Here is a 57,671-nt window from a genome sequence, read left to right on the forward strand (position 1 = left end):
GTACGGCGGTGGAGAAGCGGTCCGGTGCCTGCATCACGATGTCGATCATGAACGTCCGGCCGCCGATGCGGACCTGGGCCTGCTGGCGGTCCAGGTCCTTGATGGCCTGGTGGACCTCGCGGACGGTGCCCTCCCGGACATTGCCCCGCTGATGGAGGACACGGTCCACGGTGGCCGTGCTCAGCCCTGCCTGACGGGCGATTTCCCTGATCGTATAGGGATGGCGCATGACGGATCCCGGTCGACGGTGATGGACTTTTGATGCACTGCTGAGGATTGAATGACGGGTTCGGGTTCTCAACACTGACAGAAGAACAGGCACGGCGAAAGGACCCGGATGCCCTCCCAGACCACGGCACGGCGGACTCGGCTGACCGAGGCCGACTGCGACCTCGACGCGTTCCGCTCGCTCGTCGAGCAGGAGACGGACGCCGCCGACCACCCCTCGGCGGAGCGTGTGGAACAGAACGTGCCGCTCTACGACAGCGAGCGGCTCCGCGCCCTCGCCGCCACCGCCGACGGGCGCCTCGGGATCCAGGACGAGCTGGTCCGGGCGCTGCTCGACGGCCCCGGTGTCGTCGTGCTCAAGGGCGCGTTCGGCGACCTGGACGTCGTCGACCGGGCCACCGGGGCCTTCACCGCGCTGATCGAGGAGGAACGGGCGAGCGGTGCCGCCCGCGGCGACCACTTCGCCAGGCCGGGCGCCAACGACCGCGTCTGGAACGCCCTGGACAAGATGGCCGTCCGGACCCCCGAGGCGTTCGCCGACTACTACGCGAACGACATGGTCGCGCTGGTCGCCGAGGCCTGGCTGGGCCCCGCCTACCAGGTCACCTCGCAGGTCAACGTCGTCAACCCGGGCGGCGCCGCGCAGAGCGTGCACCGCGACTACCACCTCGGGTTCCTCTCCCGGGAACGCGCCGCCGCCTACCCGGCGCACGTCCACCGCCTCTCCCCCGTCCTCACCCTCCAGGGCGCGGTCGCCCACTGCGACATGCCCGTCGAGTCCGGCCCGACCCTCTACCTGCCGCACTCCCAGAAGTTCGAGCCCGGCTACCTCGCCTGGCGGCTCCCCGAGTTCGTCGGGTACTTCGAGGCCCACCACGTCCAACTCCCCCTGGACAAGGGCGACGCGGTCTTCTTCAACCCCGCGCTCTTCCATGCCGCCGGGCACAACCGTTCGGCCGGCATCCGCCGTATGGCGAACCTGCTGCAGATCTCCTCCGCCTTCGGGCGCGCGATGGAGACGGTGGACCGCGAGGCGATGGCGAACGCCCTCTTCCCGGTGCTGCTGCGCCGCAAGGCCGAGGGCGTCTCGCAGGACTGGCTGCGCCGCGTGGTCGCCGCCACCGCCGAGGGCTACCCCTTCCCCACCAACCTCGACCTCGACCCGCCGGTCGACGGCCTCGCCCCGCCCTCCCAGGCGGACGCCCTCCGGCGGGCCGTCGACGAGGACTGGACCCCCGAGCGGCTGCGCCGGGAACTGCACGCCGGCGCCGAGCGCCGCCACGGCTGAAAGGAACAGCGCACCCATGGCACTTCTTCAGGACAAGGTCGTCCTGGTCAACGGCGGCAGCCAGGGCGTCGGCGCCGGCATCGTACGGGCGGCCGTACGCGAGGGCGCGGCCGTCGTCCTCACCGGCCGACGCGCCGGGACGGGCGAGAAACTGGCCGCCGAGACCGGCGCGCGCTTCGTACGGGCCGACCTCGCCGACCCGGCACAGGCCCGCGGCTCCGTCGTACGCACCCTGGCGGCACACGGCCGGATCGACTGCCTGGTCAACGCGGCCGGTCTGACGTCCCGCGGCTCGCTCCTGGACACCACACCCGAGCTGTTCGACCAGCACATGGCGGTCAACCTGCGGGCACCGTTCTTCTCGATGCAGGCGGCGGTGGCCGACATGAAGGCCCGTGCGGCACCCGGCACCATCGTCAACATCATCTCCAACTGCGCCCACGGCGGCCCGCCCTTCCTGGCGCCCTACTCCGCGGCCAAGGCCGGACTCGCCGGGCTGACCCGCAACGCCGCCCACGCCCACCGCTGGGACAGGATCCGGATCAACGGCCTCAACATCGGCTGGACCGACACCGAGGGCGAGGACGCCGTCCAGCGCGCCTTCCACGGCGCGGGCGACGACTGGCGGGAACGGGCCGCGGCGGCACAGCCCATGGGCAGGCTCGGCCAGGTCGACGAGATCGCCGACTTCGTGGTCTTCCTGCTCTCCGACCGCAGCGGAGTGGTGACCGGATCCGTCATCGACTGGGACCAGACCGTCTTCGGCGGGATGGACTGAGCCGGTCTTCCCTCTTGCCCAACCTATCGAATCTCGATAGATTCCCATCGTGAGTCGATGGAAGGATGGGTCATGGGAAAGCTGACCGTGCGCGCGCTGCGCGCCGTGCTCGCGGTGGTGCTCGGTGGCACCGTGCTCGTACAGGCAATGATGGTGTGGACGTTGGTCAGCGGGAACGACCCGGAGGACGGGACGCTCCCGCTGACCGCGTTCCGCCTGATCACGATCCTGGGCATGGCCTCGGCGCAGGTCGCCCTGGGCTGTGTATGGCGGCTGGTGACGATGGTGCGCCGCGGAACCGTGTTCTCCGACGCCGCCTTCCGGTACGTGGACGGCGTGATCGGCGCGATCGTGGCGGCCGCCCTCGTCTGGTTCGCGGTCACCGCCGTCAACGCGCCGGGCCAGCGGGACGACCCGGGCGTCACCGTCATCATGGCCGGGATCGGCGTGGCCATCCTCGGGGTCGCGCTCATCGTGCTCGTGCTGCGGATGCTGCTCGCCCAGGCCGTCGCGCGCGACGTCGAGGCGGCGCAGATGCAGGCCGAGCTGGACGAGGTGATCTGATGCCGATCGCCGTCGACATCGACGTGATGCTGGCCAGGCGGAAGATGTCCGTGGGCGAACTCGCGGTCCGCGTGGGGATCACGCCCGCCAACCTGGCGGTGCTCAAGAACGGCCGCGCCAAGGCGGTGCGCTTCGCGACGCTCGCCGCACTCTGCGAGGTCCTCGAATGCCAGCCGGGCGACCTGCTGCGCTGGGAGGCCGAGGAGATCGAGGAGGCCGCGGAGGCCGAGGAGGCCGCGGCCGGGTGACGCGTCCCGGCGCGCGGGGCGGCTTTCGAGGCCGGTCCGCGGCGGTCACCTCACCGCGTCCGGCGGCCGAAGAAGTCGATGATCGCCGCGTTGACGGCGGCGGGCCGTTCGAGGTACCCGTAGTGGCCGCAGTCCGGGATCTCGGTGTACACGGCGCCGGGTATGCGTTCGGCGACCTCGCGGCACAGGTGCGGGCGCACGACCAGGTCGTCGGCGAACCCGATGACCAGGCACGGACGGTCGATCGCCCGGTACGCCGGAAGCCGGTCACGGATCACGTCGAGGCCCAGTTGGGGACGTACCGCGGACAGGTCGATCAGGGCCATCTCGAAAATGCCCAGCCAGTCCCGGAGTTGCTCGTCGTCGTTGAGCGTCCTCGGCGAGAGGTTCTGCACGGCGTGCGTGTACGCCGCGTAGCGGGGCGGGAGCTTCACCCCGCTGTCGGACAGTTCGATGTCGGCGGCCGCCATGGCGGACAGCGCCTCGTCGGCCCGTCCGCTGCTGGCGATCAGCACCGCCTCCGTGACGAGTCCGGGCCGGGCGAGGAGGAGTTCCTGCACGATGATCCCGCCGAGGGAGTAGCCCACGACCCGGCAGGGCCCCACCCCGAGGTGTTCGATCAGCCCCGCGACGTCCGCGGCCATGTCGTCGAGGGTGAACCCCTCCGGACACGGGTCGGTCGGCGGGATGCCCCGGTTGTCGAGGGTGATCACCCGGTAGCCGGCAGCCTTCAGGGCCGGCACCTGATGGGTCCGCCAGACACGTCCCGGAGCACCGGTCCCGGTGACCATCACGACGGGCTCGCCGGCACCGTGGTCGTCGTAGCCGAGATTGATTCCGTTGACTCGCGCGACCGGCATCGTCCTCATCCTCTCCTTCCGCTCCGTCCTCGCCCGTCCGTGCGGTGAACGTGCCGCCCGTCCGCCCGGCGGCCGCCGTCACGCCGAGCGCGCCGCGAACCTGCCCACCTTGTGGATCACGTCCTCCCCGTAGAGCCGCAGCGCCTGCTGGAGGGCGAACTCCGCCATGTACGCGCGGAACGCCTCCGTCGGCTCCTCGGCGAGGTTGAGCATCCGCCGGTTGGAGAGCACCGCCTCGCCGTCGAGCCGCTCCAGGCCCGCCTCGACGGCGGCGTCCAGCTCCCGCGGCTCCACGACCTCGTCGACCAGCAGGCGGGCGGCGGGTTCCGTCGCCCAGATCCTGCGGCCCTCCAGGATCACCTGGCGGGACAGCCGGGGCCCGACGTACCGGCTGAACCGGAAGTTGGCGGCCCCGGGGATGATCCCCTCCTTCGCGGCCGGCAGGCTGAAGTAGGCGTCGGACGCGGCGACGACATGGTCGAAGACCAGCAGCAGCTGGGCGCCGCCGCCGATCGCGAAGCCGTCGACCGCGGCGAGCCAGGGCTTCTCGACGTGCCGTGTGTGCCACCGGCCGGAGTCGTCGGCGAGGACACCGCGGACGATCTTGTGGAGGTAGCCGAGTTCCCGGCGCAGCAGGAAGCCGACCAGGGAGATGCCGCCGGAGCTGAGGTACTTGAGGTTGATGCCCGCGCTGAACACCCGTCTGCCCCGGTAGCGGGGATGGCTCATCTCGCCGCCGCGCACCAGGCCGACGCGGACGGCCGGATCGAGGAGGGCCAGGTCGACGGCGGTCTCCATGTCGTCGACCTGCTGGTTGTCCTCGGCGTTGAGGCAGTCGTCCCGGCACATCGTCAGCCGAGCGACGCCGTCACGGCGCTCCAGCCGTACGGCCTCCAGTTCCACGACGCCGGTCCGCCGGAACTCCGGCAGCAGCCGCAGCGCCCGGTCCGTCGGCCGCAGCATGGCATCCAGGAGGTGCGGTCCGGCGTCCGGCGAACGCAGCACGGCTCTGAGGAAGATGCCCTGGTCGATCTCGTGGCCTTCCTTGTCGGCCTGTGGCCGGCCCCGCTCCCACGCGAGCAGGTCGGCGTCCGGCACCAGGCCGGGGAAGGCGGTCGCCGCGGCCTCGACCAGTTCGTCGATCCGCAGCGCGCGGGTGCGGCCGCCGGTCAGCCGGTCGTAGACGGTGTCGACGTGGGCGTCCAGGAAGCGGGAGCGCAGGGCTCGGGCGGTGTTCTTCACGGTCTCGGCGGCGGCCCGCTGCTCCGGTGTGCGCCGGGCCGGGTCCGGCAGCGCCGCGAGCTCCTTCTCCGCCTGCTCGGCCGCCGCCGTCAGAGCGCGCCAGCCGTCGAGGGAGTCGAGGACCCCGGAACGGGCCGTCGTCACGCGGCCTCCTCGGCGGCGTTGCGCCGCAGCGCACGGTCGCAGGCGGCCAGGTGCCGGCCGAGGGCCTCCTCGAAGCCGGTCACCGCGGCGTCGAAGAGGAGCTGGCGACGGATGGCGAGTTCCTTGCCCGACAGGTCCTCGATCAGCTGCTCGGCGACCGCCGCCGCGGCGTCCGGGTCGTCGGCCAGTTCGTCGGCGATCCGCAGTTCCAGCGCCTCGGCCGCCCCGATCGGATGCCCGAACAGGACGGCGCGGCGGACCCGGGCGGCGCCGGCCAGCCGGACCAGCCGGAAGGCGGCCATGCCGGGCCAGGTGGCCTCGCCGTCGAAGGGCACCAGGAACCGGGCGTCCGGTGTCGCGATGCGGATGTCGGCGGCGAGGAACGTGTCGAGGGCGAGTCCGCCGCAGTCGCCGGTGGCGAGGGCCACGGTCGCGGCGGGCAGCCGTTCCAGCCGGCGCAGTGCCCGCTCCCACTTGGTGACCAGGCCGACGCCCAGTCCCTCCGCCCAGCCCGGTGCCGGCGCGCCGCTGACGCGCAGCGTCACCACTCCGCCCGCGCTCCGGTCCTCGGCCCGGTCGCACAGCACCCCGAGGTCGTGGACCGCGCCGGCCGACAGCGGCCGGCTTCCGTCGACGGTCAGCCTCAGCACGTCGTTCACGTCACTCACCGGTTCTCCCCCGTTCCGGCCTTCGCGGCCGTCTCCGCCTGCTGAGCCTGCCTCACCACTGCACCAGGGCCGTCTCGATGGTGGATCCCGGCCCCATCGTCATGAGCACCCCGTAGTCGCCGGGCCGGGTCACCCGCTCGTCGAGGAGCCGTTCGTACGAGAAGAGGAACGAACCGCTCGACACGTTGCCGTAGTCCCGCAGCACACCGACGGTGTGCCGCAGGTCGTGGCCGGTCAGGCCCAGGTTGACGATGACCGCGTCGATGACCTTCTTGCCGCCGGAGTGCACCAGCCAGTGGGCGATGTCGCTCCTGCGCAGCCCCGTGCCCGCCAGCAGGCGGTCGACCACGATCTCGGCGTGCGCGCCGACCACGTAGGGGACCTGCGGGTCGAGGTAGAAGCTGAACCTGTCCAGCTCGCGGTCCCAGTCGTAGCGCATCGCGCCGATCGCGTCGGGGATGATGCAGCTGGCGAACTTCAGCACGGCCGGGCCCTCGGCGGCGCCGGGCATCCCGGACGTCTCCCCGCCCGGCCCGGACAGCAGGGCGACCGCGCCGGCACCGTCCCCGAAGAGGCTGTTGACGACGGCGGTCCGCATCGAGGAGTCCATCGCGTACGCGGCCGAGCAGGCCTCGGTGCAGACCACGACGGCGAGTTCGCCCGGGTGCGCGGCGGACCAGCCGGCCACCACGTTCAGCGCGTTGAGCCCCGCGTTGCAGCCCATGCCGACGATGTCGCTGCGGCTGCAGTGCCGGTCGACGCCGAGCTCGCGGATCATCAGGGCGCTGAGGCCGGGGGTGAGGAAGCCGGTGGTGGACACGCAGCACAGGTGGCGCAGATCGGAGAGTTCGGCGCCGGCCCGCTTCAGACAGGCGCGCAGGGCTTCGGCGCCCATCTCGAGGGCCATGGCCTTGTGCTTGTCCAGCAGGTCGCCCTGTGACTCGGGACGGCGGATCCCGTCCGCGTCCGGCTCGGGCAGGGTCAGATGGCGCCGGTCGATGGCGCTGTTGGTGAAGACGGAGCGGACCTTGGGATCGGTGATGCGGAACGCGTCGAGCACTTCCTGCTGGGTGTAGCCGGTGGGCGACACCGCGGTGCCCACACCGACGATCCGGGGGCGGTACGGGGTCCGCAGCGCGCCGTCCCCGGTGAGCACCGCGGTGTCCGGGCCGTGCGGACGGTCGAGTTCGAGAGTCTCCATGGTCATCGGAATGTCCACCCCCACATACGCGGCTTGCTGCGTGGCTTCTGAGTGCTGCTGTCCCTCACGTGCTTCGCCTTTCCGGGAGATCTGGAAGCCGCGCGGAGAAGGAGTCCGGGAGGCTTCTGGGAGAGACGGATGCTGCTGTCGGTGCTGTCCGTGCGGAGCTGCCGGTGCGGAGCTGTCCGTGCGGAGCTGTTCGTGCTACGAGCCCGCGCTCATCTCCTCGACGAAGCCCGCGAGGCGCGCGGTGCCCTCTTCGATGTCCGCGGTCGTCAGATAGCTCGTGGAGAGCCGCAGGGCCCGGTCGCCGCCGCCCTGCGGATAGAAGTAGTTCATGGGCGTCCAGATGACGCCGAATTCCTGTGCGGACCGGGTCAGGGCCGCGTTGTCCGCCCGGAAGGGAACCTGCACCGTGAGGAAGAAACCCCCGGTGGGTTCGTTCCACCGCACCCCGAGCGCCTCGCGCCGGGCGGCCGGCAGGCGGGCGTCCAGGCCGCGGAGCGTGGTCCGCATGGCGTCGCCGTAGTAGCGGGCCGGTTCGGCGTTCAGGGCGGAGATCCGGCCCCCGGCGGCGAGCAGGGTTCCGGCGACGGCCGCCTGGCTGAGCGAGGAGGTGTTCACCGTCACCATGCTCTTGATCTTGGCGAGTTCGTCGGCGAGCAGACCGGTGCGGCCGGTCTCGTCGACCACCTGCTGGTCGGCGACGGCGAAGCCCACCCGGGCGCCGGGGAAGACGGTCTTCGCGAAGGAGCCGACGTGGACGACGGTGCGGGAGCGGTCCAGGGACTTCAGGGTCGGCAGCGGCCTGCCCGGGCTCACCATGCGGTAGGGGCTGTCCTCGACGAGGAGGATGCCGTGCCGTTCCGCCAGGTCCAGCAGCGCGGTCCGGGTGGGCAGGTCCATCGTGGTCCCGGACGGGTTGGAGTGGTCGGGGACCACGTAGCAGGCGCGGGGCCGGCGTCCGCGGGCCCGCTCCCGCAGGATCGCCGCCTCCAGGTCGGCGCAGTCGAACCCGTCCGCCCCCTCCTCGACCGGGGTGACCGCCACGTCCAGCAGCCGGGCCGCCCCGGTGATGCCGACATAGCAGGGGCTGACCACGAACAGGACGTCGTCGGGGCCGCTGACGAGGGCGCGCACCAGCAGGAGCATGGCCTCCTGGGCACCGACGGTGACCACGATCGACTCGGCCGGCACGTCGATGCCCTCGTCCACCCGGAGCGAGTCGGCGATGATCTCGCGGATCTGTCCGGCGGTGGGCCCGTACTGGTACATGGCGGTGCGGATCTCCTCGGCCGTGGCACCCTGCGCGACCAGGTGGTCGAGGTAGCGCCGGAGGTGGGTGAAGATCTGCTCGGTGTCGAAGAACCCGTCGTACGGCCGCCCCGGCGCGAAGGAGATCGCCTCCGGGTAGCGGAGGGTGACCTCGTTGAGGAAGGTCATCGTGTCGAGAACCGGGTCACGGAGACTGGCGTGCAGGTCGGCCTTGTGCAGGACGCGCGAGGTGGGTGCCGGGACCGTGGCGGCGGGCACCGGGCGGTGCCCCGCCGGGAACGGGTCGGGGCGGGCCCCGGCGGGCGACGCGGTCTCCAGGCTCCGTCCGGCCATGGTTTTCCCCCCGGCGGAATCGGTTTCGGCAGGTCGATTTCGCCGGTCAGGATCACATGGTTCCCAACATGCCGACAATGCCGTCCAGCCCGTCCAACGGGGCGAAATACGCACTTGGACGAGGGCGTTGGCGCGGGGCGCCCGCGAGCCTTCCCGTCCGGCTTCCCTACCGCCCTCCATTCGTCGAAAATGGGAGGTCCGCGAAACGGATCAGGGACACGGGGAGGTCCGCCCGGTTGCGTACCTTCAATTTCCGGTAGACCTTGGTGAGATGCTGTTCGACCGTGCTCACGGTGATGAAAAGCACGTCGGCGATACGCCGGTTGGTCCAGCCGGAAGCCGCGAGCGCGCCCACGCGGCGTTCGGCCTCGGTGAGTTCGGTCAGTAATTCCGGTAACTCGTGCGGGCGGGCGGCGTCCACCGGAGGTTCGGCGCGGGCCTCGGGTTCCTCACGGTGCGGCTGCCCCGGGGGGTCGTGCCTGTCGTGCGTGTGCTGCGGGTCGTACGAGTCCTGGGTGCGCTGCGCGTGCCGGGTGTGCGGGCGCTCCTGCGGGAGGTCCCACAGTCCGGACGCGAGTCCCAGCAGCCTGGGCGGGGCGAGTTGCCCGGCCGGGGGCGGTCCGGGCGGGCCCCACCCGGACCGGGCGGCCCGGGCCCGGTCCAGCTCCAGCCGGTCGCCGCAGGCGTCCAGGATCCGTATCGACTCCTGGAGCAGCGGCAGCCGTTCCTCGGGCCGGCTGATCGCCGCGAGGTGGCGCAGCGCGATGCCGCGGGCACGGCTGCCTCCGTCGCCCAACCGGGACAGGTGGTCCTGGATCAGGGCCCGGGCGCGCCTGTCGTCGCCGACGGCCACGAGCGCCGCGGCCACGTCGTTGCGCCAGTCGATGAGTTCCGGGAAGTCCAGCTGCCATTTCACCACCAGCTCCGCGCACGACTCGAAGCTGAGCAGGGCGGTGCGCGGACGCTCCATGGCGAGGTGGTGGTGGCCGAGGGCGTGCAGGTAGGGCAGGGCGAAGGGCGTCCCGAACATGGCCGTGGGGACGGGCAGTTCGAGATACGTCATGGCGGTCTCGTGGTCGCCCAGCTCGGTCGCCGCGCACACCGCCAGGGCCACGGGGAGGCCGATCGCGACGCCCCAGGCCTCCGGTGCGGCGAGGCTCAAGGCGGTTCTGGCGGCCTCCCCCGCCGCGGTGAGGTCGCCCCGGCGCAGGGCGGCGGCCGACCTGATCGTCTCCAGCAGGGCGCGCCGCATGGGGATGCGCAGGTTCCAGGGCTCCGCCAGCAGCCGCTCCGACCAGAACACCGCCTCGTCCATCCGACGCCCGCGGACGAGGAAGCCGAGGGCGAACAGCGTGGCGGCGAAGGGGCTGTCGACCCGGCTGCCGCGCGGTGCCCGGCCGGCCGCCGGGACCGTCTCGTCGTCGCCGGTGAGGCCGGCCGCGAGGGCGAGGAAGGCCCGCGGCAGGGCGCCGGCGGGCGGCGGGACAGGGGTGGCGGGCGAGAGCGCCGGTCCGGCCCCTGCGGGTTCGGGCGGCTCGGGTCCGGTCCCGGCGGCCGCCGGCGTGGCGTCGTGGCGCTGTCCGGGGCAGCAGAAGGAGAGCCACAGCCGGGTGAGGGCCAGGTCCGAGCGGACGGCGGTCGGCGGCGGGGTGGAACCGTCCCAGTCGCAGCCGACGGCCCCCCGGTCCTCGATGATCCGCAGCAGGTCGTCGGCCTGGGTGAACTCGCCCCGCCAGGCGTGCTGTTTGACCACGATCAGGGCGGCGGGACCGTCGAGGAGCCCCGCGCGCACCATGGTGCCGAGCTGGTGGAGGTGGCGGAGCGCCTTGGCCGGGTCGATGAGCCACTGGGCTTCGGCCAGTTCGGCGGTCACCTCGGCCTCCTCGCCGGCGTCGGTGCAGATGAGGGACGCGTGCCGCAGGTAGTCGACACTGGCGCCGACGTCTCCGTCCTCCATGGCCTCGCGGGCGGCCTCGCGGAGGATGCCGGGCTGCCAGGGCGCCCTGGCCGCGTCGGGAGCGGCCATGAGCTGTTCGGCCACGACGACGGCCGGGGCTCCGGTCTCGTGGAGGAGTTCCGCGGCCCGGGCGCGCAGCCCGGAGAGTTCCCCGGCGGGGATGTCCGCGAGGACGGCCAGCCGGGCGCGCTCGTGCCGGAACCGCACCCCGGACAGCAGACCGGCCATGTGCAGAGCGGCGATGCCGCTGCGTATCGAGGTGGCGTCGCCCCCCAGGAGGTCGCCGATCAGGGCGGGCGCGGCGGACTGGCCGAGGACGGCGATGGCACGGACGGTGGCGAGCAGCGCCGGGTCGCAGCGGTGCAGGCAGCGCAGGAAGGCGTGCCGGAACGACTCGCCCGGTACCGGAGCATGGGTGGCGCCGGCTGCCGGGTCGGCCGGCGCCGGGCCCGGACCGCCTCGCTCCGCCCGCCTGCGCGACTCGACCCGGTCGTTCAGGTCCTTCATGTCCTCGATCAGCGCGTGCAGCAGGAGCGGGTTGCCGCCGCTCGTCCGGGTCCACAGTTCGGCGGTCTCCCTGGTCGTGGCGCCGAGGCCCGCCCGGGCCGTCAGCTGTGCGGCGACGCCGTCGACACCGAGCGGTCCCAGCCTGATCAGCCGGCTGTAGGGAAGGGGAAGGGTCTCCGAGTGGAGTGTGACGAGTCCCCGCTGCGCATGGCAGGAGTTCTCGGTCAGGACGACCAGCAGGGCGGCGGAATCGGTGCGGTGGATGAGGTGGCGCAGACACTCCAGCGAGGCCTCGTCGGCGAAATGGACGTCGTCGACGCAGACGACCAGCGGCCGTTCCGCCGCGAATTCGGTGACGGCCCGGCTGATGCGCTGGAGCAGGAGGAACGGGACCCCTCCGGTCTCCGCGAGGGCGCCGGCCTGCGCGCGGCCTGCGCCGTCCTGCGAGGTGAACGGGTCGTCGGCCATGCCGGCCGCGCGCAGCGCCTCCAGCAACTGCTCGACGAGACCCAGCCGGTACAACCGCTCTCCGGCGGACGCCGTGACCGACACGAAGCGGCCGCCCTGCGCCATGGCCCGTTCGGCGAAAGCCTGGGTCAACGCGGTCTTGCCGCATCCCACGGGGCCGCTGACGAGGACGACGGCGCCGCTCCCGTTCACGCACCCCTTGTGCAACTGTTCGAGTAAGCGGAGTTCTTCGTCTCTTTCACCGAGCTTCACAGGCACCCCCGAGCCCTGGATCCGCGGTGACGCCGGCACGTACCCCGTGCCGCCACCCTTCGAACTGTCCAGCAATTGAGAAAAAATAGAAAAACGCCTCTGACCTGCATCGCTACTCGCGAGGTGGGGGCAGGCCTACAACACGCGTGTGGGGGGAAACAGTTCCCGTCCAGGATAGCCGCTGAATCAGGGCACTTTTCGGTCTCATGAGGAGCGGCCCGGAGATCGTTATCTACTTCACAGGCTTCAGTCCGAACCTTCACCGTTCAACCGCACAAGGAAAAGGAATTCCTCATTCCGAGCCTGCGGTCCGGGCCGCGGAATACCCGCGCTCCGCACCCTGCTCGCATTCCGCCGCCCATCCCCCGGCCCGCAGCCCCGCCGTCAGGCACTCCGCCAGGTCCGACGGCAGCGGGAACCGCACGACGAGCCCGCCGTCCGCCCCGCCGCCCCACGCGTCGGCGGCCTGCACCACCACCGTCTCCTCGGGGGCGACCACGAACTCCGCCGCCGCATCGAGCAGCCGCCGCAGTTCCCCGGGACGCCCGCCGACGGCCACCCGCACCCGGGCGTCGGCGACGTCCCCGCAGGTCGCCGGGAGCTGTGCCAGGCCCGCGATGCCCCGGTCCAGCAGATCCACCATCGTCCGCATGCCGCGGGCGCGTTCCGCGCGCTCCGGCTCGCTGCCGTCCGGTGCGGCGAGCAGGTCCAGGGCGGTCACCAGCCGGGACAGGTCCGCATGGAGATCGCGGACCACGCCGGCGATCGAGGCCGCGTTGGCCTGGAGGATGTCACCCCAGAGCCCGGAGTCCCCGTGGGCGATCCGGGTGACGTCCCGGAGTCCCTGCCCCGCGAACCGCGACATGCCGTCCGGGCCCTCCCGCAACCGCGCCGCCATCAGGCTGGCCACCAGGTGGGGTACGTGCGAGGTGAGCGCCACCGCGTCGTCATGGTCCCGGCTCCGGGTCACCACCGGGACCGCGCCGCACAGTTCGACCAGTTCCCGGGCCGTGCCGAGGGCCGCGTCCGACGTACAGGCGGCCGGGGTGAGCGCCCACGGTCTGCCCAGGAACAGGTCGGCCCGCGCGGCCAGGGGTCCCGACCGCTCCCGCCCGGCGAGCGGATGGCCGCCCACGAAGCGGGACGGGTCGGGGGCCTGGCGCAGCGCCATCCGCACCGGTACGGACTTCACGCTGGCGACGTCGGTGTAGACGCGGGCCAGCGACCTGCGCTGCGCGGCGGCCAGCACCGTGCCGACCGCGCTCGGCGGCACGGCGAGCACCGCCAGGTCCACCGGCGCCACGGGCTCCTCGGCCAGCCCCGCGCCGAGGGCGGCGGCCGTCCGGGCCGACACGGGGTCCCGGTCGGACAGGAAGACGGTCACCCCCCGGCGGCTCGCCGCGAGTGCGACGGACGTCCCGATCAGTCCCGTGCCGACGACGGCCAGCGTGCGCACCACGAAAACACCACCCCGTCCGGAAAGCGCCTCGGCGCCTCGATGGTCGAACGAAAAGCGCGTCGATTTTATGAAAGCAGCCCGCCCGACCACCAGAGCGGCCGAATCCATGGCCCGCTGCCGGAACTCCGGATTCCTCGGAAATCCCGGTTTCGGGTGAACCGCCGACCGTCCAACCGCGAGGGCCTGGCATCCATGGACGGGGCAACTGCCCCCGCCCTACAGTTCACAGCCTCGTCACTTTCCCGGCTGGGGGACGCATGAGTGATTTCTCGAAATCCCGGGCTGCGGATCCGCTCGGCGATCTCTCCATCGACTACGTGGAAATGTATGTCGAGCACCTGGAATCCGCCGCATTCGACTGGGCGGACCGCTACGGCTTCACAGTGGCGGGGACCTCGGATTGCGCCGGCCACCGCAGCGTCGCCCTGCGCCACGGGCGCATCACGCTCGTACTGACCCAGGCGGTCTCGGATCAGCACCCGGCGTCCGCGTACGTGGCCGCGCACGGTGACGGCGTCGCCGACATCGCCCTGCGCACCGCCGACGTCGGGGCCGCCTTCGCCGCCGCGACCGCGAACGGCGCGCTGGTGCACCGGCATCCCGCCAGGCACCCGGACCGCCCCAAAGTCACGGCCGCGGTCCACGGGTTCGGGGACGTCGTCCACACGCTGGTGCAGCGGTACCCCGGCGAGGGCCCGGGGCTGCCGGCGGGGTTCGTCCCCGATCCGCGCGCGGCCGCGGAGCCGGCCGGTGACGTGGGGCTGGCCGACATCGACCATGTCGCGGTGTGTCTCGACACGGGCGACCTGGAGCCGACCGTCGACTACTACCTCGACACGCTCGGCTTCCGCGACATCTTCGAGGAGCGCATCGTGGTGGGCGCGCAGGCGATGCTGTCGCGGGTCGTGCAGAGCAGGTCCGGGACGGTCACGCTGACCCTGATCCAGCCCGACCCGACGGCGGACCCCGGGCAGATCGACGAGTTCCTCAAGAGCCACCAGGGCGCCGGTGTACAGCACCTGGCCTTCTCGTCACCGGACGCGGTCCGCTCCGTGCGGGCCCTGGGCCGCCGCGGTGTCACCTTCCTGTCCACGCCGTCCGCGTACTACGACCTGCTCGAAGGGCGGATCGACCTGGGCCCGCAGCGGCTGGCGGACCTGCGGGCCACGAACGTGCTCGCGGACGAGGACCACGGAGGCCGCCTGTTCCAGATCTTCACGGCCTCCAGCCACCCACGGCACACACTGTTCTTCGAGGTCATCGAGCGGCAGGGCGCGAAGACGTTCGGCAGCTCCAACATCAAGGCGCTGTACGAGGCCGTGGAGCTGGAGAGGACGGGCCAGCGTGGGTTCCGGCCCTGAACCGGGCGTCGTGCCGCACGGCGGGGCCCCGGAAGCGGAGGCGGCCGGGGCCCGGTGCCTGGCCGACGTCGAACGGGCGGCCGGCGCCGTACTGCCCGTGCAGGTACGGGACTTCGTGGCCGGGGGCAGCGGGACGGAGGCGACGCTGGACGCCAACCGGGCCGCCTTCGAGCGGGTGTTCCTCGTCCCCCGGGTGCTCGGGGACGTCTCTGGGTGCTCGACCGGCGCGACGTTCTTCGGGCGGCCGGCGAGCATGCCGGTCGCCGTCGCCCCCGTGGCCTACCAGCGGCTGCTCCACCCAGACGGCGAACTCGCCGTCGCCCGCGCCGCGAAGGCGGCGGGCGTCCCGTTCGCGGTGAGCACCCTCAGCAGCGTTCCGGTGGAGGAACTCGCCGCCGTCGGCGGTGACCTGTGGTTCCAGCTCTACTGGCTGCAGGACGCGCAGCGCGCCCTGGAGCTGGTGCGCAGGGCGGAGGACGCGGGCTGCGCGGCGATCGTCCTCACGGTCGACGTGCCCTGGATGGGCCGCCGGCTGCGCGACCTGCGCAACCGCTTCACGCTGCCGCCGCACGTGACGGCGGCGCATCTCACGGACGCCGAAGCCGGCGGAGCCGCGGGACACCCCTCGGGCCCGGCACACCCCGGCGGTCCGGCGGACACCCGTGCGCACGGCGGCACGGCGGCGCACCGGCCCCCCGCGGACGGCGTCTCCGCGGTGGCCGTGCACACCCGGCAGACGTTCTCCCCCGCCGTGACCTGGTCGACCGTGGAGTTGCTGCGCGGCCGTACCCGGCTGCCGCTCGTCCTCAAGGGCGTACTCGCACCGGAGGACGCGGTACGCGCTGCGGAGTCGGGAGTGGACGCCGTGGTGGTCTCCAACCACGGCGGCCGGCAGCTCGACGCGGCGGTGCCCAGCCTCGACGCGCTCGGGCCGGTGACGCGGGCGGTGGCCGGGCGCTGCCGGGTGCTGCTGGACAGCGGTGTCCGCAGCGGCACCGACGTGCTGCGGGCGCTCGCCCTGGGCGCCGACGGGGTGCTGGTCGGCCGCCCCGTGATGTGGGGCCTGGCCGCCGCCGGCGAGGACGGTGCGGCACGGGTCCTCGCCCTGCTGGCCGACGAACTCCGCGACGCCCTGGGCCTGGCCGGCTGCCCGACGGTCGCCGACGCCGCCCGGCTGCGCACCCTACGGGTACCGGCACGCCGGTGAACCCCGCCCGCGCACCGGAAGAGACCGCCGCAGGCAGTTCCGCGGCGGTCTCTTCCGGTGTGCCGGGCGGCCCGCCGTCCAGGTGTCCGTTGCGAACGGTTGGACGGCCGGCCGGCCGGTGGGTTCAGCCGATCTGGGCGACGTCCTCCTTGACCCGTACCGCGAACTCCGACCACAGGTCGGCGAACTGCCGGGCGAGGTCGGCGACGATGTCGCTGCAGTGCGGAGGAACGTTGCTGATGATGGCCTCCCAGTCCTCGTTGCGCACGCTGTGGAGGGCGAGCAGCCGCAGCAGGCTGCGGCCGGTCTCCGTGAAGCGCAGCGCCGGGTCGGCCTTGAGGCGCTTGAGGAGGACGGCGCGGTCGGCGGCCGGTTCCCCGCGGCGCCGGACGCCGCCCGGTGCGGCGATCACCAGGGGGCCGAACTCCTTGCGCGAGGCGGGCTGTTCGTCCGGCCGGCCGGCGGTCTTGCCGCGGCGCTGCCCGGGCAGCAGGTCCTCACCGTTGCGCAGCCGGTTGCGGACGTCACGGGCGGTCTCCGGCGAGATACCGGCCGCCCGTGCGACCTGACGCAGTGAGAGGTCCGGGTTGGCGGTGAGCAGCCCGCCGGCGAGAATCCGGCCCACGCTGCCGTCGACCGGCCGCAGCCGCCCGTCCTGGCCGAGCCGCCTCCTGGCGGGCTCGGACTCCCGGCCCACGAGCTTGCGGATCTCCCCGACCGTCCCCGGGGAGATCCCGGTGACCGAGGCGACCTTCCGGTCCGACCACAGCGGATGCGTGACGATGATGCGTTCCGCCGCGCGCTTGCGGTCCGCCAGGGCGAGCGGCAGACCGTGGGTGACGTTCAGCTGCACCGCGAGGACGAACGCGGCGGCCTCGTCCCCGTCGAAGAACCGGGCGGCGATGGTGCGTTCGCCGCGCAGTCCGGCCGCCTTCAGCCGGTGGAAGCCGTCGATGACGCGCATCGTCGGCCGGTGCACGGTGATCGGCGGCAACGGGTCCTGGGCCGCGGCCAGGCTCTGGATGTGCTCTGCTCTCTCTCCGGCCAGCCTCGGCGATCCGGACAGGCTCAACGAACCGATCTCGACCTCCACCACGGGCTGCTGACTGACTTCCGCCTCCCAGGGTTCCACCCCAGCTCCTCACTGTCCCCCGTTGACGCGGACCGCGATCGCCGTCCGCGTGAGAACCGCTGCCGAGCGGTGCTTTCCGAAGCAGATCCACCGCACTCTCCACCGGATTGCGGGAAATCGCCGTTCGGCAATTCATCCGCGCTCTCTCCGGGATTACGGCGGTCACGCACCGGAATTTGTTTCCGGCAGCCGTTCCCGAAATTAACAGCTCGGTTTCAGGATCGAAACCCCTACGCGGAACGCCGGACCACCCCCTAGCCACCACCCCCTACCTACCCCCTAGCCATGGATAGGGGGTAGGTAGGGGCACGGTGCGGATGCGGGTCCCGGCTGCCGGAGCCGCACACACGCGTGCCCGGCACGCGGGGGTCTGCGTGCCGGGCGCGGGAGACGGTGGTGCCGTTCAGGTCGTCCGCAGTGCCTCGGTCGGCTGCATCCGGGCCGCGCGGAGCGCGGGGAGCAGTCCCGCGACGGCGCCGATCGCGACGGCCGCGCCCAGGCCCCCGCCCCAGGCCAGTGCCGGGACCACCGTGGCCCAGCCCTTGACCTCGGCGTAGACGGCGGTGGCGACGACGCCCAGCACCACCCCGGCCACACCGCCGAGGGCGGCGAGCAGGATCGCCTCCGTCAGGAACTGGATGCGGATGTGCCCCTTGGTGGCGCCGAGCGCGCGGCGCAGGCCGATCTCGGAGCGCCGCTCCAGGACGGAGATGACCATGGTGTTGGCGACACCGACGCCACCCACGAGCAGGGCCACCGCGCCGAGCCCGAGGAAGAGGCCGTTCAGTGCCGACTGGGCCGCGGCGCGGGCCTCCAGGGCCTCGGAGGGCTGGCTGACGGCGACCTCGTCGGGATGCTCGGGGTTGGCCGTGGCGGCGAGCAGCTGCTGTACGTCGGTGACGTGGTCGGTCTGCGCGCGTACGTACAGCATCGACGGGTGGCCGTCGAAGTCCAGGTACTTCTCGGCGGCCTGGTAGCCGACGAGCACCGAGGAGTCGATCTCCGGCGTCAGCGTCGCGGTGTTGAGGATTCCCGCGACGTAGAACCACTGGCCCCCGACCCAGATGCGGATGCCCGGGTGGACCTGGGCGATGCCCAGCCGGGCGGCCGCGGTGGCACCGAGCACCGCGACCGGCTGGGTGGCGGTGGCGGCGTTGAGGTACTCGCCGTCGGCCACGGTCGTGCGCACCGCGGTGGGCAGGTCCAGGCTCGCCGCGTCGACGGTGATGCCGTTGGTGTTGATGCTCGGGATGTAGGGGCTGCGGAAGGCGTCGGCGTCGGTCTTCCCGGTGCTCTGGATCTTCTCGACGTTCTGGATCCGGCCGATCATCGCCGGTGCGTCGGTGGGGAGTTTGGCCTCGCCGCCGCCCAGCACCCGGCCGGGGGTGACCGTCAGCAGGTTGGTCCCCAGCTTGTCGAGTTCGGCCAGCAGGCCTGCCTGGGACGAGGCGGACAGCCCCATCACCGCCACCATCGCGGCGACGCCGATGGCGATGCCGAGCGCGGACAGGGCCGCCCGCATGCGCCGGGTGCGCAGCCCCACGCCGGCGGTCCGGGCCAGGTCGGCCGGATGCATCCGGCCGGGGGCCTGGAGCGTGGTGGTCATGGCAGGGGCCTTTCGCTGGACAGCGGCTGCTGGTCGGTGTCGGTGTCGACATCGGCGACGACGCGGCCGTCGAGCACCTCGATGCGGCGCGGTAGTTGGGCGGCCAGTTCCCGGTCGTGCGTGATCATGACGATGGTGGTGCCCTCGGCGTTGAGCTCCTTGAGCAGCTTGAAGATGGCGGCCCCGTTGACGCTGTCGAGGTTGCCGGTGGGCTCGTCGGCCAGCACGATCGCCGGGTTGTTGGCCAGGGCGCGGGCGATCGCGACCCGCTGCCGTTCACCGCCGGACAGCTCCGGCGGCCGGTGGCCGGCCCGGTGGGCGAGGCCGACCCGGCCGAGGGCGACGGCCGCGGCCTTCATCCGCGCGCGGTACCGGACGCCGGAGTACAGCATTCCGTCGGCCACGTTCTCCAGGGCGGTGGAGTGCTGGGCCAGGAAGAACTGCTGGAAGACGAAGCCGATCCGGCTCGCCCGCAGCCCCGCCAGGGCCCGGTCCGACATCTTGGCGACATCGTCGCCGACCACCCGGACCGTGCCCGAGGTGGGCCGGTCCAGGCTGCCCATCACCTGCAGCAGCGTCGACTTGCCGGACCCCGAAGGACCCACGATGGCCACCAGTTCACCCCGGTGGATGGTGAAGCCGGCCTGGTCCAGGGCCACCACCGGCGAGGCGCCGGGGTAGATCTTCGACACGTTCTCCAGCTGCAGGACCGGCTCGCCGGTGCGGCGGGCACCGGCCGCACCGGCCGTCGGCGTCTCCTTCGCCGTGTCCTTCGCCGTGTCCTTCGCCGTGTCCTTCGCCATGGCGGTGTCCGCGCCTGTGTCCGCGCCCGCGTCGGTGCCTGTGCCTGTGCCGCTCATGTCGACGGCACCACAATCTTCTGCCCCACCGCGAGTCCGGTGCCCTTGACCTCGACCGTGCCCGCGCTGTCGTCGAACAGCCCCGTCGTCACCGTGACCAGCCGGTGCCGGCCGTCGGCTCCGACGACCTCGACGGCGTACTGGCCGCCCGAGCGCGCCAGCAGCGCGTTCACCGGAACCATCAGCGCGTCCTTCACCGAGTCGGTGACGATCGACACCTGGACGGGCGCCTGGTCGAGCTGCCCGGTCACCTTCGGGTTCAGCGGCCTGATCCGGACGTTGATGGTCATGCTGTCCGCCGACTTGGTCGCCACCTTGCCGACGGACGACACGACACCGGGCGTGCTCTGGCCGTTGGGCAGCGTGATGGTCACCTTGTCGCCGACCGCCACCTGCGACTGCTGGCTGGCGTTGAGCGCGACGGTGACCTCCCGCTCGGTGGAGGACCCCTCGATCAGCACCGCGCCGGGCTGGGCCTCGCCCCCGCGGACGGCACCGACCTTGGTCACCCGGATCTCCTTGGCCGGCAGGAACACCACCTGGCCGAGCGGCAGGGTGCCCGTCACCTTCAGCCCCAGGTCGTCCTGGAGTTCCCGGAGCGCGTAGTACGTCTGCCAGCCGAAGTAGTCCGAGTCCGGGTCGATCTCGCTCTTCTTGGCGTAGCCGAGGGAGACCAGCGCGGCGTTCAGCTGCTTGACGTCGGCGCCCTTCGACTGCCAGGCCAGCGCCCGGTACGTCGGTACGTAGGCGCCGTACAGGAAGACCACGGGTGCGCCGTTCACCCGGTAGAGCACGTCGCCCTGGCGGATCACCGAGCCCACGCCGGGCAGTTGCGTGATGGTGCCGCTGCTCTTGTTGACGACCTGGTAGGCGCCCGCGTACCCGAGTGTTCCGTTCTCCTGGGCCCGGGCGTCGAGTGTGCCCCGGGTGATCTGCGCCGTCCCGGTGCGCGTGGCCGGCTGGACCGGCGTGTCCTTCGTGTCGTTGCCGAACGGGTCGGTGACGACGACGCCCACCCCGCCGGCGGCCAGCACGGTCACCACGATCGCGGCGGTCAGTCCGCGCCGCCCGCGGCGTCCGGAGCGGCGGCTCGGATCGTTCCCGCCCGGCTCGCCGACGTCCGCGTCGTCCTGGGAGATCTGCGCAGTGCTCACGATGGGCTCCCGGGCTGTGCAGAGGCGGTCCGTCGCGCCGGCCAAAACCTTCCGCGGGGGTTTCCCGCCCGGTCGACGTCCGTGTTCCGGTCGGTATGAAGCCCGATGGCGCTTTGCATATCCCCTCCGTCAATCGTTGGAATCCCGCATGCGCCCTTTCTACGGGCAGGGCGGTTTCACCGAGGTTTCGCTCCCGCGGAGTGGATCCTCAACTCCCGCCGGGCCAGGGCACCTTGACGTCATGCGCGGCCGACCGCGCGGACCCCGCACTTGGACGGCGCCGATGAATGCGCCCGCCTACACTGACGAATCGCAGCGAGAAACCGCAAGGACCCGGATCGGACGGACAGCGGCGATGAAACCATGCGGAAACCAGGCGCGGAGGATCCTGTCGGACGTCGTCGACGTGCTGTTGTCGTAGGAACCGGCTTCAAGGGGGCTTCAGGTGCGGGTGCTCGTCGTGGAGGACGACCAGGAGATGGCGCAGACGGTGGCCGCGGGGCTGCGCCAGTCGCAGATGGCCGTGGACGTGGCGTACGACGGGCCGGGCGGGCTCGACCGCGCGCTGTACAACGACTACGACGTGATCGTGCTCGACCGGGACCTGCCGGGGATGCACGGTGACGACGTGTGCGCCGAGCTGATCGTGGCGGGCTGCCGGGGCCGGGTGCTGATGCTCACGGCCGCGGCGACGACGGAGGACCTCGTCGACGGGCTCAGTCTGGGCGCCGACGACTACCTTCCCAAGCCGTTCGACTTCCCGGTGCTGGTGGCCCGGGTCAGCGCGCTGGCCCGGCGGGCGCATCCCGCGGTACCGCCGGTGGTCCACCACGGCGATCTGCAGGTCGACACCGCCCGCCGCACAGCCAGCCGGGCCGGCCGGCCGCTGCGGCTCGCGCCCAAGGAGTTCGGTGTACTGGAGCTGCTGCTGACCTCCCGGGGCCGTGCCGTGTCCGCCGAGGAGCTCCTCGAACGGGTCTGGGACGAGGCGACCGACCCGTTCACCAACGCCGTGAAGATCACGATCAGCCGGCTGCGGGCCAAGCTCGGTGATCCGCCGATCATCGAGACCGTGGCCAAGCGGGGATACCGGATCTGAGGAGGGACCTTGTCGGTTCTCGCCCGGCTCGCCGGACGCTTCGCCCTGCCCCATCCGTCCCGCCGTACGGTCCGGGCGAGACTGACCCTCCTGTACGGCGCGCTGTTCCTCGCCTCGGGTGCCACGCTGCTGGCGATGACGTACGCCCTCGTGCAGAGCTCCGTATGGGGCGACGGCCCGCAGAGCAGCACCTCCGGCGGCCTGCCCTCACCGGCCGTGGGCGGCGGTACCGGCGCGCTGGGGACGGGCCAGCCCCCGGAGGGCGCGGCGGTCGCCATGGACCAGCTCTCGGAGCGCGCGCAGCGGGCGCTGGCCCAGCAGAACAGCACGATGATGCACGAACTGCTCGTCAACTCGGGGATAGCGCTGGCCCTCATGGCCGTGGTGTCGATCGCGCTGGGCTGGCTGGTCTCGGGACGCATCCTGCGGCCGCTGCGCACCATCACGGTCGCCGCGCGGAACATCTCGGCGACCAGTCTGCACGAGCGCCTGGCCCTGGACGGCCCGGACGACGAGCTGAAACAGCTCGGCGACACCTTCGACGATCTGCTCGGCAGGCTGGAGGCCGCGTTCCGGGCCCAGCGGCAGTTCGTCGCCAACGCGTCCCACGAACTGCGGACTCCGCTCGCCCGGCAGCGGACGCTGGGGCAGGTCGCGCTCGCCGACCCCGGGGCGACGGTGGAGTCGCTGCGCGCGGCCCACGAACGGATCCTGGTGGCCGGTGCCGAGCAGGAGCGGCTCATCGAGGCACTGCTCACGCTGACCCGCGGCCATACGGGCATCGAGGTCCGCCGGCCCTTCGACCTCGGACGGCTCGCCCACGAGGTGGTCGACGCCCGCAGGGCCGAGGCGGGCTCCAGGGCCGTGCGGCTCCGGACGTCGTTCTCCGCCGCCCGGGCGGCAGGCCACCGGCCGCTCGCCGAGCGTCTCGTGGTCAATCTCGTGGACAACGCGATCCGCTACAACGTCCCCGACGGCACGGTGGAGGTCACCACCGGTACGTCGGAGGGCCGTGCCGTCCTCACCGTCTCCAACACCGGACCGGTGGTGCCGCCGGACGCCGTCGAGCGGCTCTACCAGCCGTTCGAGCGGCTCACCGCCGCCCGTACCGGGCGCCGTGAGGGACTCGGGCTCGGCCTGTCCATCGTCCGGGCGATCGCCGCCGCCCACGACGCCGAACTCACCACCGCCGCACACCCCGAGGGCGGCCTCACCGTCACGGTCACCCTGCCGGCCGTGGCCGGACCCCCGCCGCTCCCCCGGCACCGCCCGGCACAACAGGCCGGCGCGCCCGCACCTCCCCGGTGACCCGCCCACCACCGCGGGCCGGACGGCGTCCACGGCGGACGGCCGCCGGCCCCGGGGAGCGGGGGGCCCCCGGGCCCCCCCCGGGGGGGGGGGGGGGGGGGGGGGCCGCCCCGGGCGGGACAAGGCGCGGGGGCCCCCCGCGCGGAACAAAGTTGTTGTGGCCGCCCCCCCCGGGGGGCGGGCGGGCGCCCGCGGGGGCGGCCCCGGGGCCCGGGGGCGGGCCGCCCGGGCGCCCCCCGGGGGGGGGGGCCAGCGGGTGCGACGCTCCGGCCGGGTACGTCACTGGCCGGGTGCCCCGCTCTGGACTTCCTTCTTGTTGCCGCCCGCCGCCTTCTCCAGGATGGGCTGGCAGATCTTGTCGGCCTTCGCGTAGATCTCGCCGTTGGGGTCGACGCCGAGGGTCTCGGCGTTGATGTCCAGGCCGCCGTCGGCGTTGGGGTCCGGGAACTTCGGGACGCCGTTCTTCCGCATGCACTTGGCGTACGCCAGTGACGCGTCGCGCACCCCCTGGGAGGCCGAACCGCCGCCGCCGGCGGGCAGGAGCGACTTGCACTTCTTGTCGGCGGCCTGGGCCTGCGCCGACTGCATGTCGACGTTGTTGCCGTTGATGTCGATGAGCCCCTGGGCGTTGGGGTCCGGGAAGTTCGCCACACCGTTCTTGCGCATGCACTGGGCGTAGGCGAGCGTGCTCTTGCCCTGGGTCGTCGCCGACGCCCCGCCGCCCGCGCCCGTGTCGCTGCCGGAGCCGCCGTCGGAGCAGGCGCCGGCGAACAGCACCATGGCCGTCACCCCGGCGAAGGAGGCGCCCAGGCGTATCCCGCGCCGCGTGCGACGGGTCCGCCTGCTGTCCGGGCCATCATGGCCGTGAGCACCCTGCATGTCGTTCTCCGTTTCTACGGGAGGTTCCTGGTGACTTCTTCAGCGAACGGGCGCTGCCGTCGCCATGACGCTCGATGTGAGGCTACGGACCGCAGGGTTTCGGCGAGGTATCACGAACTCCCGCGTTCCAGCTCGGCCAAAACCAGGTGGGCGATTCCGGCTAGTGGTTCCGCGGTTATCATCCGGCGGTGATCGGACTCCACCGGGTGCGTCTCGACAGTGCCCCGGATATAGGGCCGCCAGAATTCCGGTGCCTCTTCCGCGGACAGCAGTTCCGGGCGCCCCTGCGCGGCCACGAAAAGGAGTGCGTCCCCGTCATAGACGCCGGGCGTGTGGTCGCGCAGCAGCCGCAGGTTGTTCTCCTCGACCCTCCGGACGGCCGTCAGCCGCTCGGCGCTCTCCGTGCCGTCGGCCGGATCCGGCAGGGTCTCGCCGGTACCGTCGTCCCGCACCCGGCCGTCGATGAGCTGCACGGGCCCGCCGGTCGGCAGCGGTCCGCCGAATCCCGCGGATAGCCCGTCCCCGTGCTCCGGGATCCGTATCTCCTCGGCCTTCAGCTCCCGGTTGGGATATCCGTCCAGAATGGCCAGGAGGCCGACCGTGGCACCCTCGTCCTGCAGCCGTACCGCGACCGCGTGCGCGAGTACCCCGCCGAAAGACCAGCCCAGGAGATGGTAGGGGCCTTCCGGTTGTACGGAGCGGATCTGGGCGGCGTAATCGGCCGCCATTTCCTCGATGCTTCCCGGCAGTTCCGCATATCCGGTCAGACCGCGCGCCTGCAGGCCGTATATCGGATATCCGGCCGGCAGATGGTTGACGAGGGGTGCGTAGTGCCAGCCGAGGCCGCCACCGGAATGCAGACAGAACAGCGGGGGACGGTCCCCGCCGGTCCGCAGCGGCAGCAGGGTGTCGTAGTCGCCGGTGGCCGCCGGATCCCGGTCGAGCACCGCGACCAGTGCGGCAATCGTGGGCCCGGCGAACAGGTCCCGGATGCTGATCTCCGCGCCGAGCACCGTACGAATCCGCTCGACGAGCCGCATCGCCAGCAGCGAGTCACCGCCGAGGTCGAAGAACGACTCCTCGGTGCCGACCCGGTCCCGGCCCAGGATCCCGGCGAACAGCCCGCACAGGACCGCTTCGAGCGGCGTGCGCGGGTCCCCGCCGGCCGCCGGGCCGCCGAGGTCGGGGACGGGCAGGGCGGCCCGGTCCAGCTTGCCGTTGGCGGTGACGGGCAGCCGTTCCAGCAGCACCACGGCGGACGGCACCATGTAGTCGGGCAGCGTGCGCGCCGCGTACGCCCGCAGCGAGTCGGCGGTCAGGTCCGGGCCGCCGGGGACGGCGTAGGCGACCAGGCGCCTGGTGCCCGCCCGGTCCTCGTGCACGGCCACGGCGACCTGGCGTGTGCCGTCGTGCCCGGCCAGCACCGCCTCGACCTCGCCCGGCTCGATCCGGAACCCCCGGATCTTCACCTGGTCGTCCGCCCGGCCCGCGAACACCAGCTCTCCCTCCCTGGTCCAGCGCGCCAGGTCGCCCGTCCGGTACATGCGTTCCCCGGCGCCGGGGAACGGGCAGGCGACGAACCGCTCGGCCGTCAGACCGGACCGGCCGGCATAGCCGCGGGCGAGCCCCGCGCCGGCCACGTACAGCTCGCCGACCGACCCGGGCGGCAGGGGGTGCAGGAACTCGTCGAGGACGAAGGTCCGGCTGTTGTCCATCGGCCGGCCGATCGGCACGTTCGCCGGGACGGTGTCGCCTGCGGTGTACGCGCGCTGGGTGGTGAACGCCGTGGTCTCGGTGGGTCCGTAGGTGGTGCGGACGGTGAGCCCGGGATGGTCCCGCAGCAGCGTCCGGATCGCGGCGGCGGAGACGACGTCGCCTCCGGTCGACACCTCGCGGACCCCGGCGAACATCCGGGGCGCCTCCTCGGCGAGGGTCCTGAACAACCCCGCGGTGGCATGGACGTTCGTGACCCGGTGCGCGGCGATCAGCCGGCCGCGCGCGGCCGCGTCGGCGTCCCCCGCGGGCAGCACGACCAGGCGGCCGCCCCGTGCCAGGGTCACCCATATCTCGTATGTCGAGGCGTCGAAGGCGTGGTTGGCCTGCACCAGAACCCGTTCGGCGACCTCCGGACGCCAGTTGCGGTCCTCGACGAAGCTGACGACGTTGCGATGGGTGACCGAGACGCCCTTGGGTGTGCCGGTCGACCCGGACGTGTACATCACGTAGGCCAGGTGTCCGGGGCGCAGGGCCGCCGTGCGGTCCGCGTCGCGCGGCGCGGTCGCCGCGCCGAGCGCCATCTCGGCGACGGCGTCCTCCCACACCACGGCCCGGCAGCCGGCCGGCAGGACCTGCCGGGTCGCGCTGGTGCCGAGCACGAGGGCGGGCCGTACGTCGGCGAGGGTGAAGGCGATGCGCTCGGCGGGATGCGCCGGGTCGATCGGCACGTACGCGGCCCCCGCCTTCACCACGCCCAGCAGCACCACCAGCAGGTCGGCGGAGCGGTCCATCACCACCGCGACCCGGTCGTCGGGGCCGGTGCCCCGGCCGATCAGCCAGTGCGCGACCCGGTTGGCCAGCGCGTCCGTCTCCGCGTACGTCAGGGTGATGTCCGGGGCGGCGATCGCGACGGCGTCGGGGGTGCGGGCGACCTGCCGCTCGAACAGTTCGGGGAGGGTGGCGGCGGACAGCGGGTGCCCGGTGTCGTTCCATTCCTCCAGCACCGTGCGCTGCTCGGCGGGCCCGATGACGTCGAGGTCGCCGACCCGTACCCGCGGATCGGCGGCGACCGCCTCCAGCACCGCGACCAGCCGGCCGGCCAGGGACTCGGCGGTCCGCCCGTCGAACAGGTCCTTGGCGTACTGCAGTGAGCCCGCGATGCCGTCCGGAGCGCCGTCGCCGTCGCGCAGCTCGCCCAGGGTGACCGACAGGTCGAAGCGGGCGGCCACCGAGTGCTCCGCGTCCACCTGCTCCACCGTGAGGCCGGGCAGGCGCCATGCCGGGTCCTGGGCCGGGCCGCCGGAGTGCACGGCCAGCATGATCTGGAAGAGCGGCTGCCGGGCGAGCGAGCGCACCCGGCCGAGGTCGTCCACGAGCCGTTCGAACGGCAGGTCCTGGTGCGCGTAGGCGGCCAGGTCCGTGTCCCGGACCCGGTCGAGCAGTTCCTCGAAGCTCGGGTCACCGCTCACGTCCGTCCGCAGCACCAGGGTGTTGCTGAAGAACCCGGCCAGCTGCTCCACCGCGCTGTCACCGCGGCCGGCCACGGCGGTGCCGACCGGGATGTCGGTGCCCGCACCAAGCCGCGTCAGCAGCATCGCCAACGCGGCCTGCACCACCATGAACAGCGTGGCCGACCTGTCCCGGGCCAGCTTCGCCAGAGCGGCGTGGGCGGGTGCGCCGAGCCGCAGCGGTACGTCCGCGCCCTCGAAGGAGGAGAGCGCCGGCCGGGGCCGGTCAGCCGGGAGCGTGAGTTCCTCGGGCAGACCGGCCAACGCCGCACGCCAGTAACCGAGTTGGGAACTGATCAGACTGCCGGGATCGTCCAGGTCGCCGAGGACCTCCCGCTGCCACAACGCGTAGTCCGCATACTGCACCGGCAACGGCGACCACCCCGGCACCGAACCGGCATGCCGCGCCGCATAAGCCGTCCGCAGATCACGGGCCAGCACACCCATCGACCAGCCGTCCACCGCAATGTGATGCGCCACCAGCACCAGCACATGCTCCCCGGCCGACACCCTCAACAACTCCATGTGCAACGGAAGTTCACGGGACAGATCGAAACGCCGGCCCGCCGCACCGGCGAGAGCCCCGGACACATCCGCCCCAGCGACATCGCGCACGACGAGCACCGGCCCGCTGCCACGGACCTCCTGCCGGGGAACACCGTCCGTCATCGGAAAAACAGTCCGCAACGTCTCGTGCCGCCCCGCCACATCCCCCAACGCCGCCTCCAACGCGGCCACATCCAACTCACCGACCAACCGCAACGCCAACGGCACGTTGTAGCCGGCTCCCGCACCGGCCTCCTCCATCCGGTTCAGGAACCACATCCGCTGCTGGCCGAACGACAGCGGCACCACCCCGGGACGCTCGCGTGCGACGAGGTCCGCGCGGACGTCGTCCCGCCTGCCCTCCAGCAGCCGGGCCAGCGCGGCCGCGGTCGGCGCGCCGAACACGTCCCTGATGGTGATCTCGGCACCCAGCGCGGAGCGGATCCTGGCGATGAGCCGCATCGCGAGCAGCGAGTCACCGCCCAGCTCGAAGAACGAACCGTCGGCGCCGACCTCTTCCCGCCCCAGCACTTCGGCGAGGATCCCGCACAGGGCTTCCTCCGTCGCGGTGGCGGGTGCGCGCCCCTCGCCACCGGTGGACTCCGGGGCGGGCAGGGCGGCCCGGTCCAGCTTCCCGTGCACGGTGACCGGCAGGGCGTCCAGCGTCACGAACGCGGACGGCACCATGTAGTCCGGCAGCCGCCCGGCGACATGCTCGCGCAGGACGTCGGGGTCCGGAATCCCGTCCGCGGCGACGACGTAGGCGACCAGCCGCCTGGTGCCCGGCCGGTCCTCGCGCGCGATCACCGCGACCTGGCCCACGCTCTCGTGCCCGGCCAGCACCGCCTCGACCTCGCCCGGCTCGATCCGGAACCCCCGGATCTTCACCTGGTCGTCCGCCCGCCCGGCGAACACCAGCTCCCCCTCCCGGGTCCAGCGCGCCAGGTCTCCCGTCCGGTACATGCGCTCCCCGGCACCGCCGAACGGACAGGCGACGAACCGCTCCGCCGTCAGCGCGGCCCGGTCGTCGTAGCCCCGGGCCAGTCCGGAACCCGCGAGGTACAGCTCCCCCGTCACCCCGGGGGCGACCGGGCGCAGGAACTCGTCCAGCACATAGGTCCGCGTGTTGTCCATCGGCGAGCCGATCGGCAGCACCGCGGGGGCGTCGGCGCCGGGCTCCACGACGTACGTCGTCGCGCACAGCGTGGCCTCCGTCGGCCCGTACAGATGCCGCACCCGCAGCCCCGGCGCCGCCTCGCGCACGCGCGCCACCGAGCCCGCCGGCACCACGTCACCGCCGGTGAGCACCTCGGTCAGCCCGGTCAGCGACTCGGCCGACTCCTCCGCCAGGACGCCGAACAGCCCCGCCGTCACGTGGACGGCCGTCAGCCGGTGCGCCTGTACGAGCCCGGCCAGGGCCCGGCCGTCCACGGCCCCGGGCGCGGCGACCACGATCGCGCCACCGTGCACGAGCGGCACCCACACCTCGTACGTCGACGCGTCGAAGGCGTGCGGCGCGTGCATCAGCACCCGGTCGCCCTCGCCCACCGGCCAGCCCCGGTCCAGCACCAGCCCCACGACACCGCCGTGGGTGGTGACGATGCCCTTCGGCTCCCCCGTCGACCCGGAGGTGAACATCACGTACGCCGTCGACCGCGCCGACAGCGCGGCCCGCGGAGCCGGCCCGGCGCAGGCCGCGACCTCGGCCACGACCGCGGGGTCGTCCCACACGACGTGCGGGCCGTCCCAGCCGGACAGCAGGTCCACCGTGTCCCGAGCGCACAGCACGATCCCGGGGGCCGCTCCGGCCAGGATCCGGCCGACCCGATCGCCCGGGTACGACGGGTCCACCGGGACGTAGGCCGCGCCGGCCTTCGTGATGCCGAGCAGGGCCACCACGAGGTCGGCCGAGCGGTCCATCACCACTCCGACCCGGCTCTCCGGCCCGGCTCCGCGCTCCACGAGCCAGCGCGCCACCCGGTCGGACCGCGCGTCGAGTTCGGCGTACGTCAGTGACGTCCCGTCGGCGGCGCCGATCAGCGCCACCGCGTCCGGGGTCCGCGCCGCCCGGGCGGTGAACAGCTCCGGCAGGGTCGCCGCCGGGACGGGGTACGCCGTGTCGTTCCAGTCCGCGACGACCGTACGCTGCTCCGCCTCGTCGAGGACGTCGAGGTGGCTGATCCGCAGCGCCGGGTCGGCGGCCACCTGCTGCAGTACCCGGGACAGGCGGGCCGCGAGGGCTTCGGCGGTCGAGGCGTCGAACAGGTCCGTGGCGTACAGCAGTCCGCCTGAGACGCCGTCGGGGGCGCCGTGCTCGTCGCGCCGCTCGGCGAGCGTCAGGGACAGGTCGAAGCGGGCGCCGGTACCGGCGCCGTCGTCCGTCGGCACCGGCCGGACGTCCAGTTCGGGAAGGTCCCAGGATCCGCCCTCCTGAGGGAGGTTCTGCAGGACCAGCATGATCTGGAAGAGCGGGTGCCGGGACAGTGACCGGGCAGGGTTCAGGTCCTCGACGATGCGCTCGAACGGCAGGTCCTGGTGCGCGTAAGCGGCCAGGTCCGAGTCCCGGACCCGGTCGAGCAGTTCCTCGAAGCTCGGATCACCGCTCACGTCCGTCCGCAGCACCAGCGTGTTCACGAAGAACCCCGCCAGATCGTCGAGCGACTCGTCGCCACGCCCGGCGGTCGCGGTACCCACCGGGATGTCGGTACCCGCACCCAGCCGCGCCAGCAGCATCGCCAACGCCGCCTGCACCACCATGAACATCGTCGCCGAGCCCCGCTGCGCGGCCTCGGTCAGCCCGACATGGGAAGCGCGGTCGATCTCCACGGGGACGGAGGCACCCTCGAAGGACGGGACGGCGGGCCGGGGCCGATCGACCGGGAGCATGAGTTCCGCGGGTAGATCAGCCAACGCCGCACGCCAGTAGTCGAGTTGGGAGCTGATCAGGCTCTCGGGATCGTCCAGGTCGCCGAGGACCTCCCGCTGCCACAACGCGTAGTCCGCATACTGCACCGGCAACGGCGACCACCCCGGCACCGAACCGGCATGCCGCGCCGCATAAGCCGTCCGCAGATCACGGGCCAGCACACCCATCGACCAGCCGTCCACCGCGATGTGATGCGCCACCAGCACCAGCACATGCTCCCCGGCCGACACCCTCAACAACTCGGTGTACAACGGAAGTTCGCAGGACAGGTCGAAGCGCCGGCCCGCCGCACCGGCGAGAGTGCCGGACAGGTCCGCCCCAGCGACGTCGCGCACGACGAGCACCGGCCCGCTGCCACGGACCTCCTGCCGGGGAACACCGTCCGTCGTCGGGAAGACGGTGCGCAACGTCTCGTGCCGCCCCGCCACATCCCCCAACGCCGCCTCCAACGCGGCCACATCCAACTCACCGACCAACCGCAACGCCAACGCCACGTTGTAGGCGGCACCCGCGTCGGCTTCTTCGAGCCGGTTGAGGAACCACATGCGCTGCTGGCCGAACGACAACGGCAGCACCTCAGGACGCTCCCGCACCACGATGCCGGCCCGCGCCACACCCCGCCCGCTCTCCACCAACCGAGCCAGCCCCGCCACCGTCGGCGCACCGAACAACTCCCGGATGGTGATCTCGGTCTCGAACGCCGAGCGGATCGACGCGATGAGCCGCATCGCCAGCAGCGAGTCACCGCCGAGATCGAAGAACGAGACCTCCGCACCCACCCGTTCCAGCCCCAGCACCGCCTCGAACAGCCCGCACATGATTTCTTCGGTCCCGGTGGCGGGCCCGCGGCCGTCACCGCCGGCGACCTCGGGGACGGGCAGGGCGGCGCGGTCCAGCTTCCCGTTCGCGGTGACCGGCAGGGCGTCCAGCGTCACGAACGCGGACGGCACCATGTAGTCGGGCAGCCGGTCGGTGACGTACTCCCGCAGGGCATCCGGGTCCGTCTCCGGGCCGGCCGGGACGACATAGGCGACCAGGCGTTTGGTGCCCGGCTGGTCCTCACGCGCGATGACGGCTGCCTGGGCGACGTCCCGGTGTGCGGCCAGGACGGCCTCGACCTCGCCGGGTTCGATCCGGAAACCGCGGATCTTCACCTGGTCATCCGCCCGCCCCGCGAACATGAGCTGACCGTCGCGGGTCCAGCGGGCCAGGTCGCCCGTGCGGTACATGCGCTCCCCGGCGCCGGGGAAGGGACAGGCGACGAACCGCTCCGCCGTCAGCGCGGCCCGGCCCGCATAGCCGCGCGCGAGCCCCGCTCCGGCGACGTACAACTCGCCCGTCACCCCGGGGGCGACCGGGTGCAGGAACTCGTCCAGCACGAACGCCCGGCTGTTCCACACGGCTCGTCCGATCGGTACCGTGCTCCGCTCCGGCTCGGGCGTCAGCGGGTCCGTCATGGTCGCGCAGATCGTCGTCTCGGTCGGGCCGTAGGCGTTGACGAGGTCCACGCGTTCCGACCAGGCCGCCACCAGGGACGGAGGGCAGGCCTCTCCGGCGACGACGACCGTCCGCACGGAGGCGGGCAGCCGCGTGGTGCCCGCGAGCACGGAGGGCGGGAGGGTGACGTGCGTGACGCCGTAGTCCGCGAGCAGGTCCTCCAGCGGGCCGTGGGGCGGCATCCGGTCGGCGGGCGCGGTGACGAGGGCCGCGCCGGAGGTCAGGGCCATCACCAGCTCCCACACAGAGGCGTCGAAGCCCAGCGCGGCGAACTGCAGGACCCGGGCTCCCGGCCCGGTGCCGAACCGGTCGGTCTGGCAGCGGGAGAGGGCGGCGAGACCGGCGTGGGTGACGACGACGCCCTTGGGCGTGCCGGTCGAGCCGGAGGTGTAGATCACGTAGGCCGGGTGCGCGGGGCTCAGCGCGACCACCGGCGCCACCGCGGGACACCGGGCGACCTCCGCCAAGGTCCCCGCCTCGTCCCACACCACCCGCTCGACACCTGCACCTGCACCTGCACCGACGCCCACACCGACATCGGCACCGGCACCGGCACCGGCACCGGCACCGGCCACGAGTAGACCTGCGGTACTGACCGTGCACAGCACCAGCGCAGGCTCGGCATCGGCCAGGACGAACCCGATCCGCTCCGCGGGGTAGTTCGGGTCCAGGGGGATGTAGGCGGCTCCTGCCTTCACGATGCCCAGCAACGCCACGACGAGATCCACCGACCGCTCCATCAGGACGCCGACCCGGTCCTCCGGACCGACCCCCCGCCCCGTCAACCAGTGCGCCACCCGATTCGACCGCTCCTCCAACTCCCCATACGTCAGCACCACTCCATCCCCGACCAGAGCAGGCTCATCAGACGTACGACCCACCTGCGCACCGAACAACTCCGGCAGCGTCGAAGCCGCCACCGGCCGCACAGACCCACTCCACCCCTCGACCAACACCCGCCGCTCACCCTCACCCAGCACATCTACCTCACCGATCCGCACCCCCGGATCAGCCGCCACCCGCTCCAGCACCCGCACCAGACGACCCACCAAAGCCACCACGGTCGACTCATCGAACAGATCAACCGCAAACTGCACACTCCCCACGATCCCCGCAGGCACACCCCGCCCGTCCCGCCGCTCCGTGAGATTCACCGAGAGGTCGAACCGGGCCGCCACGTCCTCGTCGACGGGCATCGGCTCGATACTCAGGCCCGGCACGTCCCACGGGTTCTGGGTGCGCGGCAGGTTCTGCAGGATCAGCATGATCTGGAACAGCGGATGGCGTGCCAGCGACCGGGCCGGGTTCAGCTCGTCCACCAGGAGTTCGAAGGGCACGTCCTGATGGGCGTACGCCGCCAGATCCGCCTCCCGCACCCGGCCCAGCAGCTCCACGAACGTCGGATCACCGCTCACGTCCGTCCGCAGCACCAGCGTGTTCACGAAGAACCCCGCCAGATCGTCGAGCACGTCGTCACCACGCCCCGCGGTCGCGGTACCGACCGGGATGTCGGTGCCCGCACCCAGCCGCGCCAGCAGCAACGCCAACGCCGCCTGCACCACCATGAAGAGCGTGGCGCCCTCCCGCTCCGCGATTTCCGCGAGCCCGGCGTGCACCTCCGCGCCGACCTGGACCTGGACGGCGCGGCCCCGGAAGGAGCCGGCCGCGGGCCGTGCCCGATCGACCGGGAGTTCGAGTTCCTCCGGCAGACCGTCAAGCGCGGTGCGCCAGTGGCCGAGCTGGGAGCTGATCAGGCTGCCGGGATCGTCGAGGTCGCCGAGGACCTCGCGCTGCCACAGCGCGTAGTCCGCGTACTGCACCGGCAACGGCGACCACTCCGGCACCGAACCGGCGTGCCGGGCCCGGTACGCCTCCCACAGGTCCCGGGTGAGCACGGCCATGGACCACCCGTCCACGGCGATGTGATGCGCCACCAGCACCAGCACGTGTTCGGTGGCGGACACGGTCAGCAACTCCACCCGCCACGGCAGGCCGCCGGCCAGGTCGAACCGCCGGGCGCCTGCCTCGGCGATCAGTGCGGGAAGATCGGCGGAGACAACCGCCTCCCGCACAAGCAGCCTCGGGCGGGCCTCGGGGCCGTCCAGGATCCGCTGCCGGGGCACGCCGTCCGTCTCGGGGAAGAGAGTACGCAGCGTCTCGTGCCGTTCGGCGACATCGCCCAACGCCGACTCAAAGGCCCTGACGTCGAGTTCACCGGTCACGCGGACGGACGTGGACACGTTGTAGGCGGCGCCCGCGTCGGCTTCTTCGAGCCGGTTGAGGAACCACATGCGCTGCTGGCCGAACGACAGCGGCAGCACCTCGGGACGCTCCCGCACCACGATGCCGGCCCGCGCCGTGCCCCGCCCGCTCTCCACCAGCCGGGCCAGCCCCGCCACCGTGGGCGCACCGAACAACTCCCGGATGTTGACCTCGGCGTCCAGTTCGGAGCGGATCCTGGCGATCAGCCTGATCGCGAGCAGCGAGTCGCCGCCGAGTTCGAAGAAGGAGTCCTCCGCACCCACCCGCTCCTGCCCCAGCACTTCGGCGAACAGACCGCACAGCAACTCCTCCAGCGGAGTCTCCGCGTCTCGGCCTGTGCCGGCGGTGAACTCCGGGGCGGGCAGGGCGGCGCGGTCCAGCTTCCCGTTCACGGTGACCGGCAGAGCGTCCAGCGCCAGGAACGCGGACGGCACCATGTAGTCGGGGAGCCGGTCGGTGACGTACTCCCGCAGAGCGACGGCATCGAAGCTCTCGTGTTCGGCGACGACGTAGGCGACCAGACGTTTCGTGCCCGGCTGGTCCTCGCGAGCGATGACGGCTGCCTGGGCGACGTCCTGGTGTGCGGCCAGGACGGCTTCGACCTCGCCGGGTTCGATCCGGAAACCGCGGATCTTCACCTGGTCGTCTACACGACCTGCGAACATGAGCTGGCCGTCGCGGGTCCAGCGGGCCAGGTCACCCGTGCGATACATGCGTTCCCCGGCGCCGGGGAACGGGCAGGCGACGAACCGCTCCGCCGTCAGTCCAGGCCGATCGTCGTACCCGCGTGCCAGCCCGGCACCCGCGATAAACAGCTCACCCGTCACCCCGGGGGCGACCGGGTGCAGGAACTCGTCCAGCACATAGGCCCGCGTGTTGTCCATCGGACGCCCGATCGGCACCACATCCGGGACTACGTCACCAGACGCATAAGCCAACTGGGTCGTGAACGCGGTCGCCTCTGTCGGACCGTACGTCGTACGCACCGTCAGACCAGGGTGAGCTTCGAGGAGGGTGCGGATCGCGGCGGCGGACACCACATCGCCGCCCGTGGAGACCTCCCGCACGCCCGCGAAGATCTCCGGGGACTCCTCCGCCAGCACCCGGAACAACCCCGCGGTCGCATGCACATTCGTCACGCTGTGCCGGGCAATGACGCCGCCTCGTATCCCGGCGTCCAGCTCGCCCTCGGGCAGCAGCACCAGCCGCCCACCACGCACCAACGCCACCCACAGCTCATACGTCGACGCATCGAACGCATGATTCGCCTGCACCAGCACCCGCTCAGCCACATCATCACGCCAGCACCCGTCCGCCACGAACGCCGCGACGTTGGCATGCGTGACCGCAACACCCTTCGGCACACCCGACGACCCCGACGTATACATCACATACGCCAAGCTCGATGGAGACACGGTCACACCCGGGTTCAGTGGCTCCGCCTCGAACACCTCATCCGTAAGGACCGTGTCCAAGCCGTCCAGGGAGCGGTCGGCCAGCACCACGGACACCCCGGCCTCCGCCACCACACCCCGCAACCGCTCCACCGGATGCCCCGCGTCCAGAGGCACGTAAGCGGCCCCCGCCTTCACCACACCCAGCAGCACCGCAACCAGATCGGCCGACCGGCCCATCACCACACCCACCCGATCCTCCAGGCCCACACCCCGGCTGCTCAGCCAGTGCGCCACCCGGTCCGACCGCTCGTCCAACTCCCCATACGTCCAAGCGGCCCCGTCACCGTCCACCACCGCCACTGCATCCGGAACCCGCCCCACCTGCTCCGCGAACAATCCCGGCAATCCCAACCCCATCACCGGCCGAGCAGTGTCATTCCAGCCTTCGGTAACTCGACGCTGCTCGGCGGATTCCAGTACTTCCAGACGGCCGACCCGCACCGAGGGATCCGCGGACACCTGTTCAAGCACCCGCTGCAGCCGCGCGGCGAGGTCACTGACAGTGGTCTGGTCAAACAGCTCGGTGGCGTACTGGATGGTCCCTCGGAGTCCTGCGGGGGTGCCCTGGTCATCACGCAGCTCGTTCAACCCGACGGACAGGTCGAAGCGGCTCACCACCGACGTGTCGGCCGGTACGGGCTGCACCTGGAGTCCAGGCAGCTCCCAAGTGGCGTCCGCCCGGGCGTCGCTCTGCACAGCCAGCATGATCTGGAAGAGCGGGTGCCGGGACAGTGACCGGGCAGGGTTCAGGTCCTCGACGAGGCGCTCGAACGGCAGGTCCTGGTGCGCGTAGGCGGCCAGGTCCGTGTCCCGGACCCGGGCCAGCACTTCCTCGAAGCTCGGATCACCGCTCACATCCGTCCGCAGCACCAGCGTGTTCACGAAGAACCCCGCCAGATCGTCGAGCGAGTCGTCACCGCGGCCGGCCACGGCGGTGCCGACCGGGATGTCGGTGCCCGCACCGAGCCGCGCCAGCAGCATCGCCAACGCCGCCTGCACCACCATGAACATCGTCGCCGAACCCGCCCGGGCCGCAGCAGCCAACCCGATGTGCGCCTCCGCACCCAGCTCCAGCGGGACCAACCCGCCTTCGAAGGACGGGACGGCGGGCCGGGGCCGGTCGGCCGGAAGGTTCAGTTCCGCAGGCAGTTCGGTCAACGCCACGCGCCAGTAGCCGAGTTGCGAACTGATCAGACTGTCGGGATCGTCGAGGTCGCCGAGGACCTCCCGCTGCCACAACGCGTAGTCCGCATACTGCACCGGCAACGGCGACCAGGCCGGCGCCGAGCCATGCAGACGCGCCTCAAATCCAGTACGCAGATCGCGAGCGAGTACGGTCATCGACTCGCCGTCGACGGCGATGTGATGCGCCACCAGCACCAGTACATGCTCCGTGGCCGACACCGTCAGCAACTCCGTACGCCAGGGCAGCTCACGCCTCAGATCGAAACCAGCCCCGGCAATCCCGGCCACCCGATCCCGAAGATCTTCCGCCGCCACACGCCGAACCACCAACGGCACCCGCCCGGCATCCCCCACCAGCACCACCTGCCGAGGCACACCATCCGTCTCGGGAAAGACAGTCCGCAACGTCTCGTGCCGCCCCGCCACATCCCCCAACGCCGCTTCCAACGCGGCCACATCCAGCTCACCGACCAACCGCAACGCCAACGCCACGTTGTAGGCGGCGCCCGCGTCCGCTTCTTCGAGCCGGTTGAGGAACCACATGCGCTGCTGGCCGAACGACAACGGCAGCACCTCAGGACGCTCCCGCACCACGATCCCGGCCCGCGCCACACCCCGCCCGCTCTCCACCAGCCGGGCCAGCCCCGCCACCGTCGGCGCACCGAACAACTCCGCGATGCTGACCTCCGCTTCCAGAATCGAGCGGGTCCTGGCGACCAGTCGCATCGCCAGCAGCGAATCACCGCCAAGGTCGAAGAACGAGTCCTCGACGCCGACCTGTTCCGCCCCCAGCCCCAGCACCTCGGCGAACAGCCCGCACAGGACCTCCTCCGTCTGGTTCCGGGAGGTACGGCCTTCACCGCCGGTGAACTCCGGGGCGGGCAGGGCGGCGCGGTCCAGCTTCCCGTTCACGGTGACCGGCAGAGCGTCCAGTGCCAGGAACGCGGACGGCACCATGTAGTCGGGGAGCCGGTCGGTGACGTACTCCCGCAGCATGCCTGCGTCGAAGGCCTCGTGTGCGGCGACGACGTAGGCGACCAGACGTTTCGTGCCCGGCTGATCCTCACGCGCGACGACCGCAACCTGCGCCACTCCCTCGTGCGCCGCCACAACGGCTTCGACCTCGCCGGGTTCGATCCGGAACCCGCGGATCTTCACCTGGTCGTCTGCCCGCCCCGCGAACACCAGCAGACCCTCACGGGTCCAGCGCGCCAGGTCGCCCGTCCGGTACATGCGCTCCCCGGCACCGGGGAACGGGCAGGCAACGAACCGTTCGCCTGTCAGTCCAGGCCGATCGTCGTAACCGCGCGCCAGACCAGCACCCGCGACATACAACTCACCCACTACACCGGGCGCCACGGGGCGCAGGAATTCGTCCAGCACATAGGCCCGCGTGTTGTCCATTGGACGCCCGATCGGCACCACATCCGGCACCACATCACCAGACACGAACCCCAACTGGGTCGTGAACGCGGTCGCCTCTGTCGGACCGTACGTCGTACGCACCGTCAGACCGGGGTGAGCTTCGAGCAGGGTGCGGATCGCGGCAGCGGACACCACATCGCCGCCCGTGGAAACCTCCCGCACGCCCGCGAAGATCTCCGGGGACTCCTCCGCCAGCACCCGGAACAACCCCGCCGTCGCATGCACATTCGTCACACCCTGCCGCGCGATGACGCCGCCCCGTATCCCGGCGTCCAGCTCGCCCTCGGGCAGCAGCACCAGCCGACCACCCCGCACCAGCGCCACCCACAGCTCGTACGTCGACGCATCGAACGCATGATTCGCCTGTACGAGTACGCGCGCAGTCGCGTCGTCGCGCCAGCATCCGTCCGCGACGAACGCCGCGACGTTGGCGTGCGTGACCGCGACGCCCTTCGGCACACCCGACGACCCCGACGTATACATCACATACGCCAGATTCTCCGGAGACACGAGGACGCCCGGATTCAGCGGCTCCGCCCCGAACACCTCATCCGTAAGGACCGTGTCCAAGCCGTCCACGGAACGGTCGGCCACCACCACCGACACCCCCGCCTCCGCCACCACACCCCACAACCGCTCCACCGGATGCCCTGCGTCAAGAGGTACGTAGGCGGCCCCTACCTTCACCACACCGAGGAGTACCGCGATCAGATCGGCCGACCGGCCCATCACCACACCCACCCGATCCTCCAGGCCCACACCCCGGCTGCTCAGCCAGTGCGCCACCCGGTCCGACCGCTCATCCAACTCCCCATACGTCCAAGCGGCCCCATCACCGTCCACCACCGCCACTGCATCCGGAGTCCGCCCCACCTGCTCCGCGAACAACCCCGGCAACCCCAACCCCACCACCGGCCGACCCGTGTCATTCCACCCCTCAACAACCGCATACTCCTCCACCCCATCCAGCACATCCACACCACTCACCCGCAACAACGGATCCACAGCCACCTGCTCCAACACCCGCACCAACCGCCCCGCCAACACCCCAGCCGTCGAAGCATCGAACAGATCGGTGGCGTACTGAAGTTCGCCGTCCATGCCGGCGGGAGAACCACGGCCGTCACGGTGCTCGGCAAAACTGATACTCAGATCGACACGGGCGGCGACTGCGTCGCCAACGCCGTACGGCTCTACGTGCAGCGCGGGCAACTCCCAAGCCGCCTGAACCTGGGGAAGGTTCTGCAGGACGAGCATGACCTGGAACAGAGGGTTCCGGGAGAGGGAGCGTACTGGGTTCAGCTCGTCCACCAGCCGTTCGAACGGCAGGTCCTGATGGGTGTAAGCGGCGAGATCGGTCTCCCGCACCCGGGTCAGCAGCTCCGCGAAGGTCGGATCACCGCTGACGTCCGTCCGCAGCACCAGCGTGTTCACGAAGAACCCGGCCAACTCGTCGAGCGCACTGTCGCCGCGGCCGGCGACGGTGGTTCCGACGGGGATGTCGGTGCCCGCGCCAAGCCTGGCGAGCAGCATGGCAAGCGCCGCCTGGACGACCATGAACATGGTTGCCGAGCCCTGTTGGGCCGCATTCACCAGACGTGCGTGCGTGTGGGCGTCGAGCCGTACCGGCAGTGAACCGCCCTGGAAGGACGAGACGGCGGGCCGCAGCCTGTCGACCGGGAGCGTGAGTTCTTCCGGTAGGCCGGCAAGTGCCGTACGCCAGTAGCCAAGTTGGGCGCTCAGTAGACTCCCGGGATCATCGAGTTCGCCCAGCACCTCCCGCTGCCACAGCGCGTAGTCCGCGTACTGCACCGGCAACGGCGACCACGCCGGCACCGATCCGGCATGCCGGGCCGCGTACGCGGTCTGAATGTCGCGGGCGATGACACCCATCGACCATCCGTCCACCGCGATGTGATGCGCCACCAGCACCAGCACATGTTCGGTCCGTGACAGGGCCAGCAGCTCGATCCGCCAGGGGAGGTCACGAGCCAGATCGAAACGCCGAGCGACGCCCTCGGCCACCGCGTCGGACAGCCCGTCCGCGGTCACCGGGCGCGCCAGGACGCGAGGGTGCCCTGCGGGGCCCTGCAGGATGTGCTGCTGGGGGAGCCCGTCGTACTCCGAATAGACGGTACGCAGCGACTCGTGTCTGTCTGCCACGTCCGCGAGCGCCGCCTCCAGCACGGCCAGATCCAGTTCACCGGTCAGTTTCAGGGTCAGGGGCACGTTGTATCCCGCCCCGGTTCCCTGCTCTTCGAGCCGGTTGAGGAACCACATGCGCTGCTGGCCGAAGGACAGCGGGAGAACGTCGGGACGTTCGCGTGCCACGATCCCGGCCCTCACGTCGGATCGGCCGTCCTCGACCAGCCGAGTGAGTCCTGCCACGGTGGGTGCGCCGAACAGTTGCCGTACGCCGACTTCGGCATTCAGCACCGCCCTGATGCGGGCGATCAACCGCATCGCAAGGAGTGAGTCACCGCCGAGTTCGAAGAACGAGTCCTCCGCACCGACCCAGTCGCGTCCCAGAACCTCGCCGAACAGCCCGCACAGCACCTCCTCCAACGGTGACGCGGGACCGCGCCCGACGATGCCGGCCAGGTCCGGGGCGGGCAGGGCTGCGCGGTCCAGCTTCCCGTTCGCTGTGATCGGCAGAGCGTCCAGCGACACGAACGCGGACGGCACCATGTAGTCGGGAAGCCTGCCCTCGACATACACCCGCAGCGCGCCCGCGTCGAAGGCCTCGGCAACGACGTAGGCGACCAGGCGCTTCGTGCCCGGCTGATCCTCACGCGCTATGACGGCTGCCTGGGCGACGTCCTGGTGCGCGGCCAGGACGGCTTCGACCTCGCCGGGTTCGATCCGGAACCCACGGATCTTCACCTGGTCATCCGCCCGCCCCGCGAACACCAGCAGACCCTCGCGGGTCCAGCGGGCCAGGTCACCCGTGCGATACATCCTGCCCGCGGAACCGCCGAACGGGCACGCCACGAACCGCTCCGCCGTCAGCCCGGCCCGGCTGTCATACCCGCGCGCCAGACCGGCACCGGCGATATACAGCTCGCCCGTCACCCCGGGGGCGACCGGGTGCAGGAACTCGTCCAGCACATACGCCCGCGAGTTGTCCATCGGACGACCGATCGGCACCACATCCGGGACTACGTCACCAGACACGAAAGCCAACTGGGTCGTGAACGCGGTCGCCTCCGTCGGACCGTACGTCGTACGCACCGTCAGACCGGGGTGAGCTGCGAGCAGGGTGCGGATCGCGGCAGCGGACACCACATCGCCGCCCGTGGAAACCTCCCGCACGCCCGCGAAGATCTCCGGGGACTCCTCCGCCAGCACCCGGAACAACCCCGCCGTCGCATGCACATTCGTCACACCCTGCCGCGCGATGACACCACCCCGCACCCCCGCGTCCAGCTCACCCTCGGGCAGCAGCACCAGCCGACCACCCCGCACCAACGCCACCCACAGCTCATACGTCGACGCATCGAACGCATGATTCGCCTGCACCAGCACCCGCTCAGCCACATCATCACGCCAGCACCCGTCCGCGACGAACGCCGCGACGTTGGCATGCGTGACCGCAACACCCTTCGGCACACCCGACGACCCCGACGTATACATCACATACGCCAAGCTCTCCGGAAGCACGGTCACACCCGGGTTCACCGGCTCCGCCTCGAACACCTCATCCGTAAGGACCGTGTCCAGACCGTCGATGGAACGGTCGGCCACCACCACCGACACCCCCGCCTCCGCCACCACCCCACGCAACCGCTCCACCGGATGCCCCGCATCCAGAGGCACGTAAGCGGCCCCTACCTTCACCACACCGAGGAGTACCGCGATCAGATCGGCCGACCGGCCCATCACCACACCCACCCGGCCCTCCACACCCACACCCCGACTGCTCAGCCAGTGCGCCACCCGGTCCGACCGCTCATCCAACTCCCCATACGTCCAAGCGGCCCCATCACCACCCGCCACCGCCACCGCACCCGGCGTCCGCCCCACCTGCTCCGCAAACAACCCCGGCAACCCCAACCCCACCACCGGCCGACCCGTGTCATTCCACCCCCGAAGCACAACCTCCCGCTCCCCCTCCCCCAACACATCAAGCCGACCCACCAACACCCCAGGATCAACAACCACCCGCTCCAACAACCCCACCAACCGCTCCCCCAACCCCCGCACCCCCACCACATCGAACACATCAACGTGGAAGTCGAAACGCAACTCCATCCGGTCGCCGGGAACGACCCCGAGGATCAACGGGTAGTGGGCGGTGTCCGAGCTGGACGAACCGGTGATCTGCAGGCCACCGGACTGGACGAGGTCCCCCTGGGCCGGCATCGGATAGTTCTGGTAGACGACGAGGGAGTCGAAGGTTCCGCCGGGTCCCGCAAGTCGCTGGATCTCGGCGAGCCCGAGGTGCTGGTGGTCGAAGAGCTCGGCCTGCTGGGCCTGGAGTTCGGTCAGCAGCTGGGCGACCGTACGGTACGGGTCCAGTCGTACCCGCACCGGCACCGTGTTGATGAACAGCCCCAGCATCCGCTCCACACCAGGCAGATCCGCGGGACGCCCTGCCACCACCGCGCCGAACACCACATCACTGCGCCCGGTCAGCGTCCCGACCAGCACACCCCACATGCCCTGCACCACGGTGTTCGGAGTCAGCCCGTGTTGCCGTGCGAACTCCCTTAATTTGCCTGCCAGTTCTGTGCCGACCGGCACCGTCGCGTGTGCGGGTACACCAGGTTCCGCGCCACGATCCGACGGGCCGACCAGAGTCGGCTCGCCCACTCCCGCGAGCGCCCTCCGCCATGCCTCCCGCGCGGCGTCCTTGTCCTGACGGCCCAGCCACGCGAGGTACTCCCGGTACGGCGTCACCGGTGGCAGGACGGTCACGTCGCCACCCGCCGCGTACAGCTCGGACAGCTCGCCGAACAGCACCGGCAACGACCAGCCGTCCATGAGAATGTGGTGCATCGTCAGGACCATCTCGTAGTGCGCGTCGTCCAGCTTCAGCAGCAGCAACCGCAGCAGCGGCGGCACCGCCGGATCGAATCGGCGCCCGTGCTCGGCCTCCTTGAGCCGGGCCGCCTCCGCCCGGCCCTCCGCCGCGGGCAGCCCGGAGAGGTCGACCTCGCGCCAGGGCAGGGTGGCACCCCGGACCACCACCTGGACGACCTGCTGCATCCCCGGTGGTTGCTGGAAGCTCGCGCGCAGGCTGGCGTGCCGGTTCAGCAGTGCCTCCCACGACGCCCGCAGCACCCCGGTGTCCAGCGGGGCGGCCAGGTCGGTGACAAACTGCTCCACGTACACGTCCCGGGCCTGCTCGTCGTACTGAGCGTGGAACAGCAACCCTTCCTGGAGCGGAGAGAGCGGCCACACATCTTCGATACGCATCCGGGTCACCGCGGTCACTCCTCTTCGCCGGAAAGCTTGATCTGCAGTGCCTCGATCTGACTCTGGGCCAACGCAACGAGCGGGAAGTCGGAAGGGGACCGACGACCGGCATCCGTGTCGGCGTCGTATGAGGCCATGCCGGTGAGCATGGCGACCCAGCCGTCAACGAGGTCGTGGAGCGCCTTCTCCTCCAGGGGGCCGGCGGGGCTCACCAGTGTCACGGTCAGTTCGGGTCCCTCGGGCAGGTCGCGGACCAGGCCTCCCGCCTCCAGCAGATGGGCAGCGGGGGTGTCGGCGTCGGCCGTACCGCCCAGGACCGTGCCGCCCACCGGCCGCCAGGCGTCCCCTGCCTCGGCGGCCGGAGAGGCCGGAGAGGCCGGGCCGGAGGTGAAGCGGCCGAGGTAGTTGAAGCCGATCTGCGGGGTCGGCAGCCCGGCCAGGCCCTCGGCCGTATCCGGATTGAGATGGCGCAGCAGCCCGAAGCCGAGCCCGTCGCCGGGCACCGCCTTCAGCTGGTCCCTGATCCGCCTGAGCAGGTCGCCGGTCTCCGGACCACCGGCGCGGATCCGTGCGTAGTCCGTGGTGCCGGGGTCCAGGCGCACCGGGTGGGAACCAGTGAACCAACCGACAGTGCGGGTCAGATCCATGTCGTCGGCGAGCGGGGTGCGGCCGTGCCCTTCGATCTCGACCAGGACTCCGCCGGCGAGGTTGCGCCCCTGACGCCGGCGCCATTCGCCGACCGCGGCGGCCAGCCCGGCCAGGAGCACGTCCTCGACTCCGGCATCGAGGGCGGTCGGGATACGGGTCAGCAACTCCTTCGTCAGAGGGACCGAAACCTTGGCCTCGACCTGGTGCAAGCCACCCGCGACAGTGTCCACGGCCGGGTCGAGCGCCCGTCGTCCGAGCAGTGGGTTCGGGCCGCCCAACAGCCCTTTCCATGCAGATACTTCGGCCGTCCGTTCGGTGCTGAGAGCCTCGGCCCGGAGCGTCTCGGCCCACCGCCGGTACGACGTTCCCCGTCCGAGGCCGGGATCGTGTCCGGCGTGTATGGCCGTGTATGCCGTGGCCAGGTCCGGGAGCAGGACGCGCCACGACACGGCGTCGATCACCAGGTGGTGCGCCACCACGAGCAGCCGCCCCGGCCGGTCGATTCCCGCGTCGAACCAAACCAGTTGGACCATGGCTCCGGCCCGCGGGTCCAGACGGTCCACCGCACGCCGTCCTTCGGACTGCGTCAGCGCGGCCAGCTCCTCTTCGGCCAGGCCCGCCGTGTCCACCCGGACCACCTGGTCCGAGGCCGGTGCGCCCGGCTCCGGGACGATCAAGTGGGGTGCGTCGTCAGACAGTTCGAGCCGTGCGCGCAGGACGTCATGGTGATCCAGCAACACCTGGACGGCTGCCGTCAACTGCGACAGTTCCATACCGGTCGGCGTCTCCACGAGCATCGACTGGGACAGCACGCCTGTCAGCGCTTTCAGCCCTCCCCGCTCGACCATGTCGAGCATGACGGGCGTCAGCGGGACCCGGCCGATGCCCGTGTCCTCGTCCACCGGATCCGACCGGGTCTCGTCGGCACCACCGACGCCGGCTACCACGGCGAGACCTGCCGGTGACTTGCACTCGAAGACCTGCCGGGCAGTGATCACCACACCCTCGCGACGGGCCCGGGAGACGACGAGCATCGACATGATCGAGTCACCGCCGAGCTCGAAGAAGGAGTCCTCCGCACCCACCCGCTCCAGCCCCAGCACCTCGGCGAACAGACCGCACAGCAACTCCTCCAGCGGAGTCTCCGCGTCCCGGCCTGCGCCGGCGGTGAACTCCGGGGCCGGCAGGGCGGCGCGGTCCAGCTTCCCGTTCACCGTGACCGGCAGCGCATCCAGCGCTAGGAACGCGGACGGCACCATGTAGTCCGGCAACTTCGCGGCGACGTACTCCCGCAGCTCACCAGCATCGAAGGCCTCGTGTGCGGCGACGACGTAGGCGACCAGACGTTTCGTGCCCGGCTGATCCTCACGCGCTATGACCGCAACCTGCGCCACTCCCTCGTGCGCCGCCACAACGGCTTCGACCTCGCCGGGTTCGATCCGGAACCCACGGATCTTCACCTGGTCATCCGCCCGCCCCGCGAACACCAGCAGACCATCACGGGTCCAGCGGGCCAGGTCACCCGTGCGATACATACGCTCCCCGGCACCGGGGAACGGGCACGCGACAAACCGCTCCGCCGTCAGCCCAGGCCGATCGTCGTACCCGCGCGCCAGACCAGCACCCGCGACATACAACTCACCCACCACACCAGGCGCCACGGGGCGCAGGAACTCGTCCAGCACATACGCCCGCGTGTTGTCCATCGGACGACCGATCGGCACCACATCCGGCACCACATCACCAGACACGAAAGCCAACTGCGTCGTGAACGCCGTCGCCTCCGTCGGACCATACGTCGTACGCACCGTCAACTCGGGGTGCGCTTCGAGCAGCGTGCGGATCGCGGCAGCGGACACCACATCCCCACCGGTGGAGACTTCCCGCACGCCCGCGAAGATCTCCGAGGACTCCTCCGCCAGCACCCGGAACAACCCCGCCGTCGCATGCACATTCGTCACACCCTGCCGGGCAATGACGCCGCCCCGTATCCCGGCGTCCAGCTCGCCCTCGGGCAGCAGCACCAGCCGCCCACCACGCACCAACGCCACCCACAGCTCGTACGTCGACGCATCGAACGCATGATTCGCCTGTACGAGTACGCGCGCAGTCGCGTCGTCGCGCCAGCACCCGTCCGCGACGAACGCCGCGATGTTGGCGTGCGTGACCGCAACACCCTTCGGCACACCCGACGACCCCGACGTATACATCACATACGCCACACTCTCCGGAAGCACGGTCACACCCGGATTCAGCGGCTCCGCCTCGAACACCTCATCCGTGTGAACCGTGTCCAAGCCGTCCAGGGAGCGGTCGGCCAGCACCACGGACACCCCGGCCTCCGCCACCACCCCACGCAACCGCTCCACCGGATGCCCAGAGTCCAAAGGCACGTAAGCGGCCCCGGCTTTCACCACACCGAGGAGTACCGCGATCAGGTCGGCGGACCGGCCCATCACCACACCCACCCGATCCTCCAGGCCCACACCCCGACTCCTCAGCCAGTGCGCCACCCGGTCCGACCGCTCATCCAACTCCCCATACGTCAACGAACCCCCGTCACCACCCACCACCGCCACCGCACCCGGAACCCGCCCCACCTGCTCCGCAAACAACCCCGGCAACCCCAACCCCACCACCGGCCGACCCGTGTCATTCCACCCCTCAACAACCGCATACTCCTCCACCCCATCCAGCACATCCACACCACTCACCCGCAACAACGGATCCACAGCCACCTGCTCCAACACCCGCACCAACCGCCCCGCCAACACCCCAGCCGTCGAAGCATCGAACAGATCAGTGGCGTACTGGAGGCCACCGCCGAGGCCTGCGGGGTTGCCCTGATGGTCGCGGTGCTCGGTGAGGTTGATGGACAGGTCGAAACGCGTGGGCAGGGCCGCGTCGGGAAGTGACTCGGAGGCCTGTTGGTGCATGGTCAGGCCGGCCAGGTCCCAGTGGGCGGCGGGGATGTTCTGGAGGACGAGCATGATCTGGAAGAGGGGATGCCGGGACAGCGAGCGCTCAGGACTCAGGTCGTCCACCAGACGCTCGAACGGCACATCCTGATGCGCAAAAGCAGCCAAGTCCGCCTCCCGCACCCGGACCAGCAACTCCTCAAAACTCGGATCACCACTCACATCCGTACGCAACACCAACGTGTTCACGAAGAACCCGACCAAGTCCTCCACAGCCGCATCCCCACGACCGGCAACCGCCGTACCCACCGGGATATCCGTCCCCGCACCCAACCGCGCCAACAACAACGCCAACGCCGCCTGCACCACCATGAACATCGTCGCCGACTGCCGCCGGGCCACTTCGAGCAGCGCGGCATGCCCCTGCGCACCCAGCTCCAGCGGAACCGAGCCACCCCCGAAGGACGGGACCGCGGGCCGGGTCCGGTCCACCGGGAGCGTCAGCTCCTCCGGCAGACCCCCCAACGCACCACGCCAGTAGGCAAGCTGAGCACTGACCAAACTCCCCGGATCCGCCAGCTCACCCAGCACCTCCCGCTGCCACAGCGCATAGTCCGCGTACTGCACCGGCAACGGCGACCAGACCGGCGCCGAGCCCGCGATGCGTGCTCCGTACGCGTGTCGCAGGTCCCGGGCGAGGATCCCCATCGACCAGCCGTCCACCGCGATGTGATGGGCGACCAGCATCAGAACGAACTCCGTGTCGGACAGCACCAGCAGGTCAGTACGCCACGGCAGATCGTGGCCGAGATCGAAGCCTCGTGACGCGGCCTCGGCCATGGCCTCGTCCAGCTGTGCGGAGGTGATCCGGTGGACGTGGAACGGCGGCGGAGTGTCGAGGAGCCGTTGCCGTGGGCTGCCGTCGGCGGACGGATAGACGGTGCGCAGCGTTTCGTGCCGGTCCGCCACGTCGCCGAGGGCGGCCTTCAGCGCCGTCACGTCCAGTTCGCCGGAGATCCGGAGCGCCAGCGGCACGTTGTAGGCGCCCTCCGACCCGGGCTCGTCGAGCTGGTTGAGGAACCACATCCGTTGCTGACCGAAGGAGAGCGGCAGCACCTCGGGACGTTCGCGGGCGACGAGGCCGACGCGGACGTCGCCGTCCCGGCCGCTCTCCACCAGCCGGGCGAGTTCGGCCGCACTGGGCGCGCCAAAGAGTTCCCGGACGTTGATCTCGGCGTCAAGGGCGGAGCGTATCCGGACGGCCAGCCGCATCGCGAGCAGGGAGTCGCCGCCCAGCTCGAAGAACGACTCCTCGGCACCGATCCGTTCCACCCCGAGTACCTCGGCGAACAGCCCGCACAGGATCTCCTCCAGCGCGGTCGCGGGGCCGCGGCCGACCTCGCCGCCCAGGTCGGGGGCGGGCAGGGCGGCCCGGTCCAGTTTGCCGTTGACTGTCACCGGCAGCCCGTCAAGCCGCACGAACGCGGACGGCACCATGTAGTCCGGCAGCCTGTCCGCCGTGTACTCGCGCAGGGCGTCCAGATCCAGATCCCGGTCCAGCACCGGCACCGGCACCGGCACCGGCGGGGTGCTCTCGGAGGAGACGTCCCTTGCCGAGGCCTCCCCGGCGGGGACGACATACGCCACCAGCCGCTTCACACCTGGCTGGTCCTCACGCGCGATGACGGCTGCCTGGGCGACGCTCTCGTGTGCGGCCAGGACGGCCTCGACCTCGCCCGGCTCGATCCTGAATCCGCGGATCTTCACCTGGTCGTCGACCCGCCCCGCGTACATCAGCTCGCCGTCCGCCGTCCACCGTGCGACGTCGCCGGTCCGGTACATGCGCGATCCCGCCGGACCGAACGGGGCCGCGACAAAGCGCTCCGCGGTCGCGTCGCCGCGGTGGACGTATCCGCGTGCGAGTCCCGCGCCCGCGAGATACAGCTCGCCGGCGACGCCGGTCGGCACGGGACGCAGCGCGGTGTCGAGCACGTACGCTCGCATGTTCGCCATCGGCCGGCCGATCGGCACGGAGTCCGGCACGTCCTGCGCCGCCCGCAGCGCGAAGGTGGTGGCGAAGGTGGTGGTCTCCGTCGGGCCGTAGCCGTCCACGACCGTGATGCCGGGGCATGCCGCGAGAACACGTCGAACCGCCGTGGGCGGGACGGCCTCGCCGCCGGTCCACACCTCGCGGACCCCGGCGAAGCTCGCCGGGGACTCCTCGGCGAGCAGCCGGAACAGGCCGGCGGTGACCCACAGCGCCCTCACGCGCTGTCCGACGATCGCCCGCTCCAGGGCGTGGACGTTCAGTTCACCGGGTGCCACCACGACTGTTCCGCCGGACAGCAGCGGCACCCACAGCTCGTACGTCGACGCGTCGAAGGTGTGCGGCGAGTGGAGGAGGACCTTTTCCTGGCTGCCGGTACCCTCCCAGCACGGGTCCAGTGCGAGGGCGGCCACTGCGCGCTGTGCAACCGCCACCCCCTTGGGCAGGCCTGTCGAGCCGGAGGTGAACATCACGTAGGCGAGCTGGTCGGGGTGTCCGGGGGTATTGAGGTCGCGTGTCGGCTCGTCCGCGAGGGAGGCGTCGGCGTCGACCACGACGACCGCGACGGCCTCGTCCTCGGCATCCGAGCCGTGCAGCGCCCGGTCCGTCAGCAGGACCGACGCGCCTGTGTCCCTCAGGATCCACCGCAGCCGGTCCGCCGGGGCGTCCGCGTCCAGTGGCACATAGACCCCGCCGGCTTTCAGCACCGCCAGTATCGACACCACCAGGTCGATCGACCGGCGCTGCAGCACGGCGACCGGGTCCTCGTGTGTCACACCCAGCGCCGTCAACCGGTGCGCCAGGCGATTCGCTCGCGCATTCAGTTCGGCGTACGTCACTTCGGTGCCGGCCACTTCGAGGCCAGTCACTTCGGTGCCGGTCACTTCAGTGCCCGTCGCTTCGGTGTCGGTCGAGACGAGTGCGACGGAGTCAGGGGTGCGGTATGCCTGACGCTCGAACAGTTCGGCAAGGGTCATGTGCGGGACGGGCCGTGCGGTGTCGTTCCACTCGTCGACCATCCGGGTGTACTCGGCCGCGCCGAGCAGTTCCAGTCGGCCCACGGCTGTCCTTGGGGCGGCCGCGACATGCGCCAGGAGCCCTCGTACGCGTTCCGCCAGGGTTCGGACGGTGTCCTCGTCGAACATGTCGGGCCGGTAGTCGAGCCGTAGTTCGAGCTCGGTGGCGGGAGAGACGAGCAGGGTGAGCGGGTAGTGGGTCGTCTCCTCGCCCCCGCCGCCGACGACCGGCAGACCCCCGAGGCTGCCGGTGGCGGCGGGGTCGTGCGGATAGTTCTCGTAGACGTAGAGCGTGTCGAAGCCGGCACCGGCACCGGCCAGGCGCTGGATCTCCGTCAGCCCGAGGTGTTGATGGGCCATCAAACCGGCTTGCTCCTGCTGGAGTTCGGCCAGGATGTCGACCACGGTTCGCCGCGGATCCAGACGCACTCGTACCGGAACGGTGTTGATGAAGAGGCCGAGCATCCGCTCGACGCCCGGCAGGTCGGCCGGACGGCCCGCGACCGTCGTACCGAACACCACGTCGCTCCGGCCAGTCAGCATCCCCACCGCCACCGCCCACGCACCCTGCACCACGGTGTTCACCGTCAGCCCGTGCGTCCGCGCCATCTCCCGAAGTTCGATGGTGAGCGCTTCGTCGAGCCGGACGATCACATGGCGGGCCGCGGCATGCGCCACGTCCCGATCTGTCGGGGCGACGAGAGTCGGCTCCGTGACGCCGGCCAGCACCGCTCGCCAACTCTGGGCCGCCGCCTCGCCGTCCTGGCGGTCGAGCCAGGCGAGGTAGTCCCGGTACGACGTCACCGGCGCCAGGCCGCCCGCATCACCACCCGCCGCATACACCTGCGACAACTCACCGAACAGAACCGGCAACGACCAACCGTCCAGCACGATGTGATGCATCGTCATGACCAGGCGGTACCGCTCCTCTCCCAGCTTCAGCAGCGAGAACCGCAGCAGCGGAGGGACCGCGAGATCGAAGCGCGCCAGATCCTCCGCCGCCAACCGGCGGGCCTCGGCCTCGACAGCCGTCGCGGAGAGACCCGACAGATCCACGTCACGCCAGGGCAGCTCCACCTCCCCGAAGACCACCTGCACCGCACCCGCCACACCACCCGGCTCCACAAAGCCCGTCCGCAGATTCGCATGGCGGTTCAGGAGTGCCTGCCACGATGCCCGGAGCACTTCGGTGTCGAGCGGACCTTCCAGGTCGAGATGGCGCTGCCCGACGTAGGCATCGTGATCGCCCTCGTCATACCGCGCGTGGAACAGCAGCCCTTCCTGCAACGGCGACAGCGGCCACACATCCACCAGCCCGGGGACAGCCGCCTCCAGCTCCTCCACCGCGGCCTGGTCCAACGCCACCAGCGGGAAGTCCGACGGCGTATGCCCGCCGCTCCCCTCCTTCTCCGCGTGCGCCGCCAGCCCCGTCAGCATGTCCGCCCAGGCCGACGCCAGCTTCCGCAGAACCACCTCGTCGAACACACCCGCCGGGCCCCCGAGAGTGATCGTCAGCTCCGGGCCGTCGGGCAGATCACGGACCAGGCCACCGGCTTCCAGGGCATGGATCAGCACCATCCGGGGGTCGGCCGAGCCACCGAAGACCATGTCGGCGTCAGGCTGCCAGGGGCGGTGTGCTGCCTCGCGGGTCGCAGGGTCGGCGGGCGTGAAACGGCCGAGGTAGTTGAAGCCGACCTGTGCTCGGGGCAGTCCCTCGAAGGCAGGAGCCGTCTCCGGGTTCACATACCGCAACAGCCCATACCCCAACCCATCCCCCGGCACCCCCCGCACCTGCTCCTTCACCCCCTTCAACAACCGCCCCGCATCCACCCCACCACCACGCACCTGAGCAAGGTCCGCACCCACACCACCCACCCGCACCGGATACGACGACGTAAACCACCCCACCGACCGACCCAGATCCCACCCCTCCGCAAACCCCACCCGACCATGCCCCTCCACATCCACCAACACCCCACCCACCACACCACACCCCTCCTCCAACGCCCCCACCAAACCCGCCAGCAACACCACATCCACCCCCGCACCAAAAACCGCCGGCACCCCACCCAGCAGCTGAGCCGTCACCCCGGCAGGAACCCGCACCTCAACCCGGGACACACCACCCGCCACCGTGTCGACCACCGGATCCAACGCCCGGACTCCCAGCACCGGATCCACGCCCTCCAGCAACCCGGTCCACACCGGCAACTCCGCCACCCGCCCCGCAGCCACCGCCTCACCAGCAAGCCCCAACGCCCAACTCCGGAACGACACACCCACCTCGTCCAGCGCACCCGCACCAGACACATACGCCGCCACCAGATCCGGCACCAACACCCGCCACGACACACCATCAACCACCAGATGATGCGCCACCACCAACAACCGACCCACCACACCCGGCCCCGCGTCAAACCACACCACCCGCACCAACCCACCCACCACAGGATCGAGAGCTTGGACGGCGTCGCGCTCCGCGGCCGGGATGAGCTCGTGCAGGTCGCCGACGGTCGCGTCCACCCGGCTCACGTCGACCGGGACGGTGCCCTTCTCCGGCACCAGCAGCGAGTCCGGCTCACCGTCGACAAGCACCAACCGCGCCCGCAGCACGTCATGGTGATCCACCAACACCCGCAGCGCGGCCTCCAGCCGCGGCAACTCCAACCCCGCCGGAACCTCCAACACCGTCGACTGCGAAAACGCCCCCGTCAGCGCCACCGCACCCGCACGCTCCACCAACTCACGCATGACCGGAGTCAAGGGCACCCGCCCCACGCCGCCGACCGTACGGGCCGAAGCGGAGTCGGCCCTGCCCACCTCGGCGACTCGCGCCAGGGCCGCTGGGGACTTGGCCTCGAAGACCTGCCGGGGAGTGATCACCACACCCGCGCGACGGGCCCGGGACACGACGAGCATCGACATGATCGAGTCGCCACCGAGCTCGAAGAAGGAGTCCTCCGCACCCACCCCCTCCAGCCCCAACACCTCAGCGAACAGACCACACAGCAACTCCTCCAACGGAGTCTCCGCACCCCGGCCCTCACCCCCGGTGAACTCCGGAGCCGGCAAAGCAGCCCGGTCCAGCTTCCCGTTCACCGTCACCGGCAGACCGTCAAGCACCACGAACGCGGACGGCACCATGTACTCCGGCAGCACCGAAGCCGCGAACTCCCGCAACCCCGCCGCCTCGACGCCTCCCCCGGCCCCCACCACATACGCCACCAACCGCTTCACACCCGGCCGGTCCTCACGCACCACCACCGCCACCCGACCGACACTCCCATGCCCGGCCAGAACGGCTTCGATCTCACCCAGCTCGATCCGGAAACCACGGACCTTCACCTGGTCGTCGACACGCCCCCCGTACAGCAACTCCCCATCCCCGGACCACCGCACCAGGTCCCCGGTGCGGTACATCCGCTCACCAGAACCGAACGGACAGGCGACGAACCGCTCCCCGGTCAACCCCGACCGCCCCCCATACCCCCACCCCAACTGCACCCCCGCCAAATACAACTCACCCGTCACACCCACCGGCACCGGACGCAAGAACTCATCCAGCACGAACACCCGCGTATTCCACACCGGCCGCCCGATCGGCACCGACCCGTAGGGCGTGCCGTCGGTGCCGTCCCAGGACGTGACCTCGACGGCGGCTTCCGTGGGGCCGTAGAGGTTGTGGAGACGTACGCCGACGCGGGTGCGGAACTCCTCCACCAGGTCCGCCGTCAGTGCCTCGCCGCTGCAGAAGACCTGCCGCAGACCCGCGCAGTCCCCGGCCCGCACCTCCTGGAGGAAGGCACCGAGCATCGACGGCACGAAGTGCATCACCGTCACCCCGTACCGGGCCACCGCATCCACGAGATAGGCCGGGTCCCTATGCCCACCGGGCTTGGCCATCACCAGACCCGCACCCGCGATCAGCGGCCAGAACAACTCCCACACCGACACGTCGAAGCCGACCGGTGTCTTCTGGAGGACGCGGTCGTCGGACGTCAGCCGGTAGGTGTGCTGCCGCCAGCGCAGCTTGTTCGTGATCGCACGGTGGCTGACCAGCACGCCCTTGGGGCGGCCCGTCGAACCCGATGTGTAGATCATGTACGCGGCCGAGTCGGGCAGGACCGGGAACTCCACCGCGGCACCGGAGAACGACCCGATCTCGGCCACCGTCTCCGGCGCATCCCACACCACCCAGCCCGAGGCCTCGGCCAGGTCACCCGCCGTCGCGCGGCAGCAGACCACCACCTCGGGAGCCGCATCACCCAGCACAAACGCGATCCGCTCCGCGGGATGGTCCGGATCCACCGGCACGTACGCCGCGCCCGCCTTCAGCACACCCCACAACACCGCCGGCAGACCGGCCGACCGCTCCATCACCACACCGACCCGGCTGCCGAGCCCGACACCCCTCGCCACCAACCACCGCGCGACGCGATTCGACCACTCGTCCAACTCCGCGTACGACACCGCCGAGTCTTCGTCGGCCACGGCCAAGGCCTCGGGAACGCGCGCGACCTGGTGACCGAACAGCGCGGGCAGGGTCGTGGCCGGCAGCGCATGCGCGGTGTCGTTCCACTCCGACACGACGAGTCGGTGTTCTGCCTCGTCCATGACGTCCAGTTCGCTGACCTTCACGCGCGGGTTGTCGGCGACCTGCGCCAGGACCCGGGCGAACCTCCGGGACAGGGCACGGGCGGTGTCCTCGTCGAACAGGTCGGCGGAGAACTGCATGCCGCCCTCGATGCCGGCTGCTGCGCCCTGTTCGTCGTGGAGTTCGGCCAGTCCGACCGAGAGGTCGAAGCGGGCGGCGAAGACGTCGTCGGCCGGGATCGGCCGGACGTCCAGGTCGCCCAGTTCCCAGGAGGCGTCCGCGCCGGGGGTGTTGTCCAGTGTCAGCATGATCTGGAAGAGCGGGTGCCGGGACAGCGACCGGGTCGGGCTGAGTTCGTCCACCAGCCGTTCGAACGGCATGTCCTGGTGTGCGTAGGCGGCCAGGTCGCTCTCCCGGACGCGGTCGAGCAGTTCGGCGAAGGTGGGGTCACCGGAGGCGTCGGCGCGCAGGACCAGGGTGTTGACGAAGAACCCGACGAGGTTCTCCAGGTCCGAGACGGGGCGCCCGGCGACGGCGGTGCCGACGGGGATGTCGGTGCCGGCACCGAGCCGTGCCAGCAGCATGGCCAGTGCTGTCTGCACCACCATGAACATGGTCGCCGAGCCCTGCCGGGCCGCCGCGGCGAGGTCGGCGTGGGTGTCCGGGGCGACCGTCATCGGGACCCAGCCGCCGCGGAACGAGCCGACCGCGGGCCTGCCGCGGTCCACCGGGAGGTTCAGCTCCTCGGGCAGGTCGGCCAACGTCTCGCGCCAGTAGCCGAGTTGGGAGCTGATCAGGCTCTCGGGATCGTCGAGGCCGCCGAGGACCTCGCGCTGCCACAGCGCGTAGTCCGCGTACTGCACCGGCAGCGGCGACCACTCCGGCGCCGAACCGGCATGCCGCGCCGCGTAGGCCGTACGCAGGTCCTGTGCCAGGACGCCCATCGACCAGCCGTCCACCGCGATGTGGTGGGACACCAGCAGCAGGACGGAGTCGGACCCGGACAGGACCAGCAGTTCGGCGTGCCAGGGCAGGTCCCGGGTCAGGTCGAAGGGCCGGTTCGCCAAGCGGGCCATGACCTCGGGCAGGTCCTCCGCGGTCACGTCGTGGATCCGCAGGTCCGGCCGGCCGGCCGGACCGTCGACGATCCGCTGCCGGGCGACGCCGTCCGTCTCCGGGAACACCGTGCGCAGCGTCTCGTGCCGGTCGACGACATCGCCGAGCGCCGCCTTCAGCGCGGCCGTGTCCAGCCGACCGGTGAGCCGCAGTGCCAGGGGCATGTTGTAGGCCGCGGCCGCGCCGGACTCCTCAAGTCGGTTGAGGAACCACATCCGTTGCTGGCCGAAGGAGAGCGGGAGTACCTCGGGCCGTGGCCGGGCGACGACCGCGGGGCGCACCGTGCGTCGCGCCGAGTCCTCCACCAGCCGGGCCAGCCCGGCGGCGGTCGGTTCGGCGAACAGTTCGCGGATGCCGATCTCGGTGTCCAGCGTCGAGCGGATCGAGGAGATGAGGCGCATGGCGAGCAGCGAGTCACCACCGAGTTCGAAGAACGACTCCTCGGCACCGACCCCGACCTCGGACCCGGCCCGGACGAGGCCGAGCACCTCGTCGAACAGCCCGCACACGATCTCCTCGACCGGGGTGGCCGGGGCCCGGCCCGCGCCGTCGGCGCCGCGGTCGGGGGCGGGCAGGGCCGCCCGGTCCAGCTTGCCGTTCGGGGTGACCGGCAGGGAGTCCAGTACGACGACGGCGGACGGAACCATGTAGTCGGGGAGAGTGCGCGCCGCGGCTTCGCGCAGGGCCGCGCCGTCGACCCGCTCAGTGGCGGGGGCGACTTTGGTGGAGACGACTTTGGTGGAGACGAGGTTGGCGGGGATGACGTTGGCGGGGACAACGTTCGCGGGAACGACGTTCGCGGGGACGACGTAGGCGACGAGCCGTTTGGTACCCGGCTGGTCCTCCCGGACGACCACCGCGGCTTGGGCGACGCCGTGGTCGGCGGCCAGCACGGCCTCGATCTCGCCCGGTTCGATCCGGAATCCACGGATCTTCACCTGGTCGTCGATGCGCCCCCAGAACACCAGTTCGCCATCGCTGGTCCAGCGGGCCAGGTCACCGGTGCGGTACATCCGCTCGGGGGACTCGGCGAACGGGCACGCGACGAATCGCTCCGCCGTCAGCCCCGGGCGACCGTTGTAACCACGCGCAAGGCCCGCTCCGGCGACGTACAGCTCTCCGGTGACACCTGGTGCGACGGGACGCAGGAACTCGTCCAGTACGAACACCCGGGTGTTCCAGACCGGGCGGCCGATCGGGACGGACCGGCCGGCGGTGACGAACTCGTCGCCGTGCAGCAACGGGTGGGTCATCGTGGCGCACACCGTCGTCTCGGTGGGCCCGTAGGCGTTGATCAGCCGCACTGCCGCCGCC

The 57,671-nt window shown here is 71.3% G+C and carries 23 protein-coding genes (2 of these 23 only partly in view); 8 read left to right on the plus strand and 15 right to left on the minus strand.

The genetic code is table 11. From position 1 onward, the window contains the following. Nucleotides 1–229, minus strand: the 5' end (the start) of a protein-coding gene (locus ACFZB3_RS38075; RefSeq protein WP_391384538.1) for a substrate-binding domain-containing protein. It extends 818 nt beyond the left edge of the window; 229 of the gene's 1,047 nt are visible here — the first part of the coding sequence; it begins with the start codon at nt 227–229; the stop codon falls past the left edge of the window. Between the two features lie 108 nt (nt 230–337). On the opposite strand from ACFZB3_RS38075, the gene ACFZB3_RS38080 reads away from it, so the two are divergent. From ACFZB3_RS38080 to ACFZB3_RS38095, 4 genes are all read left to right on the plus strand, one after another. Beyond that, nucleotides 338–1,516 carry a phytanoyl-CoA dioxygenase family protein gene (locus ACFZB3_RS38080; protein ID WP_391384539.1) on the plus strand — a complete coding sequence of 393 codons (1,179 nt, stop codon included), beginning with the start codon at nt 338–340 and terminating at the stop codon, nt 1,514–1,516. Between the two features lie 16 nt (nt 1,517–1,532). Then, nucleotides 1,533–2,294 (plus strand): oxidoreductase, encoded by a 762-nt coding sequence (locus tag ACFZB3_RS38085; protein ID WP_391384541.1) that lies wholly within the window; start codon nt 1,533–1,535, stop codon nt 2,292–2,294. Between the two features lie 72 nt (nt 2,295–2,366). Continuing rightward, entirely contained in the window at nt 2,367–2,858 is a 492-nt protein-coding gene (locus ACFZB3_RS38090; RefSeq protein ID WP_391384544.1) for a DUF2975 domain-containing protein, read from the plus strand. Continuing rightward, nucleotides 2,858–3,106, plus strand: coding sequence for a helix-turn-helix domain-containing protein (locus ACFZB3_RS38095; RefSeq protein ID WP_391384546.1), 249 nt, complete (start codon nt 2,858–2,860; stop codon nt 3,104–3,106). Before ACFZB3_RS38090 ends, ACFZB3_RS38095 begins: the two co-directional genes overlap by 1 nt. Nucleotides 3,107–3,156: 50 nt before the next feature. Here ACFZB3_RS38095 and ACFZB3_RS38100 read toward each other — a convergent pair whose 3' ends face one another. The 7 genes from ACFZB3_RS38100 to ACFZB3_RS38130 form a co-directional block, all read right to left on the minus strand. After that, nucleotides 3,157–3,966 (minus strand): alpha/beta fold hydrolase, encoded by an 810-nt coding sequence (locus ACFZB3_RS38100; protein WP_391384549.1) that lies wholly within the window; start codon nt 3,964–3,966, stop codon nt 3,157–3,159. A 78-nt stretch (nt 3,967–4,044) separates the two neighbouring features. Next, nucleotides 4,045–5,352 carry a (3,5-dihydroxyphenyl)acetyl-CoA 1,2-dioxygenase DpgC gene (gene dpgC, locus ACFZB3_RS38105; RefSeq protein WP_391384554.1) on the minus strand — a complete coding sequence of 436 codons (1,308 nt, stop codon included), beginning with the start codon at nt 5,350–5,352 and terminating at the stop codon, nt 4,045–4,047. Beyond that, nucleotides 5,349–6,020 carry an enoyl-CoA-hydratase DpgB gene (gene dpgB / locus ACFZB3_RS38110; RefSeq protein ID WP_391384557.1) on the minus strand — a complete coding sequence of 224 codons (672 nt, stop codon included), beginning with the start codon at nt 6,018–6,020 and terminating at the stop codon, nt 5,349–5,351. The genes dpgC and dpgB overlap by 4 nt, the downstream gene beginning before the upstream one ends. Nucleotides 6,021–6,072: 52 nt before the next feature. Next, a complete protein-coding gene (gene dpgA / locus ACFZB3_RS38115) occupies nt 6,073–7,227 on the minus strand; it encodes a 3,5-dihydroxyphenylacetyl-CoA synthase DpgA (RefSeq protein ID WP_391384560.1) in 1,155 nt (384 codons plus the stop codon). Nucleotides 7,228–7,425: 198 nt separating this feature from the next. After that, complete coding sequence (locus ACFZB3_RS38120) at nt 7,426–8,829, minus strand: aminotransferase class I/II-fold pyridoxal phosphate-dependent enzyme (protein WP_391384562.1); 1,404 nt, start codon at nt 8,827–8,829, stop codon at nt 7,426–7,428. A 166-nt stretch (nt 8,830–8,995) separates the two neighbouring features. Further along, nucleotides 8,996–12,052 (minus strand): AAA family ATPase, encoded by a 3,057-nt coding sequence (locus ACFZB3_RS38125; RefSeq protein ID WP_391384634.1) that lies wholly within the window; start codon nt 12,050–12,052, stop codon nt 8,996–8,998. A gap of 253 nt (nt 12,053–12,305) precedes the next feature. Then, complete coding sequence (locus tag ACFZB3_RS38130; RefSeq protein ID WP_391384639.1) at nt 12,306–13,469, minus strand: prephenate dehydrogenase; 1,164 nt, start codon at nt 13,467–13,469, stop codon at nt 12,306–12,308. Between the two features lie 260 nt (nt 13,470–13,729). Here ACFZB3_RS38130 and hppD point away from each other — a divergent pair, with 260 nt between their 5' ends. Together hppD and ACFZB3_RS38140 are read left to right on the plus strand one after the other, a co-directional pair. Then, nucleotides 13,730–14,833 (plus strand): 4-hydroxyphenylpyruvate dioxygenase, encoded by a 1,104-nt coding sequence (hppD, locus tag ACFZB3_RS38135; protein WP_391384565.1) that lies wholly within the window; start codon nt 13,730–13,732, stop codon nt 14,831–14,833. Next, on the plus strand, nt 14,817–16,040 hold the full coding sequence (locus ACFZB3_RS38140; RefSeq protein ID WP_391384568.1) for an alpha-hydroxy-acid oxidizing protein: 1,224 nt from the start codon (nt 14,817–14,819) through the stop codon (nt 16,038–16,040). Before hppD ends, ACFZB3_RS38140 begins: the two co-directional genes overlap by 17 nt. A 124-nt stretch (nt 16,041–16,164) precedes the next feature. On the opposite strand, the gene ACFZB3_RS38145 is transcribed toward ACFZB3_RS38140, so the two are convergent. The 4 genes from ACFZB3_RS38145 to ACFZB3_RS38160 form a co-directional block, all read right to left on the minus strand. Further along, nucleotides 16,165–17,172, minus strand: a complete 1,008-nt coding sequence (locus ACFZB3_RS38145; protein ID WP_391384571.1) for a ParB/RepB/Spo0J family partition protein — start codon at nt 17,170–17,172, stop codon at nt 16,165–16,167. Nucleotides 17,173–17,575: 403 nt separating this feature from the next. Then, a complete protein-coding gene (locus ACFZB3_RS38150) occupies nt 17,576–18,778 on the minus strand; it encodes an FtsX-like permease family protein (protein ID WP_391384574.1) in 1,203 nt (400 codons plus the stop codon). Next, a complete protein-coding gene (locus ACFZB3_RS38155; protein ID WP_391384577.1) occupies nt 18,775–19,638 on the minus strand; it encodes an ATP-binding cassette domain-containing protein in 864 nt (287 codons plus the stop codon). The genes ACFZB3_RS38150 and ACFZB3_RS38155 overlap by 4 nt, the downstream gene beginning before the upstream one ends. Beyond that, nucleotides 19,635–20,792 (minus strand): peptidoglycan-binding protein, encoded by a 1,158-nt coding sequence (locus ACFZB3_RS38160; RefSeq protein WP_391384580.1) that lies wholly within the window; start codon nt 20,790–20,792, stop codon nt 19,635–19,637. The genes ACFZB3_RS38155 and ACFZB3_RS38160 overlap by 4 nt, the downstream gene beginning before the upstream one ends. Nucleotides 20,793–21,237: 445 nt before the next feature. On the opposite strand from ACFZB3_RS38160, the gene ACFZB3_RS38165 reads away from it, so the two are divergent. Together ACFZB3_RS38165 and ACFZB3_RS38170 are read left to right on the plus strand one after the other, a co-directional pair. Continuing rightward, the gene (locus ACFZB3_RS38165; RefSeq protein ID WP_391384582.1) at nt 21,238–21,891 is read left to right on the plus strand and encodes a response regulator; all 654 of its coding nucleotides are present in this window, start codon (nt 21,238–21,240) and stop codon (nt 21,889–21,891) included. A gap of 9 nt (nt 21,892–21,900) precedes the next feature. Further along, on the plus strand, nt 21,901–23,199 hold the full coding sequence (locus ACFZB3_RS38170) for an ATP-binding protein (RefSeq protein ID WP_391384584.1): 1,299 nt from the start codon (nt 21,901–21,903) through the stop codon (nt 23,197–23,199). A gap of 279 nt (nt 23,200–23,478) precedes the next feature. On the opposite strand, the gene ACFZB3_RS38175 is transcribed toward ACFZB3_RS38170, so the two are convergent. From ACFZB3_RS38175 to ACFZB3_RS38185, 3 genes are all read right to left on the minus strand, one after another. Continuing rightward, nucleotides 23,479–24,078, minus strand: coding sequence for a hypothetical protein (locus ACFZB3_RS38175; RefSeq protein ID WP_391384587.1), 600 nt, complete (start codon nt 24,076–24,078; stop codon nt 23,479–23,481). Between the two features lie 110 nt (nt 24,079–24,188). Continuing rightward, nucleotides 24,189–44,018 carry a non-ribosomal peptide synthase/polyketide synthase gene (locus ACFZB3_RS38180; RefSeq protein ID WP_391384592.1) on the minus strand — a complete coding sequence of 6,610 codons (19,830 nt, stop codon included), beginning with the start codon at nt 44,016–44,018 and terminating at the stop codon, nt 24,189–24,191. Nucleotides 44,019–44,032: 14 nt separating this feature from the next. Continuing rightward, nucleotides 44,033–57,671: the 3' portion of a non-ribosomal peptide synthase/polyketide synthase gene (locus tag ACFZB3_RS38185; protein WP_391384642.1), read on the minus strand. The gene runs 6,101 nt beyond the window's last position; only the last 13,639 of its 19,740 coding nucleotides appear in the window; the start codon falls outside the window, past its right edge; it ends in the stop codon at nt 44,033–44,035.

The organism is Streptomyces sp. NPDC008092, assembly GCF_042957285.1.
Lineage (GTDB): Bacteria > Actinomycetota > Actinomycetes > Streptomycetales > Streptomycetaceae > Streptomyces.

Bases quoted from the DNA above. Each gene is read 5' to 3' on its own strand.
- ACFZB3_RS38175 (WP_391384587.1), bottom strand. From the start codon at position 24,078: ATGCAGGGTGCTCACGGCCATGATGGCCCGGACAGCAGGCGGACCCGT.
- ACFZB3_RS38100 (WP_391384549.1), bottom strand. From the start codon at position 3,966: ATGCCGGTCGCGCGAGTCAACGGAATCAATCTCGGCTACGACGACCAC.
- ACFZB3_RS38155 (WP_391384577.1), bottom strand. From the start codon at position 19,638: ATGAGCGGCACAGGCACAGGCACCGACGCGGGCGCGGACACAGGCGCG.
- ACFZB3_RS38090 (WP_391384544.1), top strand. From the start codon at position 2,367: ATGGGAAAGCTGACCGTGCGCGCGCTGCGCGCCGTGCTCGCGGTGGTG.
- ACFZB3_RS38095 (WP_391384546.1), top strand. From the start codon at position 2,858: ATGCCGATCGCCGTCGACATCGACGTGATGCTGGCCAGGCGGAAGATG.
- ACFZB3_RS38150 (WP_391384574.1), bottom strand. From the start codon at position 18,778: ATGACCACCACGCTCCAGGCCCCCGGCCGGATGCATCCGGCCGACCTG.
- dpgA (WP_391384560.1), bottom strand. From the start codon at position 7,227: ATGACCATGGAGACTCTCGAACTCGACCGTCCGCACGGCCCGGACACC.
- ACFZB3_RS38180 (WP_391384592.1), bottom strand. From the start codon at position 44,018: ATGCGTATCGAAGATGTGTGGCCGCTCTCTCCGCTCCAGGAAGGGTTG.
- ACFZB3_RS38120 (WP_391384562.1), bottom strand. From the start codon at position 8,829: ATGGCCGGACGGAGCCTGGAGACCGCGTCGCCCGCCGGGGCCCGCCCC.
- ACFZB3_RS38080 (WP_391384539.1), top strand. From the start codon at position 338: ATGCCCTCCCAGACCACGGCACGGCGGACTCGGCTGACCGAGGCCGAC.
- hppD (WP_391384565.1), top strand. From the start codon at position 13,730: ATGAGTGATTTCTCGAAATCCCGGGCTGCGGATCCGCTCGGCGATCTC.
- ACFZB3_RS38085 (WP_391384541.1), top strand. From the start codon at position 1,533: ATGGCACTTCTTCAGGACAAGGTCGTCCTGGTCAACGGCGGCAGCCAG.